The following is a 57,671-nucleotide window of genomic DNA, read 5'->3' on the forward strand; positions in this document are numbered from 1 at the left end:
CAGGTCCGGCACGCTGAGCTTCGCCATCGGCTTGGCGAGCCGGTCCACGAGGGCGACCGGCAGCCGCCGTACGAGGACGCCGGTGTACTGGGCCGCCCACCCGGCCGTCGACCGGCGCACGATGTGCGGAGCCGTACGCACCGCGAGCCGTACGCGCCCCGCCCCGCCCTCGACGAGGTCGACGGCGATCTCGGCGCCGGTGTTGCCGATGCCGACGACGAGGACGTCACGGCCGGCGTACGGCTCGGGGTCGCGGTACTGGGAGGCGTGCACCAGCTCGCCCCTGAAGGAGTCCCGGCCCGGCCAGTCGGGCACGTGCGGCGTGTGGTTGCAGCCGGTGGCGACGACGACCGCGCTGCCGGTCAGCTCACGGCCGCCGGTGGCGCGCAGCAGCCAGCCGGTGCCGTCCGCGCTCCGCTCGACGCGGGACACCTCGACACCGGTCACGATCTCCAACCGGTGCACCTCGGCGTACTTCTCCAGGTACCGCACCACGCCGTCCCGCGACACCCACCGCCCGAAGCGGCGCGGTATGGGCAGGCCGGGCAGCCCCGACAGCCGCCGGGTCGTGTGCAGACGCAGCCGGTCGTAGTGCCGCCGCCAGGACGCCCCCACCCGGTCCGACTTCTCCAGCACCACGGCCCGCACCCCCTGGGCCCGCAACGCGTACGCGACGGCCAGCCCGCCGGGGCCGCCGCCGATCACGTAGACGGGGTGGGCGGCGGCGTTCGCGGATCCTGCGGATGCTGTGGAGTCGGCCATGTGCCTGAGCGTATGCGCGCCCTCACTTGATGGGTCTCGGTCAAGACCGGAATCGGTTGCGGATTGATCACGACTGTGGGAGACGTGGGTGGGATGTGTGGCGTAGGTCTCCTGGAGTGTGGGGAGGTGGGGTGTGCGGGCGGCCGTCTGCGACGAGCACGGATGCCCGGATCTTCCGGGCATGGTGTCGTTCGCTGCGTCATCATGGGCGGTGCACAACTTCCCCCTGTGGAAAGGTCGGTTCACATCCATGACGCACACTTCCGACGACGCCGACCTCAGCGCCGTGCCGATCGATCTGGTCTCGGCCGTCAAAGCGCTCCGTACACAGATCGCCGAGGCCGCCGCGACGGATCCCGAGTCGGACATCCGTTTCCAGGTGGGGCCGATCGAGCTTGAGTTCACCGTGTCGCTCACCCGGGACCGGAGCGTCAAGGGCGGAGTGAAGGCGTGGGTCGTGACGGCCGACGCGGAGGGCAGACGGTCGACGGCGCACACACACCGGGTGACACTCGGCCTCACACCGATCTCGGCGGCTACCGGGGAGAGTCCCGAGATCAACAACTCCGACGCCGGTCATCGCATCGTTCGGTGAGGGCGGGCGCCGTCCGATGAATGCCGGGAGTTCGATGAATGCCGGCGGTACGACGACGGTCGTCCGTCATCCCAGCCGTGCGCATCTGGTCGCCGTCACGACGGCGGGCGACGAGGTGCGCGGCAGCGGCTATCTGCTCGGCAGCCGTCTCGTCCTGACGGCCGGGCACGTCGTGAAAGCCGTCGGCGCCGGGAAGGTGCGGGTCTGCCGTATGCAGACGCTGCGCAGTGTGCCGGCGAAGGTGTGGCGGATCGAAGGGGATGTCGCCCTGCTACGGCTGGCGGAGGACCTCGCCGGACCGGTTGAGCTGGGTGATGTGGAGATCAGCGCTCTGGCGGCCGATGCGCGGTTCGACGACTGCGCCGCGCTCGGCCTGCCGGCCGTGATGACAAGGGTCGTGGCGGGCGTGACGCCCCTGGAACCGGCTTTCCGTATCGCTTCCAACAGCGCCGACAGCCACGGCTACCTCTCGCTCGAACTCGTCGGTCACCCGCCGGGCGGGGAGTCACCGTGGAGTGGGATGTCAGGGGCGCCGGTGTTCCATGCCGGGCGGTGGCTGGTGGGAGTCGTGCTGCGGGACTCGGCCGGATGGGAGCACTCGCGGCTGGAGGCGGCACCGATCGGGGCGTTCTTCGAAGCGGCGCCCGAACTCGACGCTCTCTTCCGGGTCTCGCGGCCGGCCACGGAGTGGGACGCCCAGGACGCCGCGTTCCTGGACTCGTACCGGAGGGAGGTGGTCCGGCGGTACGGGCACATCGAACTGTTCGGGCTCGGGCTGCGCGGACTTGAGGACGACATTGGCATCGAGCACGCATACGTCAGCTTGCGTGCGGGCCTCCCCGCCCCCCGCTGGCTCCCCCGGGAGGCACGACGCCCGACCAGGCACGCCCCGTCGAGCAACTGATCCCGAAGAACACCCGGCTGTTGCTCAGGGGCGACCCCGGAGCAGGTAAGTCCACCCTGCTCGAATGGCTGGCCGTCTCCATGGCGCGCCGCTCCTGCCAAGGCCCGCTGGAGTCGTTCAACCACCGCGTGCCGTTCCTGCTGCGGCTACGCGACATGTACGCGCCGCGGTGGAAGCAGGTGGAGGGTCTCGACGGGGTGCCACCCGAGCCCGAGCGGTTCCTCGACTTCAACCGGATGGCGGTCGGCTCCGCGCCGCCCGACGGATGGATCCGCCGCATGCTCGACCAGGAGCGGGCACTGCTCCTCGTCGACGGCTTGGACGAGGTGTTGGAAGCCCACCGGGACGGCGTCATCGACTGGATCAGCCAGCTGCTCCGGGACCACCCGCAACTGCACATCATCGTCACCGGACGCCCAGAGGCCCTGCGTGACTGGCCGCCGCCGCAGCGGCTCGGGTTCGCCGAGATCAAGTTGCTTGAGCTGAACGGAGAACAACGGGCCGAGCTGATCCACAAGTGGCACGAGGCGGCTGCCCTCGGGGTCCGTTCCGCCCGCTTCGGGGATGAGGAGCGCGAACGCAGGATCAGTCGGCTGACCGATCTGGAAACCGCCCTCACCCGGCACATCGACGACTCCGAGGACCTGTCCGCGCTGGCCGCGACTCCACTCCTGTGCGCCGTGCTGTGCAAGCTCCATGAGGTGCACGGTGCCCGGCTCCCCCGGTTCCGGCAGGAGCTGTACGCGCGCACCATCAACATGATGCTGGGATTGCGCGACGAGGAACGAGAGGTTCCCGACCTGCTGCCCCACCTGGACGTCGACCAGCGACGGGCCATCCTCTCCTGGATCGCCGGGTACCTCACCACCGAAGGCGAGCGGGAGATCACCCTCCAGCGCTTCGACGAGAAGGTACGGGAACGGCTGCGCAGCCTCGGGCGCGACGCCGACACCTACACCGCCGAGGAGATACGCGAGGCCCTGCGCAGACGGAGCGGCCTGCTGGTCGCCCCGAGCGAGGACAGCCTCCGCTTCAGCCACCGCACGTTCCAGGACTACCTCGCCGCCACGGACATGGTCGCCCAGCGGGCCTTCGGGCAGCTGGCCGGGCATGCGGGGGACGAGACCTGGGGCGATGTCCTCCGGTTCGCCATGAGCCAGTGCAATCTCGCGGACACGGGGGAGTTCGTCACACAGTTCCGACGCAAACTGCGGCTGGTGACGGACCGCAAGCTACGGGCGCGGATGCGGTTGGCGGCGGGGTCGTGCATCCCGTACGCGGTGCAGATGGCGGAGGAGGATCGGAGGGCGCTGGCTTCGGGGGCGGCGAAGACGTTCTTCTCCGCTGCGAAGAAAGGACCCCTCGGCGGTTCCCACCTGAGCCAGTACGCGGCAGCAGGTCCCGACCTGCTGTCGGCGCTGGAGCGGGGCATCGAGTGGGAGCATTCAGAGCTCTGCGCATACCTGATCCGTTTGGCCGGCATGGTGGGGGGCCCTGAGGCGGTCCGTTTCCTGGCGCGGATTCCGCGCGAACTACGGCAGGGGCTGGCGGAATCCCTCATCTCGGAGTGGGACCGTTTCCCGGGCGCGGAGTACCCCACTGAGTTGCTCACAGGCCTGAACGTCAGCAGAGTGGTGATCGCCTTCACGGAACAGCTGGACCATGTGCGGGCCCTTGGCCGGGTCGACACCCTTCAGATGACCACGCAGGCTCCCGCCACCGCAGTTGCCGCTTTTGCCAATGATCACTCTGTCCGTGTTCTGAGCCTGAGCAATGAGGTGTTGCAAGAAGGCTCTTCACTCGCCGGTCTCTCCGCCGCACACACGATGTCCGCGCTCTCCCTCGGCGGCCCGGGAATTCGGGTGAGCTCTCTGATCGAAAACACCTTGCTGGCGCGCATATGGTTCTGGCGTTCCTGTGACGTCCGGTTCACCGCGCCCGCACTCCCCGGTGTCATCGATCTGAGTCTCATCGCGATGCCCGACGACTGGGCGGAACAGGCGGCGGGCTGGACAGGTCTCACCCACCTGGGGCTCTTCGGCCGGGCGGTGCAGGGGATGGATCGGCTCGGCGATCTGCCCGCCCTCACCCACCTGGTCGTCGGGTGGGAGTCCGCGTACTCGACACCCCGTAGCCTCGCGCACCCCGGTGTGACACACATGAGTGTCATTTGTGCCAGTGAGTCCTGGGAGTTGGACCTCACCCACGTGCCGATCGTATTCCCCTCCCTGACCGAACTCGTGGTCAACACACGTCTGGACAGCCGTCAACCCGTGGACGTGACGAACCTCGGCTCCCTGACGCAACTCCATCTCCGTCTCGTCGGCTTCACCCCCGACGACGGCCGTGTCCGTGGAGCCGACGCCTTCCCGAAGGACCGACTCAGCTGGGAATAGCACCCCCCTTGCACATCCACCTCCCATCCGCTGAACTGACGTACCGTCAGAAACCCCACCCCGATGTGGAAGGGCGGCGTCGATGGACACGATCTGGCTCTCCGGTGCCGAATGGCTGGCTGTCCTTCGGATCGGTCTCGGGCTGTGGTGGCTGGAGAGTTGGCGGCACAAGGACAAGAAGACGTGGTTCGAGGGGGCCGGGATCGCGTGGGCGGCGGGGGTGGCCGGTAATCACCGGTGGGAGGTGGTGCGACGTGGGTTCGACGTGGTGGTCAAGCCTCGGCCGCGGACCATGGCCCACGTCGTCGCGTACGCCGAACTCGCCCTCGGCCTCGGCCTGATCCTCGGGTTCCTGACGCCGATCGCGCTGGTCGGCGGGCTGTTGCTCAGTGTGCTCTACCTCGTGCTGATGATCCACGACTGGGCCGAGCAGGGGCAGAACTCGATGATGGCGCTCATCTCGGTGGTGGGGCTGTTCGGCATGTCCTGGCAGACGTGGTCGGTCGACAGCGCGCTGGGGTTGTTCTGATGAGCGGCGGCGGCGGCGGTGGCGGCGGCGCCGCGCGGTTCGACCTTCCGGAGGCCGACGCGTTCACCCGTACGTACTGGGACGCTGCCGCCGACGGCCGGTTGCTCCTGCGGCGCTGCGGGGCGACGGACTGCGGGCGCGCTCATCACTGTCCGCGCGAGTTCTGCCCGTACTGCTGGAGCGAGGACGTGCGGTGGGAGGAGGCCTCCGGGCGCGCCACGCTCTACACCTGGTCCGTCGTCCACCGGAACGATCTGCCGCCGTTCGGGGAGCGGACGCCGTACGTCGCCGCCGTCGTCGATCTCGTCGAGGGGCCGCGCATGATGAGCGAAGTCGTGGAGTGCGCGGAGGCGGACCTGCGCGTGGGGATGGGGTTGGACGTGGTGTTCCGGGAGGCCGGGGACTTCGTGGTGCCCGTGTTTCGCGCGCGGTCGTGAGACGGCGCGCGGTTCCATGGGGGCGTGAGGCGTACTGATGAGCGGTCGCCTGAGTCCGCCCTCTGACTCCGGCTCCGCACGGGGACGCTCCCTGGAGCCCGCTCCGTAGGGCCCGCTCCGTAGGGGAGGGAAAACGCGGTGCGGCCGACGGGCGGTCAGCGGTACCGTCCCGGCATGCGAGATCGTCATGGCAGCGCACCTCACGAGAACGCACCTCACGACACCGCACGTCACCAGAAGGCACCTCACGAGAACGCGGATGGCGGGTACGCACCCGTCGACGACCCCGACGGGTACTTCGGTGAAGCCGTCGCCGCGCACTACGACGACACCTCCGCCGACATGTTCACCCCGGCCGCCGTGGAACCGGTCGTGGAGCTGATCGCCGGGCTCGCGTGCGGGCCGGGAGGGGAGGCTCGGGCGTTGAAGTTCGGGGTCGGCACGGGACGTGTCGCGCTGCCGCTCGCCCGTCGGGGCGTGCCGGTGCACGGCATCGACATGTCGCGGGCCATGGTGGAGCGGATGCGTGCCAAGCCGGGAGGCGCGGACATCGGTGTCACCATCGGGGACTTCGCCACCACGCGGGTGGACGGCAGTTTCACCGTCGCCTACCTCGTCTTCAACACGATCAACAATCTCACCACGCAGGACGCCCAGGTCGACTGCTTCCGCAACGCCGCCGCGCACCTGGTCCCCGGAGGCTGCTTCGTGATCGAGGTCGGCGTGCCGGACCTGCGGCGGCTGCCGCCGGGGCAGAACGCGGTGCCGTTCCACGTCGGCCCGGAGCGGTTGGGGTTCGACACGTACGACGTGGCGACGCAGGGGACGCGGTCGCACCACGTCATGGTCGTCGACGGGCGGACGGTGTACCGGTCGATTCCCTTCCGGTACGCCTGGCCGGCCGAGCTGGATCTGATGGCGCGTCTGGCCGGGATGCGGCTGCGGGACCGGTGGGCGGGGTGGAACGGCGAGCCGTTCACGAACGAGAGCACGCGGCACGTGTCCGTGTGGGAGAAAGTCTGAGCCGTCCCCCGGGCGCCCGAGCGGCCGGTTCCCCCGGCGCCCCGGTTCCCTGGCGCCCCGGTCGTCCGAGCGCCTGGTTCCCTGGGCAACACACCTAGGGCCACAGCAACTCGGTGACCCAGCGCTCCCCCTGCCGCCGGTAGGTGAGCCGTACGTGTCGGCGCCGCGCGTCTCCCTGGAAGAACTCCACCTCGTCCGGCTCCACGACGTACGCCGTCCAGGACGGCACGGCCACGTCCGGCTCCCGTTCGGCCCGTGCCCAGGCGGCCTCCGACGTGCGCTCCAACTCCTCGTACGAGGACAGGACTTCGCTCTGGCGGCCCACGAGGGCGGCGGCCAGCGCGCCCGTCGAGCGGGCGTGCAGATCGGCGTGGGCGACCTCGGCGGGCTCGACCGTGACCCGGCCGCGCACCCGTACCTGGCGGCCGAGGAGGGGCCAGTAGAAGCCGAGCGCGGCGTACGGGCGGGCGGCCAGGTGCCGTCCCTTGCGGCTGCCCGCGTGGGAGGCGAAGTGCCAGCCCCGTGCGTCCACGTCGTGCATCATCACCGTACGGACGTCCGGCCGCCCCTCCGTGTCCGCCGTCGCCAGCGACATCGTGTGCGGCTCCACCTCCCCGGCCGCCACCACCTGACCGAACCACTCCGTGAACAGCGCCGACGGATCGGCGGGCGCGGCCCCCGGGTCGAACAGCGGCAACGCGCTGACCTGCGGATCCCACACCCGCAGAGTCCGCAGGGTCCGCACGAACTCGGACGACCGGCTCCGGGGGGCGTCGGGGCGGGAGGAGGGCTGAGGGCGGGAAGGCGGCTCGATCATGGGTAGGACGGTCTCACGCCGTGCCGAGGTCGGACGAGACCCACCTCTCGGGGCGCATACGGATGACGACCTGCTCGCCGTGGTTCTTCGTGGCGAAGTCGATGTAGCCGTCGACCCTTTCGGCCGGGAGGTAGCGGGCGGAGATCTCGCGCAGGTGGTCGAGGGTGGCGGGGGCCGTGTCGATGACGGGGCCCTCGACGGAGACGTAGCGGATGGTGGGTTCGAGGCGGTCGATCATCAGGGTGAAGCGGCCGGCGGCCTGGATGAGCCGGTTCTTGCGGGTGTCCTGACCGGTCATGACCCAGATCTCGCCGCCGGGTTCGTACTGGTACCAGATCGGCACCGTCAGCGGCGCCCTCCCCTCCCCGGCGTCCACGGCCAGCGCGGCCACGTGCGCCTCGGCCAGAAACTCCTCGCGCTCCTTGCGGGACAGTGCCATGTCTCTCCTCCGGGACGACTTCGTCTCCCTGGGACAGCGTGCTCGCGCCCGCACCGTATTCCCGGAGCGGGCGGGTTGCCTCACCCCCGTCCCAGAACCACCGTCCCCGACGAGCAGAACCACCCGCCCGTGCCCGAGGCGACCGCCAGCCGGGGCAGGTGGCCGTCGGAGGCCCGGACCTGGCGTTCCCCCGCCTCGCCGCGCAGCTGACGTACGGCTTCGACGAGGAGGAAGAGGCCGCGCATGCCGGGGTGTTGGGCGGAGAGGCCGCCGCCGTCGGTGTTGACGGGGAGGTCGCCGGTGAGGGTGAGGCGGTTGTCCTCGACGAAGGCGCCACCCTCGCCCTTCGCACAGAAGCCGAGGTCCTCCAGGGTCAGGAGGGTCATGTAGGTGAAGGCGTCGTAGATCTCGGCGAAGTCGATCTCGGCCGGGCCGACACCCGCCCGCTCGAAGGCCAGGCGGCCACTGACCGCCGCCGGGGAGACCGTGAAGTCCGGCCACTCGGACATGGTCGTGTGGGAGACGTGCTCGCCCGTGCCGAGGATCCAGACGGGGGTGGTCGGCCGGCAGTCCCGTACGTACTCCTCGGCGGCCAGCAGGACCGCCGCGCCGCCGTCGGAGCGGATGCAGCAGTGGAGCCTGGTGAACGGGTCCGCGATCGGCGGGGAGGAGAGCACGTCGTCGACGGTGATCGGCGTGCGGAACATCGCCTCCGGGTTCGCCGCCGCGTTCGTCCGCGCCTGCACGGCCACGGAGGCCAGCTGTTCCAGGGTCGTGCCGTACTCGTGCACGTGGCGGCGCGCGGCCATGGCGTACTTGGCGATCAGGGTGTGCCCGTAGGGGACCTCGAACTGCAGGGGACCGCGCGCCCCGAAGGAGAGGTTGCCCGTGCGGCGGCCCGCCTTGACGTCCGCGCGGGCCGTGGAGCCGTAGACGAGGAGGACGACGTTCGCGTGCCCGGCGGCGATCGCGTCCGCCGCGTGCGCCGCCATGACCTCCCAGGTCGCACCCCCGACGGAGGTGGAGTCCACCCAGGTGGGCCGCAGGCCCAGATACTCCGCCACCTCCACCGGGGCCAGTGTGCCCAGGCCTGCCGACGCCAGGCCGTCGATGGCCGCGCGCTCCAGTCCCGCGTCGGCGAGGGCTCGACGGGCGGCCTGCGCGTGCAGGGCGTAGGGGGGACGTCGTCCACCCGGCCGCAGTCGGACAGCGCCGCTCCGACGATCGCAACCTTCCGGCGACCACCGTCGCGCGAGACCTTTCGAACGCCGTCGCGTGACGGCGTTCGACGACCGGTACCGGGCACGGCAGGCATGGCGGGCACAGGAGGCACGGCAGTCATGGATCTGACGGTACATCAGATCCGGGTCCCCCGGCCCTGTGCTTCGGTCGCCTTCCGTCCTAACATGACGGACCGTCAGGCAGAGGCCGGAGCGAGCAGAAGGGGGGCCGCCCATGGATGCCCGCTTCACCGCCGAGCAGGAGGATGTCCGGCGCACGGTACGGGAGTTGCTGCTCAAGCGCTGCGGTCCGGAGGAGGTCCGGGCGGCCGTGCGGACGGGGGATGGATACGACGGCGGGCTGTGGGCCGCCCTCTCCGAACAGCTCGGGCTGCCGGGGCTCGCCCTGCCCGAGGCGTTCGGCGGTGTCGGCTGCTCGGTGACTGAACTGGCGCTTGCGGCAGAGGAGTTGGGTCGGGCGCTGGCCCCCTCGCCGCTGCTGTCCACCTCCGTCCTCGTCGCCCCCCTGGTCCTCGCCCTCGGCACCGAGCGTCAGCGCGCCGACCTGCTGCCCCGCCTCGCCTCAGGCCGCCTCACCGCCGCCCTCGCCGTACCGGGCACCGCACTCGCCACCGCGCTGGCGCTCACCGGCGACAACCGGGGCGAGTGGGCCGGCGGGGGCCGGGCCGGCGGCGTCCAGGCGCGGCGCGCAGGGGACGGGTGGCGGCTGTACGGGGAGGCCGGGCAGGTCCTCGACGGGCACAGCGCGGGGCTGTTGGTCGTGGCCGCGCACGCCGGAGGGTTCGCCCGCTCGCGCACGCTGCTGTTTCTCGTGCGCAAGGGGGCGGGCGCCGGTGCGGGGCTCGTGCGGGTTCGGCAGACCTCCGTCGATGCGACGCGGTCGTTCGCCCGGCTCGAACTGCGGCATGTCGAGGGGGAGTTGCTGGGATCCGACGACAACGTCGATGTGCTGTCCGCCTTGGCCGACGTCGGGGACTCGGCCGCCGCCGTGCTCGCCGCGGAAGCCGTGGGCGCCGCCGACCGGGCGTTGGAGCGGACCGTCGCGTATGTGCGGCAGCGGGAGCAGTTCGGGCGGCCGATCGGGTCGTTCCAGGCGGTGAAGCACCGGCTCGCGGACGTGTACGTACGCGTGCTCGCGGCCCGGTCGGCGGCGTACTACGCGGCCTGGGCTGCTGCCGCCGGACCGCGCGCCGAGGGCGGCGAGGGCGGCGAGCGGGTGGGCGGGCTGGCGCTCGCCCAGGCCCTGGAGGCGTTGCGGATCGCCGCCGGGGAGGGCATCCAGTTGCACGGCGGGATCGGTTTCACCTGGGAGCACGAGGCGCACCTGTACTTCAAGCGGGCCGCGGGCGACGAACTGCTCTTCGGGCCCGTGCACCGGCTGCGCGGGCGGGCGGCCGACTCGGCGGGGGTCCTCACGGTCGACGGGCGGGGCGGGCAGCGGGAGGTGCGGGGCTGATGGCTTCGAAGAGTGCGGCGGGGATGGTGCAGAGCGTGAAGGGCATGGGCGTGCGGTTGGTGCAGAAGGTGTCCTCGGCTCCGGCCTTCGCCCGGGTCGCACCGCATGTCATCCCGGCGCTGGACCGGGCCGTGCACCGGGTGACCAGGGGCCGGGTCCTCCTCAGCGCGCAGCTGCTTCCCGGCGTCGTCCTGACCGCGACCGGGGCGAGGAGCGGGATGCCGCGCCGTACACCGCTGGCCTGTATGCCGGAGGCGGGGGGCGCGAGCTGGATCCTGGTCGGCTCGAACTTCGGCCGCCCCGGCCACCCCGCGTGGAGCGCCAACCTGCTGGCCCGTCCCGACGCCGAGATCAACTGGAAGGGCCGGGACATCCCGGTCACCGCGCATCTGCTGCGGGGGGCGGAACGGGCGGCCGTATGGCAGGAGTTGCTGAGCTTCTGGCCGCCGTACTCGACGTATCAGGCACGGGTGGACCGGGAGATCCGGGTGTTCCGGATCGTACGGCGGTGAGGCCGGCCCAAGCCTGCCGGGGCAGAAGTGCCCCGGGCGTACGCCCGTCCCCGGAACGCGGCAGGCGGCACCCTCGCGTGGGGACGCCGCCCGCGTGACAGGAACCGCGTCCGGGGCTTGCCCGGGGGTGTGCCTTGCTACTTCATGGGTTTCCTGCCGGTTATGCCCAGATGGACCAACAAGGCCAGGTTGGGCTTCAGTTCGGCCTGCTTCACACCCCAGCTCTGGAAGCCCTTCTGGTGCGAGGAGACCGAGGCGAGCATGGCGACGAGGGATCCTGCGAGGGCCGCCGGGCTGACGTCCTTGTCGACCCGGCCCTTGGCCTGGAGCTCGGAGACCGTCTGCGCGAGGGAGTTGGTCACCGAGTTCAGGATCTTCATGCGGATCTTGTAGAAGCGTTTGTCGCCCTCGGCGGCGCCCAGATCGACGACCCGGAGGATCGCGTCGTTCTTGCGCCAGAACTCCAGGAAACCGTCCACGAGTTCCTGGGCGGTCTGCCAGCCGGACTTGCCGGTCCAGGAGCGGCCTTCGAGGAGCCTCGTCAACGTGGCCCCCTCGGCCGCCATGTGCTCGGCGATCTCCAGGACGGCGCCTTCGACGTCCGGGAAGTACTGGTAGAAGGTGGCCGGTGAAGTCCCCGCCTTCCGGGCGACATCAATGACTTTGACGTCCCTGTAGGGCGACGAGCTGAGCATCTCGCTGAGGCAGTCGAGCAGCTTCTGCCGGGTCGCCTGCCCTCGTCGGCCGGCCACGCGGCCGTCGACGGTACGCACTTGTCCTGTCATGCCGTCAGCTTACCGAGGGGTGATGGGAGCGCGATTCGGCCGACTGCAAATGGGGAGCGGGCGCTTCACCAAGGGGTTCGCGGGACGACCGCGGAGCGCTGTGGCGGATTTCTTTCGCCCCCACCGCCATGCCTCATCCGCGAGCCGGGGGCTACGCCCCCGGGCCACCGGGCGGGTTGCTCGTGTGCCGGTGGATGGGGGCTTGTCGCGCGTTTTCGCGCCGCTGGAAGCGAACGAGCACGGGAGCAGCGCAGGCCCCGCCGAACCGCCCTCGCCGCACAGTGTGGACGCGTCCGACGCGCGCCCGGTGTCAGCGGCCGTTAGCTTGGCCCTATGGCCGATGAGACGGGAGCCGTCGCCGATACGGAAGCCGCTGCCGGTGAGGGAACTGCTGACGGTACGGGAGCCGCCGCGTACCCCGAGGGTGTCCCCTGCTGGGTGGACGTCCAGCTGCCCGACGTGGAGGCGGGCAAGCGGTTCTACGGCGAACTCTTCGGATGGACCTTCAAGGTGGCGCCCGGAGACGGCGCGCACGAACTCTGGGCGTACTCCTCGGGCGCCACCACCACCCCCGAGGCCACCGGAAGCCCCAAGGCCGCAGGAAGCCCCGGCGACCCTGCCGCCTCCGCCCCCGTCGCCGCCCTGGCCCCCAAACCCGACGGCCGCCTCCCCACCGTCTGGACCCTGCACTTCGCGACCCCGGACGCCGCCGCCCTCACCGCCCGGATCACGGCGGCCGGCGGCCGGGTGATCACGCCGCCCACCCGGATCGGCACGCTCGGCACGGCCGTGCTCGCCACCGACCCGGAGGGCGCCGTCTTCGGCCTCTGGCAGGCCGGCACGCACCACGGTTTCGGGCGGCGCCACGAACCCGGCACGTTCACCTGGGCCGAGCTGTACACCCGGGACACCAAGGCGGCCAACGCCTTCTACGCGCACCTCTTCCACGACGCGCTCTTCGGCCCCGGCGCGGTCCCGGACGTCGGCAGGGCCGCGCTCACGGACGTCTTCCCGGAGGTGATGCCGCCGCACTTCCTCGTCCACTTCGGGACGGCGGACTGCGAGGCCGCGCTCGGGACCGTCAGCCGGCTCGGGGGCCGGGTGCAGGTGCCGCTGTTCGACACGTCGTACGGACATGTGGCGGTCGTCACGGACAATCAAGGAGCGTCGTTCGCGCTCCTTGAGCGGAGCGACGGAAACGGCTGGCAGGAGGTGTCGCGGGAGGCGGACCCGGCGGAGCAGCGCCCGGACGACCTGCGGCAGCGGGGGGACGACGAGGGCGAGGACGCACGCTGACCGGCGCGCGGACCGGACACCCGTCACGGACCCGCGGTGACGCCGGAGAACACCCCCGAGGTGACGGGCCGACGGGCTCGCAGAGGTCGGGTGCCCAGCGGGAAGAGAACGCCTGACCAGCGGAGAGGCGGCAGCTGATCGGCAGGAGCACCGCGGCTCCCAGGCAGGAGGACGCGGCTCCCGGGGCGGGAGGGCGGACGGTCCCCCGGCAGCGGGACGACAGCCGGCCGGGTGGGCAGCGCGGGCCCGCCCACCCTCGCGGGCGGGGCGTGGCGGAGCCGTCGCGCGGGCAGGCATACGGGGTTGTGCGCCGGTGGTACGAGGCTCGTCGTAAGGTCCCACCATCCGGGCTTCCGCTTCCCACGGAGCGGACGACGTGGTTTTGTCCTGAGACACCCCGATCCGCCTCCGGGTTCGCAACCTGCCCCCGGTACAGGAAGAATCGGGGTGCGTGCCGCCATGGCGGTGCGGTGGTGAGACGCTGCACGGGGTCGCGCACACAACCTGGGTGACGCGGTCCGTACGGGGAGGTGGCAGGGCAAGTGGTGGATCAGCTGACGCAGCACGATCCGCGGCGGATCGGGCCGTTCGAGGTGCTGGGACGGCTGGGTGCCGGTGGCATGGGGCTGGTCTATCTGGCGCGCTCGGCGTCGGGTCGGCGCGTGGCGATCAAGACGGTGCGGACGGAGCTGGCGGAGGACCAGCTCTTCCGGGTCCGTTTCACCCGCGAGGTCGAGGCGGCCCGCGCGGTGTCCGGTTTCTACACGGCCGCCGTGGTCGACGCCGACCCCCGTGCCGCCGTGCCGTGGCTGGCGACCGCGTACGTCCCCGCGCCCTCGCTCGAAGAGATAGTGAACGACTGTGGGCCGATGCCGGTCCAGGCCGTCCGCTGGTTCGCGGCGGGCGTGGCCGAGGCCCTGCAGTCCATCCACGGCGCCGGACTCGTGCACCGGGATCTGAAGCCCTCCAACGTCCTCGTCGTCGAGGACGGGCCGCGTGTGATCGACTTCGGTATCGCGTCCGGCGTTTCGAACACACGTTTGACGATGACGAACGTGGCCGTCGGTACGCCCGCGTACATGTCGCCCGAGCAGGCGAAGGACTCGCGGAGCGTGACCGGTGCGAGCGACGTCTTCTCGCTCGGCTCGATGCTCGTGTTCGCGGCCACCGGGCACGCACCGTTCCACGGGGCCAATCCCGTCGAGACCGTCTTCATGCTGCTGCGTGAGGGACCGGACCTCTCCGGCCTCCCGGACGAGCTGCGCCCCCTCATCGAGTCCTGTATGCAGATGGACCCGACCGCCCGCCCCAACCCCGCCGACCTCCAGGCCCAGCTCGCGCCCCACCTCTTCGGCTCCGGTTCGGACGACAGCGGTACGGCGTCGGCGTGGCTGCCCGAGAAGGCGGTGAGCCTGATCGAGACCCGCCGCGGCGGACGCCCGGCGCCCAAGCAGCAGAGCTCCGGCGGACGCGGCGGCGCCACCGGCCGCCCGACGGCCCCCGTACCGCCGCCCCCGCCCTCCTACGACCCCGCGCCGGTGCCGCCCGTCTCCCCCGGCGCCCCCGACACCGGGCCGGTGCGGCTCGCCGGGGGCCAGGTGCCGATCGGACCCGGGCCCCGCGTCGCCGACGCCCGCGCCGCCGCCGTGCAGGCGCCCCCTCCGGAGGCGGGCCTCGCCGCGTCCTGGTCTCGGCCGCGCGCCGGCGTGAACGGCGCGGACCCCGCGCCCGCCGTGCCCGCCCCGCCCGCCCCCGAACCGGCCGCCTCCGGCTGGCGCCCCTGGCGGTTCCGCATGTCGAACGACGTCTGGGGTACCCCGTCCGTCGCCGACGACCTCGTCTACGTCACCTCCTTCGAGGTCCACGCCCTGGACGTGGCCACCGGCAGGCGCCGCTTCAAGACCCGGGACGTCGCCTGGTCGATGGCGGTCGCGGACGGCCGTGTCCACGCCTCCGACGGCCCGACCCTCTTCGCGCTCGACGCACGCGAGGGCGCCGACCTGTGGCGGCTGTCCACGGACGCCTGGGTGTACTCCCTGAAGGCCGACCGGGGCACCGTGGTCACCGCGACCAGAGGCGGCGGCGTACAGGGCTGGGAGGCGTCCAACGGGCAGAAGCTCTGGGAGGTGACCGGCGCCCAGACCGACTTCGAGTCCCCCGAGGCGGGCCCCGTGGTCCAGGACGGCACGGTGTACGTCTGGAAGGACGCCCGGCTGTGCGCCCTGGAGGCCCGCACGGGTGACGAGCGCTGGTCGTACCCCGTCGGCGACGCGGCCTCGTGCGGCGGAGTCCCGGTACGGCTGACGCCCGCCTCGGACGGATACGTGTACGTCGCCGCCGGGAGCCGCGTCCTCGCCGTCGACGTGGTCGGCGGGCACGTGCGCTGGCACTTCGAGGCGCCCGCCGTCTTCCTCTCCGCGCCCACGTTCGCGCCGGGGCCGGCGGTCACCGGTGGCGGTGTCTACCTCGCCGACTACCTCGGCACGGTCTACGCCCTCGACGCCACCGACGGCCGTGACCGCTGGCGCATCGCCACCGAGTCCCGCTCCTCCCTGGAGCCGGCCCTCGTGGCGGCCGGGCACGTCCATGTCGGCAGCGGCAAGGGGCTCTACACCCTCGACGCGGTCACGGGGACGCCGAAGTGGCGGTTCCAGGCGGGCGGCGAGATCGTGGGGGCGCCGTCGGTGGCGGAGGGACGGATCCACTTCGGCTCCACCGACCACCTGCTCTACACCCTGAAGGCCGACGACGGCCGGCTGCGGTGGAAGCTCGCGACGGGCGGCGAGATCACCGGCTCGCCCGTGGTCAAGGACGGCGTGGTGTACGCGTGCAGCAAGGACCGGTGCGTGTACGCGCTGGACGCGGAGAAGGGGACGGGGACGGCGCGGACGACGTAGGCGCCCATGGGGTGAGGGCCCGGGGTTGTCGGGCGGGGCCGCACCGGATGCCGTCCGGCGGGTCCGAGGGTGCCGGACCCGCCGGACGGCAGGGGCCGCGCCGCTATCCGGCGTAGGTCTCGAACTCGGCGACCCGCGGGGTGCCGTTCGAACCGGTGATCTCGAAGGTGATCTTGCGCAGTGAGAGCTGGGGGAAGCTGATGGCGCCCGCGCCGCTGCCGGAGGTCAGGACGGTGCCGGTGTCGTGGTCGACGACCCGCCAGGACCTGATGGTGCCCGCGGTGCCCGAGGTCTCCCGGATGTTGATCGCGGACACCGAGGTGGCGGAGCCCCACTTGACCGAGATGGAACCGGTCGGGCCGGTCGGCGACCAGTAGGTGCTCATGTTGCCGTCCAGCACGTTGCCGTAGCTCGTGCCGGAGGCCTTGCTGGACCCGTCGGAGCCGGCCCCGGTGCTGAGGTTGGTTCCGCCGGGCCGGGTCGGCGGGTCGGTCGGTGCGGGCGTGGGGTCGGTCGGCGTCGGAGCCTGCGGGGAGCAGTTGCCGTCCGACACCTTCAGGCCCTTGTTGGCGCCCGCCGTCGCGCTGGTGACGCTCGGCACGCAACCGGCCGCGTCGGGACTGTAGGAGTACGGGATGCTGACGGTGGTGTTGGACCGCGGGTCGGGGCCGGCGGGGTTGTTGTCGCCGCCGGGGCGGGACCACCTCACGTTGTCGAAGATGTTGCCGCTGACCTGCCAGTAGCCGGCCGCGTCGGTGTAGAAGGTGCCGAGGACGTCCTTGGAGTCCTTGAAGTAGTTGTTGTCCACCTTGGCACGGGCCCCGGCGCGGGAGTTGATGCCGGAGTCGTTGAGGCCGACGTAGTGGTTGTTGTAGATGTGGGCGATGCCGCCGCGCAGAAGGGGCGTACGGGAGTCGATGTTCTCGTACCGGTTGTGGTGGTAGGTGACGTAGCCGTTGGAGACGTCGCTCTCACTGGATCCGACGAGGCCGCCGCGGCCGGAGTTGCGCAGGATGCTGTAGGACAGGGTCACGTACCGGGTGTTGTTCTTCATGTCGAAGAGGCCGTCGAAGCCCGCCGACTCCCCGCCCGACGCCTCCAGGGTGGTGTGGTCCACCCAGACGTTGCGGACGTTGCTCTCCATGCCGATGGCGTCACCGCCGTTGGAGGTGGGCGAGCCCGACTTCTTGACGTTCCGGACGGTCACGTTCTGGATGATGATGTTCCTGGCTTCGCGGATGTGGATGCCCAGCTGGTCGAAGACGGCTCCGCGGCCGACCCCGACGATCGTGACGTTGCTGATCTCCTTGAGCTCGATCACGCTGTCGGCGGTGTTGCAGCTGCCGCCCGACACCTTGCTGGTGTTGCCGTGGTTGATGGTCCCCTCGACCTGAATGGTGAGGGGGGTGCTGCTGCTCGCCCGGTTGCACAGCGCCGCGTGGATCGCGGTTCCCGTGGTCGCCCGTACCGTCTGCCCCCGGCTCCGCCGGTGGTGCCGCCGTTCTGGGTGGCGTAGCCGGTGGCGCGGCCGGTCGCGGCCGATGCCTCGGGCATCGACAGAACCGTGCCGGTCGCGGCGGCCGTGAGGGCCATCGTGGCCAGTGCCGCGTGGAACCGCGTTGCTCGTGGTCGTCTCATCCTCGTTCTGCCCTTTCGCCGTTGCACGCAGGTCGTGCTGCGTGCCGTTGTCGTTCGGGCGGACCGTCGGGGTGCCGACCTGTTGGGGGAGGTCGTCGTTCGGTCCGATGCGGGTGCTCTTCTCCTCGGGTGCGGATGCGGTGGTTCGGTAATGCCGGGACGCTCACGCTCGTCGGTCCCGGGTCCCGGGTCCCGGGTCCCGGGTCCCGGGTCCCGGGTCCCGGGTGCGGGGTGCGGGGTGCCGCGACCGTGGCGCCGCCGACTCGGTCTGCTTGTTGTGGTGCGGCGCCGTCATGGATGTCACTGGCTGCGCAGACAGTCGTCCGTTCAAAACCAGGAACGAGATTCGACTATCTGAACGTCGACACGGAGGGTGTGCTGGCTCGATTTCGGTCCCCGCAGGCGCCATGGTCGACGAGGGAGTGTCGTCGAAGTGTTGCCGCAAGGCAGGAAGCGCTTTCTGCCCGGAGAATAGGGCGACGCCCGTGAAGCGGCAAGGTTGCGCGCAGTTATGGAATCCAGGATTTCGTTTCATGTGCGTGAACAGAGAGGTGGGAACTGTGAGAACTTCCCTGTCGGAACCGCGCTGTCGGAACTCTCACGGCGGCAGTTGTCCGACAGCCACGCGGTCGGAGCCGTTCAACGCCGTCGCGGTGTCCGTCTGACGGACGGCCCGGTCCCGCTACCCCGCGTTCCGTTCCCACCCCTGGTCAAGTTGACCAGGGGTGGGGTGCGTGGGCGCGACGGCCGGGGCGGGACGCGCGACCAGACGCGGTCCCGGCCGCTGACCTGGTGCCCGGTGCGCTGTTGATTCATCGCCGAGGGCGCGCGGCCCTGACGGCATCGCGGTACCGGTCACCGAGCACTGCGGAGAAGCAAGGACGATGCGTCGTGACCCCTGAGCTCATAGGCCGCTTCCGGAAGTCTTCGTACTCCGGGGGCAGGGCGACTGCGTCGAGATCGCCCCCTCTCCACCGGCGGCCGGGCCGTCCGCGACAGCAAGAACCCCCACGGCCCCCTCCTCCACCTCGCCCCCGACGGCTGGCCCGCCTTCCTGGCCGGGGTCAGGGGCGGCACGCCCGGGCGGTAGCGGGTCTTCGGGCGAGGCCGTAAACGGCGGCGTTGCTGAGCCGGCGGCAATGGCCAGGCCTGGAGCACCTCGGCGCCGTCGGCCCGGCCGGCAGTACGCACACACCACACACACTGCATGATGGTCACTTGACTTCCTCCCCCGCCTGAGGGCGGGGGATTCCAGCGGTCGCCCGCTGGGGTTCCTGCTTCACCGACGACCGCCCCGTCCGGGAGGACTCCCGTTGAGGGCTTACACCGTCTCCACAGGCAGACACGGCCAGCCCGGCCGCGAGAACAAGGCATCCGATGAATGATCACGCGCTCTGGCGACGACCCCCCAGTCCCCGCGGTACACGGTCGTGTAGTTGCTCTGGCAGTACGAGGAGCCCGAACGCGGGTTTGCGGCTGATCCGTTGGGCGACCGCGAAGGGCGCGAGGCCGTCGCCTTCGGACCGAGGGGTCAGCGAATGCGGAACCCGCCCGCCCGCCGCCCCCTGAACAGCTCCGCCTGCCGTTCCCCCGGCAGGTTGCCCAACGAGACGAGGTGCGGGGCGTACGCGAGGGCGTGCGTCCGCGCCGCCTCCCGGGCGGACCAGCAGGCCCGGACCGTGCCCTGGACGGCCTCCGGCGGATACCCGGCGATCACCTCGGCGCACCGCACGGCGGCGGCGACGGCCTCGCCGGGTTCCGTCACCTCCGACACCAGCCCCACCTCGTACGCCCGGCGCGCGGACATCCGCTCGGCGGTGCCCATCAGCGCCAGCCGCGTGGCCTCACCGTACGGCATCCGCTGGGACATCAGGATCGACTCGAAGGCGCTGACCATGCCGTAGGTGGTGTGGGGGTCGAAGAAGGCGGCGGAGGGGTCGGCGACGATGAACTCCGACTCGCCCAGGAGGTAGAAGGCCCCGCCGCAGGCCATGCCGTTGACGGCCGCGATCACCGGCTTCCACAGGTCGTTCGTCTTGGGGCCGATCCTGAGGAGGGGGTCCTCGATCGTGTACGGGGAGTTCGGCTGCGGTACGGCCGTCGCCGCGTCCCGGTCGAGGCCCGTGCAGAAGGCGCGGTCGCCGGCGCCGGTCAGGACGACGGCCCGTACGGTGTCGTCGAACCTCAGCTCCCGCCAGGTGGAGGTGAGGTGCTCGGCCGTGGGCAGGTCGATCGCGTTGAGCTTCCCGGGCCGGTCCAGGGTGAGGACTGCGACGCCCGAGTCCCTGTCCGTCGTCGTACGCAGGGTCACGGCCGCTCCAGTACCCATTGGGGCAGGCCGGTGGCGGTGAACACCACCCGCACCCGCGCGCCGATCCGGACGCGGTCGGGGCGGACGGAGTCGAGGCGCGCGCCCGCCTCGCTCACCAGGTTGCCGACGAGGCGGATGCGCGGGGCGTCGGCCAGCTCGACGAGGACGACGGGGTAAGGGGCCTGCTCGGCGTAGTCGGGGAGGAGGGGCGGGTGGGGGAGGACGTACGACCAGACGCGGCCCCGGCCGCCGACCCGGCGCCACTCGCTCGCGAAGGAGCGGCAGTGCGGGCAGCAGGGGCGGGGCGGGAAGCGGAGTTCGCCGCAGTCGGCGCAGGCCTGGATCCGCAGTTCGCCTCGGGCGGCGTACTCCCAGAAGGGGGCGCCGTCGTCGTCCACGACCGGTGTCAGCATCTCGACTCCCCGTATCGATCGGCTCGTTCAGTTCCTCAGCAGCAAAGCCGAGGTCGGTACGCCCTCGCCCGCCGTCACCAGGCACGTCGCCGCCCCCGGCACTTGCGCGGTGCTCGTGCCGCGCAACTGCCGTACGCCCTCGGTGATCAGGTTGAAGCCGTGGACGTACGCCTCGCTGAGACCGCCCCCGGAGGTGTTGAGGGGCAGCCGGCCGCCGATCTCCAGGGCGCCCCCTTCGGTGAAGGCGCCGCCCTCGCCCCGGCCACAGAAGCCGTAGCCCTCCAGGGAGAGCGGGACGAGGGCGGTGAAGGCGTCGTAGATCTGGGCGACGTCGATGTCGTCCGGGGTCAGGTCGGCGTGTTTCCAGAGGTGCCGGGCGGTGGTCCAGGCGGGACCGGTCAGCGGGTCGTCGTTCCAGTAGTTGACCATGCCGTGGTGCTGGGCGGGCAGGCCCTGGGCGGCGGAGTGGACGTGGACGGGGGTGCGGCGGCAGTCCCGTGCGCGCTCGGCGGAGACGAGGACGCACGCCAACGCCCCGTCCGTCTCCAGGCAGTTGTCGAAGAGGCAGAGGGGTTCGCTGATCCAGCGGGAGTTCATGTACATCTCGCGGGTCAGCGGGCGGTCGTACATGATCGCGGCGGGGTTCTGGTTCGCCCGGTTCCGGCAGGCCAGCGCCACGTTGAAGAGATGGTCCCGGGTCGTGCCGTACTCGTGCATGTGGCGGCGCGCGAGCATGGCGATCTCGTCGGCGGGGCGGAGCAGGCCGTACGGGCGGGTCCACTGGGCGGGGGTGGGGAGCTGGACCGCGGTGTTCTTCCACGGGCGGGGGCCCGAGCCGCGCTTCCGGGACCGCCAGGCGACGCCGACCGTGGCCTGCCCGGTCGCGATCGCGGCGGCGAGATGCGCGACCGTGGCACACGAACCGCCGCCGCCGTAACCGACCTTGCTGAAGAAGGTGAGGTCTCCGAGGCCGAGCGCCTTGGCGACCTCGACCTCGTCCGTCTCCTCCATCGTGTACGAGGCCAGCGCGTCGACCTCCTCCGGCACGATCCCGGCGTCGTCGAGCGCGGCGAGGATCGCCCGGCACGCCAACGCCTTCTCGCTTTCCTGGAGTTGCTTGGCGAAGGGGGTCTGGCCGATGCCGACGATCGCAGTCGCGTCCTTGAGCACGGCCATGGGAGCACACCTTCCGCACAGGGGCTGCTGGCTGCTGACAGTGCGTCAGCGTACAGCTAATCTGACGGGTAGTCAGCTACTGGTTCTCGGGTACGGAGGCCTGCTGTGCGCGGTGACTCGGAAGTGCGCGGTGATGTGGAGTGGGGGACCGTCCCGGGGCTGCTCCGCTCGGCGTTCGAGCGGTACGGCCCGGTCGAGGCCGTCGTCGACGGGCGGGCGCGTGTGTCGTACGCGGAACTGGGTGCCCGGGTCGAGCGCGCGGCGGCGGCGTGCGTCGCGAACGGGGTGCGGGTCGGCGACCGCGTGGCCCTCTGGGCGCCGAACTCCCTCGACTGGATCGTCTCCGCGCTCGGCGCGGTCTCGGCGGGCGCGGTGCTGGTCCCGCTGAACACCCGCTTCAAGGGCGGTGAGGCGGCGGACGTACTGGCGCGCAGCAGGGCCAAGCTGCTGTTCGTCACCGGGACGTTCCTGGGGACGTCGTACGTCGCCTCGCTGCGGCGGGCGGCTGGGGCGGACGGCGGCCGGCTGCGGGCGCCGGGGGCCGGGAGCGTGTGTGAGAAGCCGGGCCCGCTGCCCGGCCTCCCGCACCTGGAGCAGGTGGTGGTGCTGTCGGACGACGCCCCCGCCGACTTCCGCACCTGGAAGGACTTCCTGGCGAGCGGCGACGGGGTCGGGGCGGGGGAGGTGCGGGCGAGGTCGGCCGAGCTCACGGGGGACTCCCCTTCCGACATCATCTTCACCTCGGGCACCACCGGCCGCCCCAAGGGCGCGGTGATCACCCACGCGCAGACCCTGCGGGCGTACGAGGTGTGGAGCGAGCTGGCCGGGCTCTGGCAGGGCGACCGGTATCTGATCGTGAACCCCTTCTTCCACACCTTCGGCTACAAGGCGGGCGTGCTCGCCTGTGTCATGCGGGGCGCGACTATGATCCCGCAGCCGGTGTTCAACGTGGAGACGGCGATGGCCAACGTGGCGGCGGAACGCGTCTCCGTCCTCCCCGGCCCGCCCACCCTCCACCAGTCCCTCCTGGACCACCCCGCCCGCGACGACTACGACCTCGGTGCCCTGCGCCTGGTGGTGACGGGCGCGGCGGTGGTGCCGTTGCGCCTGGTCGAACGCCTGCGGGCGGAGCTGCGCGTGGACACCGTGCTGACGGCGTACGGCCTGTCCGAGGCGTCCGGCATCGTCACGATGTGCCGGCGCGGCGACGAGCCTTCGATGATCGCGTCGACGTCCGGCCGGGCGATCCCGGGCACGGAGGTGCGGGTCGTCGGCCCGTCGGGGGCCGCCTTGCCGCCCGGCTCCCCCGGGAGGTCCTCGTCCGCGGCTTCAACGTCATGCGGGGCTACTTCGAGGACCCCGCCGCGACCACGGAGGCGATCACCGAGGACGGCTGGCTGCGCACCGGCGACGTAGGCGTCCTCGACCGCGCCGGCAACCTCCGCATCACCGACCGCGTCAAGGACATGTTCATCGTCGGCGGCTTCAACGCGTACCCGGCGGAGATCGAGCAACTGCTGGGACTGCACCCGGACGTGGCCGATGTCGCCGTCATCGGCGTCCCCGACGCCCGCCTCGGCGAAGTCGGCAAGGCCTACGTCGTACGCCGCCCCGGCGCCACCCTCACCTCCGACGACCTCATCGCCTGGTCCCGCCGCGAGATGGCCAACTACAAGGTGCCGAGGGCGGTGGACTTCGTGGGGGAGCTGCCGCGGAACGCGAGCGGGAAGGTGGTGAAGGGGGAGCTGCGGGGGCGGTGAGGGCGGTGAGGGACCGGGCCGTGGTTCGGCTCCGGTGGGTGCTGGGCGGCGAGGCGGACACGCCTCGACCGCGGTGGCTCCCCCTCCGCGCCACCGCGGCCGATCCCCGTGGGAAGGGAGCCCGATGTCCCTACTTGCCGTTGCCGTTGCCGTTGCCGTTGCCGTTGCCGTTGCCGATGTCGAGGGCGGGCGGGGCGGGCATGCTGTTGTCCATCGTCCTGACCGCGTCGGCGTCGACGGGCTCGCTGGGCATGCTGTTGTCCTGCGGCTTGGCGACCGGATTCTTCGGCGGCGTGGGCATGCTGTTGTCCCGCATGGCGATGGTCTCGGCCCTGGACCTGGTCGGCTCGCTCGGCATGTTGTTGTCCAGCATGGTGACGTCCGCGTTGGTCTTCTTGTCGCTCATGGCCTGGGTCCTCCGCTGTGGTGACGAGTCAGGAACGCCCGCCCGGAAGCTCCCCCGAGGGCCGCCGGACGGGCGATATGGAGCGCACCCTAACCGGGTTGCTCTCCTGACCGGATCGCCTGCCCCCGACGCGACGCTCCGGCACGTAAGAGAGTGCCGGGCCGAGATAAACGAATGCTGAACGTCCGGGCCGGCGGGGGTGCGAGCACGCCAACGCTCCTGCTCGTGTGCCCGCCGGTCCTCAGGCCGCCTCGGCCGGGGCGATCAGGCCGCGTACGGCCGCGGCCTCCTCGGCGGCGCCGCTCTGCTCGTAGAGGCCGAGCGCGTCCCGCCAGCAGGCGCTCGCCCGGTCGGTCTGGCCCAGCGTGGACAGGGCCCGGCCGAGGAGGGTGACGACGTGCCCGCGCATCCGGTCCCCGCCGACACAGCCCAGGGCGAGGGCTTGTTCGGCGTGGTGCGCGGCGAGCGCGGGGCGTTGGGCGGCGAGATGCACCTCGGCCATGCGGAAGTGGGTGTTCCCCTCCCAGAGCCGCTGCCGGTGCTCGGCGAAGACGTACTGCGCGTGCGAGAACTGTTCGAGCGCCTCGGTGTGCCGGCTCGCGCTGGTCAGCGCGAGGCCGAGGGCGAGATGGGCGTTGGCGCGGCGCATCGGCCGACCCATCTCGGCGTGCACGTCGAGGCTGTGCCGGGCGATGTCGATCGCCTTCGCGGTGTTGCCCATGCCCAGGTGGGCGCGGGAGAGATTGGCCAGCGTCACCGCCTCGTTGAGCCGGTTGCCGGCGGCCCGGTAGCCCTCGATCGCCTGTTCCAGGAAGATCTTGCCGTCCGCGTACCGGCCCTGGTGCATGGAGATGAGACCCCGGTCGTTGGCCACCCAGCTGGTGGCGACGTCCTGCGCGGAGGCCGTGAGGTCCATGGCGAGCTGTGCCTGGTCCGCCGCCTGCCGGATGCGGCCGGAGACCAGCAGGACGTTCGTCAGCATCGTCCGCGCCCGCCCCTCCGCGCGCGTGTCCCCCGCCGCCCGCGCCGCGTCGCACATCGCGCGCGCCGTCGTCTCGTACTGGTGGGAGTTGGCACCGGACTCGGTGAGATCCTTGGCGGCCCAGAGCAGGTCCACCGCGCGGCGCAGCCGGTCCGTTCCCGCGGACTGCGGGACGCAGGCCAGCAGGCAGCCCGCCTCGTTGTAGAGCCAGTCGAGCGCCGCGGAGCCCTCGGTGAAGCGCAGCCCCGGGTACTCGGTGGGCTCCAGGTGGTCCACCAGCCGGTCCCCCGGCCGTTCGATCGCGTACACCTCCGACGCCGTCGCCAGATAGAAGTCCAGCAGTCGCGACATCGCCGCGTCCCGTTCGCCGGGCGGGTGTTCGTCGCGCTCGGCGCATGCACGCGCGTAGAGACGTACGAGATCGTGGAAGCGGTAGCGGCCCGGGGCCGCGGACTCCAGCAGGGACGTGTCGACGAGGATCTCCAGCAGGTCCTCGGTGTCCTCCGGCGGCAGGTCCAGTACGGCGGCCGCGGCGGCCAGGGAGATGTCCGGGCCGTCCGCCAGCCCGAGCAGGCGGAAGGCGCGTGCCTGATCCGGCTCCAACTGGCCGTAGCCGAGCTCGAACGTCGCCTTCACCGCAAGGTCACCGGCCTGCAGCTCGTCCAACCGCCGCCGCTCGTCGGCGAGTTTGGCCGCAAGGACGGACACCGTCCACGTTCTGCGCGCTGCCAGGCGGGAGGCCGCGATACGGAGGGCGAGGGGCAGGAAACCGCAGGCCGCCACGACGTCGAGGGCGGCCTCGCGCTCCGCCGCCACCCGCTCCGCGCCGACGATCTTCGTGAAGAGCCGGAGTGCCTCGTCGGGGGACATCACGTCCAGGTCGACGAGGTGGGCGCCGGCCAGGTCCACCATGCGCACCCGGGCCGTGACGAGGGCCGCGCAGCCCGCCGTGCCCGGTAGGAGGGGCCGTACCTGCGCGGCGTCGCGGGCGTTGTCCAGCAGTACGAGCACCCGGCGGCCGTCCAGGACCGACCGGTAGAGCGCGGACCGCTCCGCCAGGGAGTCGGGGATCGCCGAGTCGGCAGTGCCGAGCGCCCGCAGGAACGAGCCGAGGACCGTCTCCGGTTCGGCGGGGCGGGCGCCGGCGCCCTGGAGGTCGACGTACAGCTGGCCGTCCGGGAAGGACGGGCGCGCCCGGTGGGCGACGTGCACCGCAAGGGTGGTCTTGCCGACGCCGCCGATGCCGGCCAGCGCCGACACGGCCATCACCCGGCCCTCGGCGCCGGACGCCTCCGCCAGCGCCCCGCTCAGGTCGTCGACGAAGGAGGACCGGCCGGTGAAGTCCGGGACGGTGGCGGGGAGCTGGGCGGGCCGGACGGGGGCGGCGGCCGGCTCGGGGGCCTGGGGCGCGGAGGGTTCCGCCAGGCCCGGGTCCGCTCGCAGGATGCGCTGCTGCAACTCCCGCAGAGCCGGGCGCGGGTCCACGCCCAGTTCGTCGGCGAGGAGCCGGCGTGTGTCGGCGTACACCGCGAGAGCCTCCGCCTGCCGTCCGCTCCGGTACAGCGCCAGCATCAGCAGTTCGCGCAGCCGCTCCCGTAGAGGGTGCGCGGCCGTGAGGGACGTCAGCTCCGAGACCGCAGCCGCGTGGCAGCCCTGCTCCAGGTCCATGTCCAGCCGGGTCTCGACGAGTTGGAGGCGCCACTCGTCGAGGCGGGCCCGCTGCGTCTGAGCGTACGGCCCCGGAACGCTCGCCAGGACCTCGCCGTCCCACAGGCCGAGCGCCTTGTTCAGCAGGCTGCGAGCGCGGTACAGATCGCCGGATCCCCGGGCCTTCTCGGCGTCCGAGGCCAGGTCCCGCGCCACGGCGAGGTCCAGCGCGCCGCCGGACAGCGCGCGGACCGCGTAACCGCCGGACTCGCTCACCAGCACATCGGCGGAGAGCACCTTGCGCAGCCGCGAGGCGTACGTCCGTACGGCGGCCAGCGCCTGCGAGGGCGGATCGTCGCCCCACAGCGCGTCGATCAGCTCGCTCGCGGTGGCCGTGCGACCCTCGCGCAGCAACAGCGCGGCGAGAAGGGCGCGTTGCTGTGGCGAACCGGTGGAGAGGGGTTCCGTGCCGCGCCAGGCCCGTACGGGGCCGAGCACGCTGAAGCGGATTTCGGCCGCGTCGTGGGCGTCCGGTTCCGGAATCCGGTCTTCCCCGGGATCCCTCTGCTCCGGTACTCGCGGCACACCGACCTCCGGTACTCGCGGCTCACCGCCCATCGACGCCCCCTAGGCCTCCCCGACAACCTGAGCGGCTCCAGGGAAGAGCAGGTACGTCCCTCCCCGGCACCGCTCAGCCAGTTTGCCTTGTTCATGGCAGATACGTCAGCTCTGGGGGGCGGCACTCACAGGGGGCCGTCGGGGACATCACAAGGCCCACACAGACTCTCCTCGTGCCGACGCCGACCGAACCACTGCCCGACGCCGTACGCATCGACGGCCCGCGCATAGCTGACGACCCGTCAGATCAGCGCTACCGTGGCGCACATGGAGACCAAGGAGACCGCCACGGCGCCCACCGCCTTCCCGAAGATCATCTCTGTCGACGACCACACGGTGGAGCCCCCGAACGTCTGGCAGGACCGGCTCCCGAAGAAGTACCGGGACATCGGTCCCCGCATAGTGCGCGCGCCGCTGAAGGAGATGACGTTCCTCGGCGGACGCTTCCGGCCCGTCATGGGCGCCCCCGGCGACGACGGCCCGATCGGCGACTGGTGGGTCTACGAGGACCTGCACCGCCCGCTGACCCGCCTCGACACCGCCGTCGGCTACTCCAGGGACGAGATCAAGCTGGAGGTCATCACCTACGAGCAGATGCGCCCCGGCTCGTACGACGTCCCGCAGCGCCTCGCCGACATGGACGTCAACCACGTCCAGTCCGCCCTCTGCTTCCCGACCTTCCCGCGCTTCTGCGGCCAGACCTTCACCGAGGCCTCGGACCGCGAACTCGGGCTGCTCGGTGTGCGGGCGTACAACGACTGGATGGTGGAGGAGTGGTGCGGCCCGCAGGCCCGGGGCCGTCTCGTCCCGCTCACCCTCGTCCCCCTCTGGGACGCGGAACTGGCGGCGGCGGAGGTGCGGCGCAACGCCGCCCGGGGCGTTCGCGCCGTCGCCTTCTCGGAGATCCCCCCGCACCTCGGTCTGCCCTCCGTCCACACCGACGACTGGGACCCCTTCCTCGCCGCCTGCGACGAGACCGGCACGGTCGTGGCCATGCACATCGGCTCGTCGAGCCGCATGCCGTCCACCTCCGCCGACGCCCCGCCCGCCGTCGGCTCCACCATCACCTTCGCCAACTGCTGCTTCTCGATGGTCGACTGGCTGATGAGCGGCAAGTTCGAGCGTTTCCCGAACCTCAAGGTCATGTACGCCGAGGGCCAGATCGGCTGGATCCCGTACATCCTGGAGCGCGCGGACGTGGTGTGGGAGGAGAACCGGGGCTGGGGCGGTGTCGCCGACAAGGTCCACCGGCCGCCGTCGGAGCTGTTCGCCGACCATGTCTACGGCTGCTTCTTCGACGACGCGTTCGGCCTGAGGAACCTCGACGCCATCGGCGTGGGCAACGTGCTGTACGAGACCGACTACCCCCACTCCGACTCCACCTGGCCCGAGTCGCGGCAGGTGGGGGAGGCCCAGATGGGGCACCTGGACCCGGACGTGGTGGACCGGATCGTGCGGCGGAACGCGATCGAACTGCTGGGGCTGACGGAAGAAGGGCTCTGGGCGGGGCCCACGGCCTGAGCCCGTACCCGTTCCAGGCGCTCGACCTCTTTCTGACGATCCATCGGATATCTCGACGGGTCACGACCGGTCCAGGCACATGAAGCATCGTCAACCGTGGGGTTCATCGTGCAGACACCGCCGGAAGAACGACCGGATCACGCGAGCCCGTCGGCGTCCGGAGGCCGACTGGCCCCCGAGGGCCGCCTGGCCTACGGAATGCAACTCCCCGTCCAGTCCCAGAGCGTCCTCTACGCCGAGCCCTGGGAGGCGGACGCCGGACCCCGGGATCTCGTCGAGGTGGCGCGGGCCGCGGACCGGGCGGGGTTCGCGTACGTCGCGAGCTGCGACCATGTGGCGATTCCGCGACGGCTCGCGGACGCGATGGGAACGGTCTGGTACGACCCGGTAGCCACCCTCGCCTATCTGGCGGGGGTGACCGAGCGGGTGCGGCTGCTCAGCCATGTCGCCGTCGTGGGGTTGCGGCATCCGCTGCTGACCGCGAAGCAGTACGCGACCCTCGACCACCTCGCGGCCGGCCGCCTGATCCTCGGGGTGGGGGCCGGGCATGTGCGGGAGGAGTTCGAGGCGCTGGGTGTCGACTTCGAGCGGCGCGGACTCGTGCTGGACGAGTCCGTCGAGGCGCTCCGAACGGCTCTCGGGGCGGACGAGTTCCCCGAACACCGCGGCAGGCTCTACCAGTTCGAGGGACTCGGGCAGCGGCCCCGGCCCGCCCAGGAGCACATCCCCGTGTGGGTCGGCGGGTCATCCCCGGCCGCAGTGCGACGGGCGGCCCTCAAGGGGGACGGGTGGCTGCCGCAGGGGGACCCGCGCGACCGGCTGCCCGAGCGGATCGAGCGGATACGGCGGCTCAGGGAGGAGGCCGGAACCGAAGGGCCGTTCGTCATCGGTGCCATCGCCGAGCCGTTGTACGTCGGCACACCTGCCTGGGGCGTCGGGCGGCGGACCATCAGCGGGCCGCCGGACGCTCTCGCCGAGTCGCTGCGGGCGTACCGGGCGATGGGGGTGGACCAGGTACAGGTGCGCTTCCGCAGCCGGAGCCGGGGGAACTCCTTGACCAGATAGGGCAGTTCGGGGCAGAGGTCGCGCCTCTGCTGTAGCGGGGGCTTGTTTTGAGCCGCACTCCTTGAAGGATTGAACATCTCTACGTCGATTGCCGTATGTGCGAACGTACGGACCTACGGCTTCGGCGGAAGGACACATGGACGTGCGCGCTTCCCGACAACTCTCCGTCGCCGTCGCTTGCCCAGGGGAAGCCTGGCCGCACCCCGACTGGCCGGCCAGGGACGACCCGTACGTCGAGCGGGCGGTGCTTCTGTCCGAGCCCTTCCGGATCCCCGAGAGCGCGGATGTCGTCGTCCTGCGCTCCGCCGAACCGCTGAGATACTTCCGGGAGTTGGTGACCGGTACAACACCGGCGATCGTCATCAGCCCCTGCCGGGCCGCCGAGACCGTCATCGAGGTGTTCCGCGGCGGGGCGGGCTATCTGGTAGAGGGCGACTACTGCGCCTGCATGCTCTCCTCGGCCGTCGTCGGGGCCAGCGTCGGGCACACCTACCTCTCCCCGGCGGCCTGTGCCGCTCTGCGCGAGGGTGTCCGGCGGCAGTCCGCGGCGGGCGAGGCGACGGAGCGGCTGCGTGGCCTGCTCTCGCCACGTGAGCGGCAGATCATGGACCTGCTGTCCACCGGTCTGGGCGCGCAGGCGATCGGACTGCGACTACGGCTGAGCGAGAAGACGGTCCGCAACAACCTCAGCAACATCTACGCCAAGCTCGACGCACGCGGCAGCACGGACGCGGTACTGCGGTGGCTGGGGGCGGCGGACGGTGGTGGTCAGAGGGCTCTGGCCCGCTGACGCTCGGCTTCTGGTGCGTGGCCCCTGATCATCTTGATTCGCAAAAGGAATGGCCCCCGCGGGAGCCGCGGGGGCCATTCGAGTGTTTCATGCGTCTCGTCTTTTCTAACGCTGCTTCCTGCCTGCGTCTCTCCTATGAAGATGTTTCCGGCAGCGGTACTTCGACGTCGACGACGTTCTCCCCGCCCTCTTCGAATCCGGGTTCGATGCGGAGGCTGTTCGCGTCGTTGAGGATTGCGTCGGCCTGCGGCGTCCCGCACTTGATGTTGCGCAGCCAGAGGCGGCCGTCAGGGGTTCCGCTCTTGAGGAGCCGCGGGTAGAAGACGTGTACGCCCGCGGATCCCTCACTGGGGGAGAAGAACACCTTCTGGCCGTCTTGCTCTTCCTTGTAGGTGGCCCTGAGGAATCCACCCACGTCGACGCGCTTGTGTGACCACATGAAGAAGCCGATGTGGTCGGGCAGCAGCGCGCCCCTCAGGCTTTGGGTGAAGCCGGTCGTCGTGTCGTCGCGCTGGAGGTTGATGTCCTGTTCGCTGAACTGGAGGCCCACTTCGAAGATCGAACTCGCCAGCTTGGCGCCGCCGGAGAAGACGGAACCGTCCTCCGTCTGGACGATCCTGGTCACCGAGCCGCTGACGGTGAATGCCTTCGTCTGCGCCGTGTCGCTTCCGCAGTTGGTGTCCGGTTTGGACACCCGCTCATTGGGGCCGAAACTGTTCTTCTGGCTCTGGACGGGGACGAACTCGCAGTTCTCCAGCCGGTCCGAGTCGCTCTTGCAGTCGGCGTCGACCTCGCTGGGAGTGGCCGCGCCCGCGTTGGCCATGAAGGGAACCGCCACTGCGAGGGCGGCCACCGGGGCCAGGATGAGGGTGAGGCGCTTCTTCTTGCTGCGGTGGCTGCCGCTGCGGCCTGCGCGTGTCATGGTGTGTCTCCTGTACGGATCGTGGTGGTCAGCGGGAGCCGCAGTCCTTCAGCTTGGTCTCGATCAGGCCGTCCGCCGCGCCGGGCGCGCCCGCGGCCCCCGGCAGGATGACGGGACCCTCGACTACTTCTTCCGCCTCGAAGATCTGCTCGGGGACGGGGTTGAGGACGGTCGTCGCCGGCTTGGCGTCGATCTTCACGACCCATTTGCCCGTCATACGCTGCATCTTGGGTGTGAACTCCACAAAGAGCTCCTTGCCCTCAGGTATCGGCCTGTTTATCGTCTCGCTGGCGGTTGCCGTCCTGATGGTCATGTCCAGCGTTCCCTTGTGCTTCACCCAGGCGCCGCTCAAGGCTCCGAAAAGTCCGCCTACGGCGCCTTGCTGCGTCACCTTGTACTTGCCTTCGCCCTGAGCCACGGAGGTGGTCCATGACCCATCGGCTACCGCCTCGGGGTTGAGGTCCGGGGGGCAGTTCGGGAAGTCGATCGTGACCTTCTCCGTGGGCCCGTTGAAGGTCTCGAACTTCGTCTCGACGAATTCACAGCTGTCGGCCTCGAAACCGGGGCCGGCAATCCCACTGCCGCCGAAATCCGAGATGTGCTGCGGTTTGCCCTCGAGTACCTTGGACCTTTCGCACATCCTCATGATTTCCTCGGGCCCCGAGACCGTCGTTCGTGACTCCGGCGCGGCGTTCGCCGACGGCAGCAGCACGATGGCGACGGCTGCTCCACTCGTGATCGCCGTGCCGATCGCCACGTACCGGACCTTCTTGTTCTTGAAGCGCCTCTTGGCCACGCTCCGCTCCCTCCTTGGGGGTGGCTCTACTTTTCTGCTGAGGATTATCGGAGTCCTGTGAGCGCCGCCGACAGAGTCAAATATCCCTACTCTGCGGTCACTTGAGGTGTGCAGGTGCAATCGGCAGTCGGCTCTCACGTCAGCTGACGCACCGTCAAATATGGCGCTACGCTGCTGTTATCCACCGCCACCAGGGGAGTCCCCATGGGCAAGCTCGACGGACGTGTCATCCTCGTCACAGGCGCCGCGCGCGGTCAGGGCGAGCAGGAGGCCCGGCTGTTCAGGGCGGAAGGGGCCGAGGTCGTGGTCGCCGACGTCCTCGACGACCGGGGCGAGGCCCTCGCCAAGGAGATCGGCGCGCTCCACGTCCATCTGGACGTGAGCCGCGAGGATGACTGGGTGGCCGCCGTCACCGCCGCCAAGGGCGCGTACGGCCACGTCGACGGACTCGTCAACAACGCCGGCGTGCTGCGCCTCAACGCCCTCGTCGACACCCCCCTCGACGAGTTCATGCAGGTCGTGCGGGTCAACCAGGTCGGTGTCTTCCTCGGCATCAAGGCCCTCGCCCCCGAGATCGAGGCCGCCGGCGGTGGGACCATCGTCAACACCGCCTCGTACACGGGCCTGACGGGCATGGCGTACGTCGGCGCGTACGCCGCGACCAAGCACGCGATCGTCGGCCTCACCCGTGTGGCCGGCCTGGAGTTGGCCCGTAAGGGCATCCGGGTCAACGCGGTCTGTCCCGGCGCGATCGACACCGCGATGACCGACCCCGGTGGCGACGCCTCCGCCGAGGCCGTCGACAGGCTCTACCGCAAGCGGGTCCCGCTCGGCCGGATCGGCCGGCCCGAGGAGGTCGCCCGACTGGCCCTCTTCCTCTCCTGTGAGGACTCCTCCTACATCACCGGGCAGCCTTTCGTGATCGACGGGGGCTGGCTGGCCGGGGTCAGTCTGATCTGACGACCCGTCAGCTATTGACGCTCCACGGAGCCGGTGGAACAGTCGGCCGTACCGAGATCTGATGCAGAGTCAGGTACGTGGGCGGACCAGACCATGGGACGGTGAACCTCCGTGGAATTCGGGCTCTTTGTACAGGGATACGTGGGCAAGCGGGCCGAGACCGATCCGCTCGCCGAGCACAAGGCGCTGATGGAGGAGACCGAGTACGTCATCGAGGCGGACCGGTCCGGCTTCAAGTACGCCTGGGCGTCGGAGCACCACTTCCTGGAGGAGTACTCGCACCTCTCGGCCAACGACGTCTTCCTCGGCTACCTGGCGCACGCGACCGACCGGATCCACCTCGGCTCCGGCATCTTCAACCCGCTCGCCCAGGTCAACCACCCGGTGAAGGTCGCCGAGAAGGTCGCCATGCTCGACCATCTCACCGAGGGCCGCTTCGAGTTCGGCAGCGGACGCGGGGCCGGTTCCCACGAGATCCTCGGCTTCATCCCCGGGGTGACCGACATGAATCACACCAAGGAGATCTGGGAAGAGACCATCGCGGAGTTCCCCAGGATGTGGCTCCAGGACGAGTACGTCGGCTTCCAGGGCAAGCACTGGTCCCTGCCGCCGCGCAAGATCCTGCCCAAGCCGTACGGGAAGTCCCACCCCGCGATGTGGTACGCCGCCGGGTCGCCGCCGTCGTACGCCATGGCCGCGAAGAAAGGGCTCGGCGTGCTCGGCTTCAGCGTGCAGAAGGTCTCCGACATGGAGTGGGTGCTGGAGCAGTACAAGACCGCGATCGTCGACGCCGAGCCGATCGGGGACTTCGTCAACGACAACGTGATGGTGACGACGACCGCGATCTGCGCGCCCACCCACGACGAGGCGGTGCGTGTGGCGGTGAACGGCGGGCTGCACTACCTGCCCTCCCTCGTCTTCCGGTACCACGACACGTTCCCGAGGCCCGACGGCTTCCCCGTGTGGCCGGAGACGCTGCCCGAGTACGACGAGGAGTTCATCGAACTGCTCATCGAGGAAGAGCTGTTGATCTGCGGGGACCCGGACGAGGTGGTCCGGCAGTGCAAGCGGTGGGAGCAGGCCGGGGCGGACCAGCTGAGCTTCGGGTTGCCGGTGGGGGTGCCGAAGGAGGAGACGTTGCGGACGATCCGGCTCGTCGGGGAGCACGTCATCCCGAAGATCGACACGGATCCCGTGCACCGGACCTCGCGGTTCCGGGCGGCGGGCTGAGGGTCGGACGGCGGCTGCGGGCCCACCGCGGCTGCTCGCGCCCACGGGGCCGAGCCGCACATCGGCAGGGACCCGCGCCTTCGAAAGCACTGCGGCACCCGATCGTTACCAGGCGCCCGGAGGGGTGAGGCATGCTCGACCATGTGATCAAAGGCGCGACCGTCGTGGACGGGACGGGCGCCCCTGCTCGTACGGCCGACGTGGGGATACGGGACGGGCGGATCGCCGTCATCGGGAAGGTGACCGAGGAGGCGCGGTCGTCCGAGGACGCGCGCGGGCTCGTCCTCGCACCCGGCTTCGTCGACCCCCACACCCACTACGACGCCCAGCTGTTCTGGGACCCGTACGCGACGCCGTCCCTCAACCACGGGGTGACGACCGTCGCGGGCGGGAACTGCGGGTTCACGCTCGCGCCTCTCAACCCCGCCCGGCCCGAGGACGCGGACTACACGCGGCGGATGATGTCCAAGGTGGAGGGGATGTCGCTGGTCGCGCTGGAGGAAGGCGCGCCCTGGAGCTGGCACGGCTTCGGGGAGTACCTGGACGCCCTCGAAGGCAGGATCGCCGTCAACGCGGGCTTCATGGTGGGCCATTGCGCGCTGCGGCGGTACGTGATGGGGCCGGACGCGATCGGCGGGCAGCCGAGCGACGTGCAACTGAACGAGATGCTGGGGCTGTTGCACGAGGCGATGGAGGCGGGGGCGTGGGGGCTGTCGACCACGCAGTCCTCGACGCACAGCGACGGGGACGGCAGGCCGGTCGCGTCGCGGCACGCCACGCCCACCGAACTGCTCGCGCTGTCACGGGCGGTGGGTGAACACGAGGGCACCCAGATAGAGGCGATCGTGGCGGGCTGCCTGGACCAGTTCAGCGACGACGAGATCGACCTCTTCGTGGAGATGAGCGCGGTGGCGGGCCGCCCGCTCAACTGGAACGTCCTCACCATCGACTCGGCGGTTCCCGAGCGCGTGCCGAGGCAGCTGGAGGCGAGTGAGCGGGCGCGGAAGGCGGGGGGCAGGGTCGTCGCCCTCACGATGCCGATCCTCACGCCGATGAACATGTCGCTGGGTACTTTCTGCGCGCTGAACCTGATTCCGGGGTGGGGCCCGATCCTGAGCCTGCCGGCCCCCGAGCGGATCGAGCGGCTGCGCGATCCGCAGGTGCGGGCGGAGATGCTGCGGCGCGCGGACTCGAAGGAAGCGGGCGTCTTCCGCCGGCTCGCCCACTTCGGGCGGTACGTCATCGGCGACACCTACAGCGCGGCGAACGAGGGCCTGACCGGGCGGGTCGTGAAGGACATCGCGGCGGAGCGCGGGCAGGAACCGTTCGAGTGCCTGGTGGAGATCTGCGCCGCCGACGACCTCCGTACGGTCCTGTGGCCCATGCCCACCGACAACGACCCCGACTCCTGGACCCTGCGCGCCGAGACCTGGCGGCACGAGGACGTCCTCCTCGGCGGTTCGGACGCGGGCGCCCACCTGGACCGCATGTGCGGCGCCCCGTACACCACCAGGTTCGTCGGGGACTGTCTGCGCGGCCGGAAGCTGCTCGGGCTCGAACAGGCGGTGAAGATGCTGACCGACGACCCGGCACGGCTCTTCGGCCTCCGCGAGCGCGGGCGGATCGCCGAGGGATGGCATGCGGACCTCGTCCTCTTCGACCCGGAGCGCGTCGACGCCGGCAAGGCCACCCTGGTGCACGACCTGCCGGGTGACAGTCCGCGCCTCGACTCCAGGGCGATCGGCGTACGGGCGGTCTGGGTCAACGGCGTCGAGGCGATCCGCGACGACGTGGTGACCGGGGCCGTGCCCGGGAAGGTGCTCCGGAGCGGGCGGGACACGCGGACGGTGAGTACGAGGTGAGCCCCGCGGGGTCTTCGCAACGGCGGCGGTTGTTCATCGGCGGCTCCTGGGTGGAGCCCGACGGCGGGCACTACGAGGTGGTCGACCCGGCGACGGAGGGCGTCGTCGGGTGGGCCCCGGAGGCCTCCCGGGAACAGGTGCACGCGGCCACCGCCGCCGCCCGCGAGGCCTTCGGCCCGTGGTCGCGCACACCGGCCGCCGAGCGGGCGGCGGTCCTCGCCCGTACGGCGGACCACATACGACGCCACCTCGTCCCCTACGCCGAACTCGCCCGGGCCGAGACGGGCGCGACGACCGGTACGGCCCGGGGGATGCAGGTGGGGGTGGGCGCGGCCCGTTTCCAGCGGTACGCCCGCCCGGAGCCGGTGGAGGAGCCGATCGCACCCCAGATCAACGAGGCGGGGCCCTTCGGCAAGGCGACCGTGATGGGCGCCCTCGCCGTACGCCAGCCGGTGGGCGTGGTCACCTGCATCACCTCGTACAACAACCCCTGGGCCAACCCGGCCGGCAAGATCGCCCCCGCCCTCGCCATGGGCAACACGGTCGTCGTCAAGCCGGCCCCCCAGGACCCGCTCTCCGTCTACCGCATGGCCGAGGCCCTGGAGGCCGCGGGCATCCCGCCGGGCGTGGTGAACGTGGTGAGCGGCTCGGGTGCGGACGTCGGTGAGGCGGCCGTGGACTCCCCCGACGTCGACATGGTGAGCTTCACCGGTTCGACGGCCGTCGGGCAGCGGATCGCCGAGGTGTGCGGGCGGGGCATGAAGCGCCAGTTGATGGAGCTGGGTGGGAAGGGCGCGGCGGTCGTCTTCGACGACGCGGACGTGACGGCGGCGGTGGCGGGCATCGCCACGACCTTCACCTTCTACAGCGGGCAGATCTGCACGGCGCCGACGCGGGTGATCGCCCAACGGGGTGTCTACGACCGGCTGGTGACCCAACTCGCCGCGTACGCAGGCCGGTTGCCGGTGGGCGACCCGCGTGAACCGGGCACGGTGGTCGGGCCGGTGATCTCGGCGGCCCACCGGGACCGGGTGGAGTCGTACGTGGCACTGGGCCGCAAGGAGGGGGCGCGGGTGGTGGCGGGCGGTGAACGGCCGCCGTACGAGCGGGGTTTCTACGTCGCCCCGACCCTCCTCGCCGACTGCACCCCCGACATGCGCGTCGTCCGCGAGGAGATCTTCGGCCCGGTCGTCGTCGTCCTCCCCTTCGACGACGAGGACGAGGCCGTCGCCCTGGCCGACGACAGCGAGTACGGCCTCATCGACTACGTCTGGTCGGGGGATGTGGCCCGCGCCTTCCGCGTGGCCCGGCGCCTCAGGGCGGGGGGAGTGGGAGTGAACACCGTAGGCCGCAACATGGAGGCCCCTTTCGGCGGGTTCAAGCGGAGCGGGGTGGGGCGCGACGTGGGGTCGTACGCGCTGCACGCGTACAGCGAGACGCAGGCGATCGTCTGGCCCGGGTGAGGCCTTTCCGCCTGATCCTTCGCGCGCGATGATGTGCGCATGCAGAGTGAGCGGCGTGTCCGACGGGAACGCCGCGGAGAGCGGCAGCGGAAACTCGTCGACCTCCCCGTCGGCCGTGATCCGGCCGATCCGGTCGGTCCCCGTCTCCGTGAACCAGAGCGCGTCATCGGGACCCGCCGCGATCCCGAACGGCCCGGCATCGGGCGTCGGCAACGGAAGGGACGCGGCCTCTCCGTCCGTCGTGACGCGCCCGATCCGATGCCCTTTGAACTCCGTGAACCACAGCGCCCCGTCGGGCCCGGCCACGATGACCGACGGCCCGGACGAGTCCGACGCGAGCGCGTACGACGTGGTCTCGCCGTCGGGTGTGAGCCTGCCGATGCGCCCGGCGGGCACCAGGGTGAACCAGCTGCGGGGCCGTCGCGTGATCCCGTGGGGGGAGGCCGAGCCCGAACCGTGAGGCGTACGGCGACCTCACGGAGGGGGAGCGGGTGGAGTGGTCGTGGACCGACCCCGCTGAAGGGGAGCTACTCGCCCCTCCGGTCCGCCAGATCCACCCGTACCGTCAGCAACCGCGACCCCAGCACCCGTACCGCCGCGCTGTTCATGCGGGGCAGGGTCCGCAGGCGGGCCACCGGGTCGTCGTCCGGGAGGAGGCGGGCGGTGCCGGTGTGCCAGCGGCCCCGGATGCGGACCCGTACCGACGGGTCGGCCTTGATGTTGCGGATGTAGTGGGACCTCTCGCCGTACTCCGAGACCAGCCAGAACGTGTCGCCCACGCGGCGGCCGCCGACGGGGGTGCGGCGGGGGAGGCCCGAGGTGCGGCCGGTGGTCTCCAGGACGGTCTGGAGCGGTACGCGGCGCAGGACCGGGTTGGCGACGTGGCGTTGAAAGGCGGTGACGACGCGTTGTTTGAGGTCCGCATGGCGGGACATCGGCGTGGATCTCCTCGGGTTGTGGGAGGTAGGGCGTACAGGATCGGGTACGGGGCAAAGGCGGTGGCTGGCCGGTGCGGGTCGTGACGTGGAATCTGTGGTGGCGGTTCGGACCGTGGCAGGAGCGCCAGAAGGCGATTCTCGCGGCACTGCGTGAACTTCGACCCGACGTCGTCGGGTTACAGGAGGTCTGGGAGCAGGGCGGGGAGAATCTGGCCGGGTGGCTCGCCGAGGACCTCGGGATGCACTGGGCCTGGGGCGCGTACGGCGATCCGGGGCGCTGGCAGCGGCGCATCGGGGACAGCAGTGTCGGGATCGGCATCGCCGTGCTCAGCCGGTGGCCCGTCCTGGAACAGGAGGCCATCGGGCTGCCGACGGGTGAGAGCGACAGCGGGCGCGGCGCGCTCTACGCGCTCCTCGACGCGCCGGGTGCCCCCGTCCCCTTCTTCACCACCCATTTCAGCTCCTCGACCGACGCGTCCGCGCTGCGCTGTCGCCAGGTCGCCGTGCTCGCGGAGTTCGTCGCCCGGCACCGGGGCGCCACCGGCTTTCCGCCCGTCGTCACCGGGGACTTCAACGCCTGGCCGGACTCGGACGAGCTCCGGTTGCTGGGCGGGTACCGGACGGCGCCGGTCGTCCCCGGGCAGGTGCTCATCGACGCCTGGGAGTACGCCGATCCGGCCGCCCCCTCGGCGACCTGGGACCTCGCCAACCCGTACCTCGCCGGTGCCTTCGGGCCGAGCGCACGGGTCGACTACATCCACGTGGCACCGACCGGACGTGGTGAACCCGGGCACGTCCGGCGTGTGTGGCGGGCCGGGGACGCCCCCGTCGACGGCGTCTGGCCGTCCGACCACACCGCCGTGGTCGCGGAACTGACGGACGGGTAGGGGGCTACCGTGGGCGGGCCGATCGAGGGGACGCGGATCGGGACGAAACGACGTCGCCGGACGTGAGGAGAATGAGGGGTGTCAGAGAGCCCGCGACGAGGGGCGCCCAGCGCCGGAGCGTTTTCCGCTGGAACCGCGTTGAGGATGCGCCACCTGTTGAGGCACGGCGTTGCACAAGCATTGCACTCCTGATGTCTCTCGGCGTCGGCGCGCTTCTGACGCGCTGTCGCTGCCGACGCGGCTGGATCTGCCGCCGATCGTGCCACCTGGCGGGTTGTTCAGCACCCCCCGTCATCAGGGAAAACAATCTCGTGGGTGCACTGCGCCGGGAAACTCCCACGTCGGCCTCCACTGTCAGTGGGTGTGGTGCGGCGGGGTCAGCCTGCGGCGACTTTGACCAGGTCTTTCAGTCGCGAGGAGGCCGGTCCGTAGCAGACGTGGTAGTCAATCTCGGTGGGGTCGCCGACGCTGCGGCGGGCCGGCACCCAGTGCCCGAAGCCGTCTTCCCGGCAAGCGCGGATCGCGACGCGTACCCAGTCGTAGACGCGTTCGCCGTGGGCGCGGACGAGGGCACGGAGGAGGCGCCCGCGCAGGTACGGCGGGGGCGCCCGCGCAGGTACGGCGGGGCACCTGCGCGGGTACGCCGGGGCGAATCCCGCGCCGCTCCCGGAGGGCTACCGCTTCCGGCCCAGCCCCCCGTGCTGCCCGATCGGCTTCGGCTCGCTCTCCGCCGTGCCGTCCGGGCGCCACAGCGGTACGGAGACGATGCCGGGGTCGATCAGGTCGAGGCCGTCGAAGTAGCCGGCGATCTGGTCGATGGGGCGGAGGAAGTACGGGACTGCGCCGGTCTCGTTGTAGGCGTCCTGGGCGCGCTCGTAGTCGGGGTCGGTGCCCCGGGAGCCCTCGTTGATGTTGAGGTAGCTGCCGGAGGGGAGGCCGGCGAGGAGACGGCGGACGATGCCGCGGGCCTCGTCGTAGTCGGCGACGTGGCCCAGGATGCCGCTGAGGATCAGGGCGGTGGGGCGGCTCAGGTCCAACGTCTTGGCGGCGGTCTCCAGGATGCGCTCCGGCTCGTAGAGGCTGGCGTCGATGTACGCCGTGGCTCCCTCGGGCGAGGAGTAGAGCAGCGCGCGGGCGTGCGCGAGGACCGTGGGGTCGTTGTCGACGTAGACGATCCTGGCGTCCGGCGCGCTCCGCTGGGCGACCTGGTGGGTGTTGTCGGCCGTGGGCAGCCCGGTGCCGACGTCCAGGAACTGCCGGACGCCCTCGACCTCTACCAGATGCCGGATGCTGCGCCGCAGGTAGGCGCGGCTGCTGCGGGCGATGGTCACGATGCCGGGGAAGGCGCCGGCGTACGCGTCACCGGCCGCCTCGTCCACCGGGTAGTTGTCCTTGCCGCCCAGCCAGTAGTTCCAGATGCGGGCGGAGGCGGGCACCGAAGTGTCGACCTTCTCCTTCGCCGCGGGTCCGGGCGTGGTCGCGTGATCGGTCATGGGCGCCGTCTCCTCCGCCGTGCAGGTGCGTCATACGTACAGACGCACGCATTGTGTCGAGCCAAACCTAAAGCCCAACAGAGGTGTTTCGTACGCCGGTTCCCCCGGACTTTGCCCTGAACTTCCCGTCGGCCGCCTGTCGCCGTCCATCGCAGCCTGCCGCCGTCTATCGCCGCCCGAGGAAGATCGGGTTGGTGAAGGCCGCCATCGGGCCGGGGAAGCCCGGGATCACCGGCGGTCGGCGGACCTCGGCGCGGACGTACGCCGCGTACGAGGCCGTCGTACGCCACCGGGCCGAGCCGGTGCCGGACTCCGGGAGGGCGGCGGAGGTGAGGAGAACGCCCTGGTCGGTGACGAAGCGGATGGTGCAGCCGGGGGAGCCGGTCGCCTCCAGCCGGACGGTGACCGGGGTGTCGCGGTCCACCTCCAGACGTTCACCGATGCCCGCGTGCTCGCCGTGCGGCCCGGACGCCGTGAAGGACACGGAGACGTCCTTGGACTCGGCGACGTAGGAGCGGCCGGCCCGCAGGCCCTCCTGGACGGCCTCCCTGGTCAGGTCGTCGGCGAGGACGACCGTCTGGGGGCGGCCCACCGGATCGGGGTCGCGGTGGGCGTCGCTGTTGCCCATCGCCGGGATCCAGTCCCGGCGGCCCTCGCGCACGGACGCCACGAGCATGCCGTCCCAGTCGGCGAGGGCCACCTCGTCCTCGGGCGAGTACGCGCCGTTCCAGACCTCCACCGCGTCCGCCTCGCCGAAGCCGAACTTCCAGTTGCAGCCGATGCAGGTGGCGTGCGGGTGGGCCGGGACGACCAGGCCCCCGGCGCGGCGGATCTGCCGGGCGTACTTGCCGAACCGGTTGTCCCGGGCCCGGTAGCGCCAGTCGACGAACGTTCCCGGATCGATGCCGAGGGCCACGACGTGACCGTTGCGCGTGGTCACCTCCTCGCCCAGCAGGATCAGCAGTTCGCCGTCGGGATGGGGGCCCGCGTGCTCGGCCCAATGGGCGTGCGCGGACTGGGTGTTGTGCTCCGAGCTGTTGATGAAGTCCAGGCCGGCGGCGCGGGCGAGAGCGGCCAGTTCGGCGGGGGTGCGGCGGCCGTCGGAGTACCAGGAGTGGAGGTGGCAGTCGCCCCGGTACCAGGCCCGGCCCCGCCCCTCGGCCCGCTCCGGCGGGTACACCGGCTTCACCGGCGTGCCCGGCGCGCCGTGGGTGAGGGTGATCGTGATCTCGTACGGCAGCCCCTCCGGCGCCACCGTGTACGGGCCCAGCGCGATGTGCCAGGTGCCGGGGCGGACGGGGCCGGGGAGGTAGCCCGGCGTCGCGTCGTCCGCCCGGATGAAGAACTCCGTGCGGGCGCCGCCGGACCAGCCGCGGAAGCCCTGCCCGCCGAGGCCGGTGCCGCGTTCGTCGAAGACACCGATGTCGAGCGCGTTGCCCGGGGCGCCGGCCGGGGCGGCCGGTCTGTCGTAGCTGTACGAGACCTTCAACTCCCGTACTCCGCACGGCACTTCGACCGGCAGATACACGAAGTCGGGGGAACCGGCCGGGAGGGTTCCCCGGATGGTCCTCGTCTCCTGGTCGCCGTCCGCGGCCTCGGCGCCGCCCGTTGCGAAGGTCACGCTCTCCAACGTAGGCGCGGTCGCCGCCGACGTCACGAACAGCGCGCGCCGTCCCCGCTCGGTTCCCTCGGCGTGGCGGTCGTCGCACATGCTGCTGCTCCCCGGGTCGTAGTGGGTGACGGGGCAGGGGCGGTTCGGGGGTGTTGTCCGCGCCAACCGGCTCATGCCGGAACGGCCTTGGGTGGTGGTGGTTGTGGCGTCGTGCCCATGGTCTACCCCGGGAGCCACTCGGTCTGCCGCCGGGCTCCGCACGACCCTGAGCACCGACCGGTCGGTATGGACATCCCCGTGCCGAGCCGCTACAGATGGCCGAGGGCCCGGCCCGTCGCACCGGGGGACGAACCACGCCCTCGTGAATCGCACGGCGGCTCTTTGCCCTGATCACCTCGCTCGTATGCTCGATGGATGACGACTTCCGCGACCCCTGGGAACGGCCCGACCGAGAACTCGATGCGGCGTGCTCTCAGACGAGCACGGGACGGTGTGGCGCTCGACGTGGGCGAGGCGGCGGTGCTGCTGCAGGCGCGCGGCGCGGACCTGGAGGATCTGGCCGCGTCGGCGGCCCGGGTGCGGGACGCGGGGCTGGCGGCGGCCGGGCGGCCCGGCGTGATCACGTACTCGAAGAGCGTGTTCGTCCCGCTCACCCGGCTGTGCCGGGACAAGTGCCACTACTGCACGTTCGTCACCGTGCCGGGCAAGCTGCGCCGGACCGGTCACGGGATGTTCATGTCGCCGGACGAGGTGCTGGACGTCGCCCGCGAGGGGGCAGCACTCGGCTGCAAGGAAGCGCTGATCACGCTCGGCGACAAGCCGGAGGACCGCTGGCCGGAGGCGCGCGAGTGGCTGGACGCGCACGGGTACGACGACACGGTCGCGTACGTCCGGGCGATCTCGATCCGGATCCTGGAGGAGACGGGTCTGCTGCCGCACCTCAACCCCGGCGTCATGAGCTGGACGGACTTCCAGCGGCTGAAGCCCGTGGCCCCGTCGATGGGGATGATGCTGGAGACCACCGCGACACGGCTGTGGTCCGAGCCGGGCGGCCCGCACCACGGCTCCCCGGACAAGGAACCGGCGGTCCGGCTGCGGGTGCTGGAGGACGCGGGGCGTTCCTCCGTCCCCTTCACCTCCGGCATCCTCATCGGGATCGGGGAGACGTACGAGGAGCGCGCGGAGTCGTTGTTCGCGCTGCGGAAGGTCTCCCGCACGTACCACGGCGTCCAGGAACTGATCATCCAGAACTTCCGGGCCAAGCCGGACACCGCGATGCGCGGCATGCCGGACGCGGAACTGGACGAGCTGGTCGCCACGGTGGCCCTCGCCCGGCACCTCATGGGCCCCGCCGGCTGCGTCCAGGCCCCGCCGAACCTCGTCGACAGCGAGTACGAGCGGCTGATCGCGGCCGGGATCGACGACTGGGGCGGAGTGTCCCCGCTCACCATCGACCATGTGAACCCCGAGCGCCCCTGGCCGCAGATCGAGGAGCTGGCGGAGAAGTCCGCGGCGGCCGGGTTCGAGCTGCGGGAACGCCTGTGCGTCTACCCGGAGTTCGTGACGCGTGGTGAGCCGTGGCTGGACCCGCGCCTCCTGCCGCACGTCCGGGCACTGGCCGACCCGGAGACGGGCCTGGCCCTGCCGGACGCGGTCGTCGAGGGCCGGCCCTGGCAGGAGCCGGACGAGGTCTTCGTCGCCGCCGGCCGGACGGATCTGCACGCCTCCATCGACACCGAGGGCCGTACGTCCGACCGCCGGGACGACTTCGACGAGGTGTACGGCGACTGGGGCGCCCTGCGCGAGGCGGCGGCGCCCGGTATGGCCCCCGAGCGCATCGACACGGACGTACGCGGCGCCCTCGCGACGGCGGCCGACGACCCGACCCGCCTCACCGACGAGGAGGCGCTGGCGCTGCTGCACGCGGACGGGCCGGCGCTGGACGCGCTGTGCCGCATCGCGGACGACGTGCGCAAGGCGGCGGTCGGCGACGACGTCACGTACGTCGTCACGCGGAACATCAACTTCACGAACGTCTGCTACACCGGCTGCCGCTTCTGCGCCTTCGCGCAGCGCCGCACGGACGCCGACGCGTACACCCTCTCCCTGGACCAGGTCGCCGACCGCGCCCAGCAGGCGTGGGACGTGGGCGCGGTCGAGGTGTGCATGCAGGGCGGCATCCACCCCGACCTGCCGGGCACGGCGTACTTCGACATCGCGCGGGCGGTGAAGACCCGAGTCCCCGGTATGCACGTCCACGCCTTCTCCCCGATGGAGGTGGTGAACGGCGCGACCCGCACCGGGATGTCGATCCGCGAGTGGCTGACTGCCGCGAAGGAGGCGGGGCTCGACTCCGTCCCCGGCACGGCGGCGGAGATCCTGGACGACGAGGTGAGGTGGGTCCTGACGAAGGGGAAGCTCCCCACGGCCACCTGGATCGAGGTCGTCTCGACCGCCCACGAACTGGGCATCCGCTCCTCCTCGACGATGATGTACGGCCACGTCGACCAGCCCCGTCACTGGCTCGGCCATCTGCGCACCCTGGCCGGCCTCCAGCAACGCACCGGCGGCTTCACCGAGTTCGTGACCCTCCCCTTCATCCACACCAACGCCCCGGTCTACCTGGCCGGCATCTCCCGTCCCGGCCCCTCCATGCGCGACAACCGCGCCGTCACCGCCATGGCCCGCCTCCTCCTGCACCCCTGGATCCCCAACATCCAGACCAGCTGGGTCAAGCTGGGCACCGAGGGCGCGGCCGAGATGCTCCGCTCGGGCGCGAACGACGTCGGCGGCACGCTGATGGAGGAGACCATCTCCCGCATGGCGGGCTCCTCCTACGGCTCCTACAAGTCGGTCAGGGACCTGATCGCGGTCGCGGACGCCGCCGGCCGCCCGGCCAGGCCCCGCACCACCCTGTACGGCGACGTCCCGGAGGAGCGCCGACGGGCGGCGGAGGCCTCGGACGGCCATCTGCCGGAACTGCTGCCGGTGCTGGACTGAACGGCCTGGGGAACGGCCTCGACGCCGCCCTCCGCGTGTTCCTGCTGAGCGGGGTGGTGTTGCTGGTGACGTATCCGCCTACCGCGACGGTCTCCCAGATGATGATGAGGGCGTAGACCGTTTCCCTGTGCACGTGGCCGCTCCCGGAAAGCCGACGGCGGTGTCCGGGTAGCCGTCGCCGGGTGGGGCGAAGCGGTGGTGTCGGACGTGACGGTTCGCGCTCGACAGGGGCCCGAGCGGGCCGTTCCCCTTCGATTACAGTGCTGGACTGTCGAGCCGTACGCATGTACCTACGTACTGACGTATGGGTGTGGCCGTGAGGAGGCCGGGGTGAGTGCGACAGCCGGTGGCGTCTGGGGGCGGGTCGAGCAGCAGGATTTCCGCAGCCGCGTGCGGGGAACGCTGCTGGGCTCGGCCGTCGGCGACGCGCTGGGCGCGCCGGTCGACCGGCTCACCCTGGCGGAGATCGGCGAGGCGTACGGCCCGGAACGGCTGACCGATCTGGTCCCCGCGTACGGCAGACGCGGCGCCATCACCGACCTCACCCAGCTCACCCTCTTCACCGTCGACGGTCTCATCCGCGCCCAGGTCCGCCGTGACACCGGCCTCTGGCACCCCCCGACCGATCTGCACCGGGCGTATCTGCGCTGGGCCACGACGCAGCGGGACTGGGGTCCCGACGAACGCCGCAAGGACGACGGCTGGCTCGCCCGCGAGGAGTGGCTCTACGCCCGCCGCGACCCCTCCCGCACCTGCCTCCTCGGCCTCGCCGACGCGACCATGGGCACCCTCGACGCCCCCAAGAACCCGGGTGACCGGGGTGCCGAGGCAGCGGCCCGCTCCGCCCCCTTCGGTCTCCTCGTCGGCTGGGAACCCCAGCTGGTCTTCCAGCTGGCCGTCGAGTGCGCGGCCCAGACGCACGGGCACCCCACCGCCTATCTGGCCGCCGGCTCCTACGCCGTCGTCGTCCACGCCCTCGCCCGCGGCGAGAGCCTCGACGCCGCCGTTCAGAAGACCCTGGTGCTGCTGGCCGCCCGTCGCGGCCACCAGCCCGTCGCCGACGCGCTCCAGCAGGCCCTCACCGCCGTCCGCCAGGGCCCGCCGTCCCCCGCCGTCGTCGAGGGCCTCGCCGGCGGCGGCACGGCCGAGGGCCTGCTGGCCGTCGCCGTCTACTGCGCCCTGGTCGGCGAGGACGTACGCCACGGCCTGTGCCTCGCCGTCAACCACGGCGGCCCGTCGGGAGCGGCCGGCGCCCTGACCGGCGGCCTCCTCGGCGCCCTCCACGGCGAGACGGCCCTCCCACCCGCCTGGCTCGCGGAACTGGAGGGCCGCCCCACCCTCCTCGTCCTCGCCGACGACTTCGCCCTGGAGATGACCCAGGGCCCGGCCCTGCACAGTCCGGCCGGGGCGGTGCCGGGGTGGCTGACGCGGTATCCCCGGGGCTGAGAGAGAAGCAAAGACCATGGCGGACCGGACCCTGCGACCGGCGTGCCCGACGGACGTCGAACCCGTGGCCGAGCTGCGGGCACTCGTGATGCGCCCGGACCTCGAACGCCTCGGCCGCTACGACGAACACCGTGTACGCCGGCGCCTCCGCGACGCCTTCGACCCGGCCCACACCTGGATCATCGAGGTCGGCGGCACCTTCGCCGGCTGCGTGGCCCTCCGCCCCCGCGCCGACGCCCACTGGCTGGAGCACTTCTACCTGGCCCCGCACCTCCAGGGCACCGGCATCGGAACGGCCGTACTCCGCGACCTCCTGACCCGCTGCGACCGCCACGGCACCCTGGTCCGCCTGAACGTCCTGCAGGGAAGCCCGGCTCGGCGCCTGTACGAACGGCACGGGTTCACGAGGGAGACCGAGGACCCGGTGGACGTGTTCATGGTGCGGCAGCCGGGGGCCGGGTATCCCAGGTTGTAGCGGTTCTTGCGGTATCCGAGCGGGGACGCCACATGCGGGCGCGACCGCAGCCGGTTGACGCGCGGCGCGAACACTTCGAGCCGATGGCGTATGTGAACGCGAGCGGTCGAAAAGGATCACCCCCGCTCATCGGTGGGCCAGGTCAGCGCATCAGTTCCCCGGCGTTGACCAGCAGCGACTGGCCGGTGATCGCCCGTGCCCGGTCGGACGCCAGGAAAACCACCGCATCCGCGACATCTCCGTCCGTGGCCAGTTCCGGCAGCGCCATCCGCTCGGTGAGCCGTGCCAGCACCTCCGTCTCGGGCGCGCCCTCGCCCTGCGCCGTGAACCGCACGTACGCCTCCACCGGCGGCCCCCACATCCAGCCCGGCAGCACGCTGTTGACCCGTATCCGGTGCGGACCCAGCTCCCTGGCGAGCGAGTACATCGCGCTCGTCAGCGCGCCCTTGGACGCCGCGTACGCCGCCTGCCACACCTGTGAGGGCGCGGTCACCGACGACTGCGTGCCGATGATGACGACCGACCCGCCGCCCGCCGCCCTCAGGGCCGGCAGACAGGCCCGCGTCATCCGCAGCGTGCCCAGCAGGTTCACGTCGAGGACCGCCTGCCAGGTGGTGAAATCGGCGTCCGCCAGGCCCCCGAAGTAGTTGTCCCGGGCCGCCACGTGCACCACCGCGTCCACGCCCCCGAACCGCTCCCGCGCGAGCGCCGCGAGCGCCGCGCACTGCGCCTCGTCGGTGATGTCGGTCGCCCGGTACGCCGTGCGCGCGCCGCCCGGATCCACCTCCGCCGCGGCCTTGGCGAGGTTCGCCTGCGTGCGGGCCCCCAGCACGGCGTTCCCGCCGTCCCGTACGACCGCCGCCGCGACCCGCTGCCCCAGTCCGACGCCGACTCCCGAGACGATGACGGTCTTGCCCGCGAGCAGTGACATCGGACGCCTCCCGGCTCTGGCGCATTAACTGACGGAGCGTCAGAGTATGGGCCACCGGTGGAGGAAGGAAGGGGAACCCCCATGTCCGACGACCCCCGTGGCGCCGCGAGCGAGGACACCCGCAGCGCCACGTACGCCGAACTGGCCGCCGTGGGACCGTACGGCGTCCACCCCGGCCACGCGCTGATCACCATGGTCGAGCCGCACCCGGGCCACGAGTACGCGTACAACCGCTGGTACGAGGACGACCACTACTACGCGGGCGCGATGGCGATGCCCTGGATGTTCGCCGGGCGCCGCTGGGTGGCCACCCGCGACCTCCAACTGCTGCGCTGCCCCGAGAGGTCGGCGGTGGCCCAACCGGTCACCGCCGGCTGCTATCTGTCGGTCTACTGGATCACCGAGGGCCGCTACGACGACCACATGAAGTGGACGGTCTCCATCAACAGGCGCCTGAACCGCGACGACCGCGTCCACCACGACCGTACGCACGTCTTCACGGCCTTCCAGGACCGCCTGGAGACGATCTACCGCGACGGGGCCGTGGGACCACGTGACTTCCACGCGCTCGACCACCCGTACGCCGGCCTGGTGGTGGAGGTGATCGACGCCCACGGGCCGCAGGAGCGCGCGGAGTTGCTGGAGTGGCTGCGCGGCCGGTATCTGCCGCAGCGCCTGGCCGGCTCCCCCTGCGCGATGGTCGTGCTCTTCCGGCCCACTCTCCTGCCGCTGGACCGCATGTCGTACGTCAAGCAGGTGGAGGGAGTCGACACCCGGCTCACCCTGCTGTGGTTCCTGGAGACCGATCCGCGCGACTGCTGGGAGCGGTACTTCACGGGCCTGGACGAGGCGGTCGCCGAACGGGGCGTCGGGCGGCTGGAGTTGGCGGCGCCGTTCATTCCCACGGTGCCGGGAACGGACCGCTACGTCGATCAACTGCGATGACCGACGGCGATGACCGACCGACTGCATGACCGACGGCGATGACCGACGGTGTCACTTCGTCTCCCCGGTGCCCGTCACCTCCGCAGGCCGAGCCCCCTCGGCCGGGACGGCGGGCCAGTCGAGAGGGCTCTTTCGGTGGTGCCTGTGAAGTTGTCGGTCAGGCGCTCGGTCGAGGACCGGAACGAGCTCTCACGCCTTGACCGAGGTGACGAAGGCGTTCCACGCGTCGGCGGGGAAGGCCAGGTTGGGACCGTCGGGGACCTTGGAATCACGGACGGCCATGGCCGACAGGGCGGGTGATTTGATCTCGACGCAAGCGCCGTTCCCCTGGGAGTACGAGGACTTGACCCACCTGTCCGTGGCGCCTTGCTGAATTGCCATTTCTGCTCCGGTACCGGTTCGTCGCTGAATTGCTGTCGCCGCGCCGCGGGTTCCATGCGGAACCCGCGGTACGGATTGCGCCAAGGATGCTGACTTCTCGGCGTGATCGACGCTACTCGTCAGCATCGGCAGACGAAGCGACCATTCACCCGTGCGGGTGGCATATTCCGGTACGGTCTTCCGCTGGAGTAGGGGGAGGGTGTATCTTTCGCCGCTTCCGGCCTCAGAAGTGCTCAGGGGCGTCTGGAATCGCTCGCGCTCAGCGGGCGTACTCCTTCGCGACGCTCTCGATGAGCCGCCGCGACTGATCCACGTTCAGGGCCTGCGCCCGGAGGTGCTCGTACATGACGGTGTACCTCTGCACGTCGTGCGGCTTCTCCAGATAGAGGTCGCTGGTGACCCCTTCGATGTACACCACGCTCGAATCGGCCGCGTCGACGAACTCCAGGATGGCGTACTGACCGTTGATCCCGGGATGCGCCCCCACCTCGAACGGCAGTACCTGCACCGTGACATGGGGGACCTGGGACAACTCGGCCAGATGTTCCAGCTGTTCACGCATCACCGACCGGGACCCGACGACTCGTCGCAGGGCCGCCTCGTCCAGGACCGTCCACAGCCGCAGCGGGGTGTTCTCGGTGATGACGCGATCCTGCCGCCGTATACGCACTTCGACGCGCTTGTCGATCTCGGTCGAGGACGTCTCGGGCAGGGCCCCTCTGATGATGGCCTCGGCGTACGCGCGGGTCTGGAGCAGCCCGGGGACGACCTGGGGGTCGTAGACCCGCAACGACTCCGCGTCCGTCTCCAGGCCGATGTAGACGCTGTACGGTACGTCCCCGAACGCGTGCCACCAGCCCTGCTGGCGTGAGTCCTTGGCCATTTGCATCAGCGAGTCGACGAGGCGCTGGTCCTCGACCTCGTAGACCCCGCACAGGTCGCGGACGTCTCGCTGGCTGATGCTGCGCCGGCCGTTCTCCAGACGGCTGATCTTCGACTGGGAGACCAGCAGCCGCTCGGCGACCTCCTCGGCGGTCATGCCCTTGAGCTCGCGGAGCCGACGCAGCTCCTGGCCCAACCGGCGTCGCCTGACAGTGGGGTTGACATTGGACGCCACGGGACGTGCACCTCCGGCTGCGTGCCTCTGCTTGGTGTATCTGCTGCTGAGCAGATTGCCACCAAGGTGCCGAGTACCGCTGGAAAACAGCGGATATGCGCTGCGCACACGCCGTTCGCACCGGTCTTTTTCCGTTGCGGAGGGATCTTTACCGGACGCACCGGCCTTCCCGGTACGGCCCCGGGCATGCGGTCGCGCGGGGCGGCGCGGTCGTGTCGTACGGACCGGACCGGTCGGTCGTCGGCCGGCGGTGCTACGACCGCACCGCCCCGCGCGAGCCGGCGGCTCCCGAACCGGGTCCTGGGGTCCCTTCGAACGGTCCGGTGCCGGCGGTACAAGCGGTGCGGTGGTGCTGTGGCGGTGCTGCGGCGCTGCCGCTGTGGAAGCCGTGGAACGTGAACGGGTCCGCGGCTCTGGGCCCGGCACTGCTTCCCCGTCTCCCGGTGCGCCTTCTCAGTGCGCCACGACGCGGGCCATGGAGCCCCGGCGTGGCTGCATCGGAACGCCGCGCGCGGGTTCCGGTGCGGGTGGCCTGGCGCCGGGGGCGGCCTGACGGCCGGTCGGTGCCGGGCTGCGGCGCGGCTGGGCGGCCACGCCGTTCTGCACGTCCATGACGGCGTGGGCCACCATGCCACCCATGGGGTCGTGCCTGATCAGATCCCGCAGCCGGGAGCGGGACGAGCGTCCCTCGTTCCCCGGATACAGGTGCTTGCCGAGGCCCACGGCGTGGGCCAGGGCGGCGAGCGCGGCCGTCCGCGGGTCCGGCGGTACGCCGGTACGGATCGCGGAATCCAGCCGGGCCCTGATCTCCCGGCTGATGGCCGTCTCCGTCGCCTGGTAGCGCGTGGTCGGCAGCACTCCGCACATCTGGCCCGCCACGGCATGCACCATGCCGCACCGCTCCAGATGCGAGAGGTAGGTCTGGCGGAGCCCGAGGCGGGGCCCGCCGATCCAGTGGACGGCACGTACCGGAGCGCCACGCCTTCGCAGCAACTCCAACGCGCAGTCCAAAGTCGGATCTCCAGTCGGCCGTGGGGACACCACGGCGATACGATCCCCGTCTGGGGCTATCCGTCCGGCCAGCGCCAGCTCCACTAGCTGTGCTCCGGCCAGACCGAGGTCGAGCGACTGCGGCTGTGCGGTGGTACCCGTGGCCGGGTCCAGCGCCAGCAACAGAAGCTCTTCCGGAAGTGTTCTGCGGCTCCTGCCCATCCATGCCTCCCCGCGTGGATGAATGACAGGGTGACCCCTCTCACATTGGTCTGTCGAGGGTGCGTGACCGAAACGTAGTGGAACCAGTAGGTATGTCGTTCTCGTCTACCGCTCTGGTCGGGCCCGCACACAGGACACTGGTACAGGTTCGGACAGCGGCGCGGCGCGAGGGCGTGTGCGATGGCTAGTGTCCGGGCGGCGGGTTTCACGGTTCGGTAGGCGCGTGCTCCGAGGACGGGCTGCGCGCGGGAGGAGGCATCGGTGGCGGGCACGTCCCCCGACAGGTCGAAGCGGTACGAGTCGTCGGCGGGGTCGACATCGGGGAAGACGTCGGCGGGTTCGACGTCGGGGACCGAGGCACCGACCCCGGAACCCGGAGCTTCCGGCCCGCTCCCGGCCCAGCAGTCCCCGGACCCACGCCTCGCGATCTCCCGCGGTCCCTCCCCGAAGCCCGACCAGGCGACGGCGGTCTTCTCCCGCAAGGCACTGTTGGAGGGATCCGAGGCGGAGGACCTGAAGCCGGCCGAGACGTTGCCCGCCGCGACAGGGCCCGCTGCGACGGAACCCGCCGAGGAACCCGCTGTGACGGAACCCGCTGTGACGGAACGGGACGCGACGAAGCCTGCGGCGCCGGCGTCGGCCGGGTCGAAGTCGGCGGAGTCGAGGTCGGTTGGGTCGAAGTCGGCTGAGCCGGAGGCGGACAAGGCGGAGACCGCCGGGAAGATGTCCGCTGGGCCCGAGGTCGACGAGCCCGAGGCGGACCAGGTCGATGCGGTGGGCGCCGGTGGCGCGGACGGCTCGGGCTCCGGGGGCACGGGCGCCGAAGGCACGGACGGTGCGGGGGCGGACGCCACTGGGCCGGACGTGGACGCCGGTCACGTCGAGGGGTCGGGCAAGGCCGCGGACGGCTCGGGCGGTTCAGAGGGCTCGGAGGGCTCAGTCGGTGACGCGGAGGCGCAGGCCGACGAGGTCGGGGACCGGGGCGTCGACGCGGAGCCGGGCGCCGGGGCTGAGGCCGAGGGCGGTGACGCTCACCCGCGCGTGCGGGGTGACGCTGCGCCCGCCCCTACAGCCCCTACCGCCTCGGCGGCACGACTGCCCGCAGTCGAGGCGGGGAAGCGGGCGGAAGCCGACGGCGACGCGGAGCCCCGGGCAGCGGCGCAAGCCCGGGGAGCCGGCCAAGTGGCTGCCGACAGGCCCGAAGACGGGGCTGAGCCGAAGGGCATGACAACGCCCGGCTCCGCCGTCGGTACACGGCCTCGCCCGGCCGGTGAGGCGGCGGCCGATGCCACGCACGGCGTGCGGTCCGGCGCCGCGGGCGCGGGGGAGCCCGGGTCCGCTGGTGAGTCCGGTGCGGGCTCCGCTTCGGCAGGCGACGAGCCGGAAGCCACCGACGGCGCGGACGCCCCGGAAGGGCCGCCCGCGGCTGACGACGGAATCCGCACGGGTGGCGCGGGTGGGAAGTCGGTGGGCGACGGCGAAGCCGAGGCGGCCGGGCCGGTGGACCACCCGACCGCGGTCTTCCGTACCCCCCGGGCGCCCGCTGTGGACCAGCCCACCACCATGCTCAAGCTCGGCGGCGGCGACACCGACCCGGCCGACGCGGACGCCGAGGTCTCCCAGGACGGCGGCCCCGAGAAGGACAAGGCGGCGCCCGAGCCCCCGGTCGAGCGCACCAGCACCTTCGTGGCACTGAAGTCACTGGACGAGGCGGCCCCGCCCAAGGCGTCGGCGTCGCCGGCGGCTTCGGACAACCCCGCCCTGAGCCCGGCGGAGGCGACGCGGGCCGTACCGCAGGTGGGGCCGGAGCTGACCACGCAGCAGCCGTTGCCGCCGAGGCCGCCGCTGGATCTGCTGGCGGAGCTGACGAACACACCGCCGCCGAGGCAGACCCCGGTACGGACGATCGTCCGGCGGGTCAAGATCTGGACCCCGCTGGTGGTCCTGCTGGTGATCGTGTTTGCGGTCGTACAGGCAGTGCGCCCCCTCCCGGCGCCGACGCTCGCGCTGACCGCCGACGCGTCGTACGCCTTCGAGGGTGAGAAGGCCTCCCTGGCGTGGCCCGACGAGGGCCAGGGCTGGATGGACGTGAACGGCATCGGCACGATGGACAGCTTCGGCGAGCAGAAGCCCGTGGCCATCGGCTCCGTCGCCAAGGCGATGACCGCGTACGTCATCCTCAAGGAACACCCGATGAAGGCCGGCGCGAAGGGCGAGACGATCCCCGTCGACGCGAAGGCGGAGACCGAGGGCGGCTACGACAAGGACGGCGAGTCCACCCTCAACACCCTCAAGGAGGGCGACAGGCTCAGCCAGTACGACGCGCTCGCGGCCATCATGATTCCGTCCGCGAACAACATCGCGCGGCTGCTCGCCCGCTGGGACGGCAACGGTTCCGAGGAGGCGTTCGTCAAGAAGATGAACGCCGCAGCCAAGGACCTCGGCATGACCGACACCACGTACACCGACCCCTCCGGCCTGAAGGATTCGACGGTCTCCACGGCCGAGGACCAGGTCAAGCTCGGCAACGCGCTGGTGAAGATGAAGGCCCTGACGGACATCACCAAGCTGCCCTACTGGCACGACCCCTCGGGCCGGCGCTGGGACAACTACAACCGTCTCGTGCCGTACAACAACGCGATCGGCATCAAGACCGGCTCCACCACGGCGGCCGGCGGCAACCTGCTCTTCGCGGCCACCCAGGAGGTCGGCGGTGAGACGGTGATCGTCGTCGGCGCGATCCTCGGCCAGCACACGCCGCCGATCATCGACACGGTCAACGCGGTCAGCAAGACCGCGATGATCGCCGCCCAGGAGGCGCTGACCGCCAGCACGATCCTGAAGAAGGGCGATGTCGTCGGATACGTCGACGACCAGCTCGGCGGCCGGGCCCCGGTCGTGGTCACCGAGGACGTCTCTGCGGTCGGCTGGGCCGGCAAGACCGTCAGGCTGGAACTCGACGCGAGCGACTCCGTCCCGCACGAGGCGAAGGCGGGTACCAAGGTCGGCTCCCTCGTCGTCGGCGACGGCTCCGGCGACGGCGTCGAGGTACCGGTCGCCCTTCAGAAGGACCTCACCGAGCCAGGCTTCGGAGCGAAGCTGACCCGCGTGAGCTGACCAGTCGGCACTCCCTCACCGGCGTACCGACGCCGGCGTACCGACGTTGACACGAAGCGCCCCTTCCGACCGCCAGGCCGGAAGGGGCGCTTCCACAGGTCGGGGACGCACCGCGCCCCAGGAACGCCACGCGTTCACCCGTCCGCCTCCGTCCCCTCCTCCTCCGCCTCCTTCTCGCACTCGAGCGCCGTCGTCCGGGACGGCCCGCCGTACTGGGAGCTGATGCGGACGTCACCCGCTTCGTGGACCGTCAGACGGGTGAACTCGGTGAGGTCGCCGTTGGATTCGCGGTCGGCGGTGAGGCAGCCGTTGTCGGCCCAGAGCCAGGGGGAGTAGGCGACGCGGACGATGACCTCGCCGGGCCTCGGCATGTGGACGACGAGGTTGGCGCCGTCGGCGCTGACGACGGAGGCGGGCTTGTCGACCAGCGGGGTCGCGTTCTTCACCCGGTAGATCTTCCAGTTGGCGTCCTGCCAGACGCGCTCCAGATAGTCCGGCTCACTGGTCACCAGGGTGTGTTCGAGCTCGGCGGGCCCGTCCGGCTCGCCGTTCACGAGGACGACGAAGCCGACCGCCCACTGGGAGAGCCAGGCCTTGTAGGCGGCCGGGGTGAACGTGCCGTCGGGTACCTCGGTGCCGCCGTGGCCGTCGTAGAAGAGCCGGCCGCGCTCGACGTCGGCCTGCCGGTTCCAGCCGCGCGCCATGTTGATGTACGGGGCGAGGATGGCGGCCTCGCGGTGGTCGCGGGCCGGTACCACCTCGACGCGGGTCTTCCAGGCGCCGAGCCGCTTGAGCTCCTTCACGACACCGTCGGTCTTCACGGCCCACTCGGGCACCTTGGTGTTGGTGACGATGTCGGCGGTCGTCTTGCCGGTCAGCCAGGTCAGGGAGAGGACCAGCGCCACCGCGCCGGCCACCATCCGCCGGTGGGCCGTGAACCACGGCAGGGGCAGCCGGGAGTCGGCTGTGCGCCCCTCGCCCCGGTACAGGCAGATCGCCAGGGCCGCCGCCGGGCCAGCCAGCTCCAGGAGGCGTTCGACGTTCGTGCCGATCGGGGTGGGGATCAGATAACAGAGGACCACGCCGAGCGAGTAGATCGCGGCGCTCAGACGCAGCACCCGCCAGGCGCTCGGCGTGACCAGCACGACCACCGCGCACAGCGCGACCGGCGGCCATATCCGGCTGAAGGCCATGGGCTGCTCTCCCTCGAAGGGGAACAGCAGGGTGGTGACGGCGACGACGGCCACCGGCGGCACGACCAGCGCCGCCGCCCGGCCCCACTCGTGGCACAGCAGATACGCGGCGCCGACCACGAGGAGGAAGAGCCCGGAGACGGGGCTCCCCATCGTGGACAGCGTCGCGCACACCGCCGCCACGGCGAGATGCCGCCCCGTACGCCCGCTCACCACCGCCAGCAGGGCCCCCATCGCGAAGGCCGTGCCCAGGATGAAGGTGGAGCGCCCCGACACCACCTGGCACCACAGCGAGAACGTCACCGCCAGCGCCACCGGCACCGGTCTGCGTACACCCGTACGGGCGACGACCTCACCGGCCAGCCACGAGGCGGCGAGCCCCGACACCAGCGTGACGGGGACGACGCCGCACGCCGCCATCAGGTACGGCGAGAGCACGCTGTAGTTCGCCGCGTGCAGTCCGCCGTACCAGAAGAGGTTGACCGCGGAGTCCGGGTACGCCTTCGCGAACTCCGCCCACGCCACCTGAGCCGCCAGGTCGCCGCCGCCGGTCGCGAAGACCGCCCACCACACGACGTACAGCGGCAGGGCGCACAGGGCGGCTGCGAGGGCCACTCGGTGGCGCTCACGCCACGGCTCGCGCGTCGGCGACGGTTTGTCGGCGCGTGAGCCGTTTCGTCGTGGGGTCAGCTCGGCAAAGGCCACTGCGGCTCTTCCGTTCCGTTCGACTCGTGCGGGCGGGTGCGGTCTACGCGGATGTCCGCACAGGAGTCTTCCCAGGCGGCTTCTCAGACGTTCTTCATGTGTTGAGGTAGACGCTAATCACTCGCTGACAGTTGGCTGGACAGGACCCGGGCGATCCGCCACGGCCGTAGGGAATCCCCTACGGCCGTACGACGGCCACGCGGGTCGGCGCGGATCCGCGCGGTCAGGACGCGACCGGGAACGCCACGTCGCACACCGGATCCTCGGGGCCCGCCGCCGCCCAGTCCGCGAAGTAGATCTCGCGGCACGGGCCGACGACTTCGAGGCCCTGCTCGGCGATCCACCGCTCCACCGCCTCGAAGGCCGCGAGGATCTGCGGGTGGGCCACCTGGGCCTTGGTGATCCGGGTGTACACGAGCCGCCCCGCCGGCTCCACGCGCACCCGGGTCGACCAGGCCCGCCCGTGCTTCGCCGCCCAGAGACGGGCGGCGGCCCGGTCCGCCACCGGCACACACGACTCGGCGGGTCCGTCGCTCTCCATGGACACCTCGGAGTGGTACACGACGAACG

General features: G+C 71.3%; 43 protein-coding genes and 6 pseudogenes (2 of these 49 running past the window's edge). 25 read left to right on the plus strand and 24 right to left on the minus strand.

Annotated elements, in window-relative coordinates:
• Positions 1 to 762: the 5' portion of an NAD(P)/FAD-dependent oxidoreductase gene (locus tag WBG99_RS20185; RefSeq protein ID WP_338897629.1), read on the minus strand. 456 nt of this gene lie to the left of the window's left edge; 762 of the gene's 1,218 nt are visible here — the first part of the coding sequence; it begins with the start codon at positions 760 to 762; its stop codon lies beyond the left edge, outside the window.
• A 250-nt stretch (positions 763 to 1,012) separates the two neighbouring features.
• Here WBG99_RS20185 and WBG99_RS20190 point away from each other — a divergent pair, with 250 nt between their 5' ends.
• The 6 genes from WBG99_RS20190 (at position 1,013) to WBG99_RS20215 (ending at position 6,646) form a co-directional block, all read left to right on the plus strand.
• Positions 1,013 to 1,357, plus strand: coding sequence for a trypco2 family protein (locus WBG99_RS20190; protein ID WP_338897630.1), 345 nt, complete (start codon positions 1,013 to 1,015; stop codon positions 1,355 to 1,357).
• A gap of 34 nt (positions 1,358 to 1,391) precedes the next feature.
• Complete coding sequence (locus WBG99_RS20195; protein WP_338897631.1) at positions 1,392 to 2,261, plus strand: trypsin-like peptidase domain-containing protein; 870 nt, start codon at positions 1,392 to 1,394, stop codon at positions 2,259 to 2,261.
• A 20-nt stretch (positions 2,262 to 2,281) separates the two neighbouring features.
• The gene (locus WBG99_RS20200) at positions 2,282 to 4,657 is read left to right on the plus strand and encodes an NACHT domain-containing protein (RefSeq protein ID WP_338897632.1); all 2,376 of its coding nucleotides are present in this window, start codon (positions 2,282 to 2,284) and stop codon (positions 4,655 to 4,657) included.
• Positions 4,658 to 4,739: 82 nt separating this feature from the next.
• On the plus strand, positions 4,740 to 5,186 hold the full coding sequence (locus WBG99_RS20205) for a DoxX family protein (protein ID WP_338897633.1): 447 nt from the start codon (positions 4,740 to 4,742) through the stop codon (positions 5,184 to 5,186).
• The gene (locus tag WBG99_RS20210; RefSeq protein WP_338897634.1) at positions 5,186 to 5,623 is read left to right on the plus strand and encodes an OB-fold domain-containing protein; all 438 of its coding nucleotides are present in this window, start codon (positions 5,186 to 5,188) and stop codon (positions 5,621 to 5,623) included. Before WBG99_RS20205 ends, WBG99_RS20210 begins: the two co-directional genes overlap by 1 nt.
• A 174-nt stretch (positions 5,624 to 5,797) precedes the next feature.
• Positions 5,798 to 6,646, plus strand: coding sequence for a class I SAM-dependent methyltransferase (locus tag WBG99_RS20215; protein WP_338897635.1), 849 nt, complete (start codon positions 5,798 to 5,800; stop codon positions 6,644 to 6,646).
• Positions 6,647 to 6,740: 94 nt separating this feature from the next.
• Here WBG99_RS20215 and WBG99_RS20220 read toward each other — a convergent pair whose 3' ends face one another.
• The 3 genes and pseudogenes from WBG99_RS20220 to WBG99_RS20230 all read right to left on the minus strand — a co-directional run bounded on the left by WBG99_RS20220 (position 6,741) and on the right by WBG99_RS20230 (position 9,127).
• Positions 6,741 to 7,463: a pyridoxal 5'-phosphate synthase gene (locus WBG99_RS20220; RefSeq protein ID WP_338897636.1), complete on the minus strand. Its 723-nt coding sequence runs from the start codon at positions 7,461 to 7,463 to the stop codon at positions 6,741 to 6,743.
• Positions 7,464 to 7,476: 13 nt separating this feature from the next.
• A complete protein-coding gene (locus tag WBG99_RS20225) occupies positions 7,477 to 7,902 on the minus strand; it encodes a pyridoxamine 5'-phosphate oxidase family protein (protein WP_338897637.1) in 426 nt (141 codons plus the stop codon).
• A gap of 80 nt (positions 7,903 to 7,982) precedes the next feature.
• Positions 7,983 to 9,127: pseudogene (locus tag WBG99_RS20230) on the minus strand (acetyl-CoA acetyltransferase).
• A 230-nt stretch (positions 9,128 to 9,357) separates the two neighbouring features.
• On the opposite strand from WBG99_RS20230, the gene WBG99_RS20235 reads away from it, so the two are divergent.
• Positions 9,358 to 10,599 carry an acyl-CoA dehydrogenase family protein gene (locus WBG99_RS20235; RefSeq protein ID WP_338897638.1) on the plus strand — a complete coding sequence of 414 codons (1,242 nt, stop codon included), beginning with the start codon at positions 9,358 to 9,360 and terminating at the stop codon, positions 10,597 to 10,599.
• Positions 10,600 to 10,622: 23 nt separating this feature from the next.
• On the plus strand, positions 10,623 to 11,111 hold the full coding sequence (locus WBG99_RS20240; RefSeq protein WP_338900414.1) for a nitroreductase/quinone reductase family protein: 489 nt from the start codon (positions 10,623 to 10,625) through the stop codon (positions 11,109 to 11,111).
• Positions 11,112 to 11,248: 137 nt separating this feature from the next.
• Here the strand turns inward: WBG99_RS20240 and WBG99_RS20245 are convergent, their stop codons facing one another.
• The gene (locus WBG99_RS20245; protein ID WP_338897639.1) at positions 11,249 to 11,896 is read right to left on the minus strand and encodes a TetR family transcriptional regulator; all 648 of its coding nucleotides are present in this window, start codon (positions 11,894 to 11,896) and stop codon (positions 11,249 to 11,251) included.
• 333 nt (positions 11,897 to 12,229) lie between these two features.
• Here WBG99_RS20245 and WBG99_RS20250 point away from each other — a divergent pair, with 333 nt between their 5' ends.
• Both WBG99_RS20250 and WBG99_RS20255 read left to right on the plus strand, forming a co-directional pair.
• Positions 12,230 to 13,192, plus strand: coding sequence for a VOC family protein (locus WBG99_RS20250; protein WP_338897640.1), 963 nt, complete (start codon positions 12,230 to 12,232; stop codon positions 13,190 to 13,192).
• 542 nt (positions 13,193 to 13,734) lie between these two features.
• Complete coding sequence (locus WBG99_RS20255; protein ID WP_338897641.1) at positions 13,735 to 16,089, plus strand: PQQ-binding-like beta-propeller repeat protein; 2,355 nt, start codon at positions 13,735 to 13,737, stop codon at positions 16,087 to 16,089.
• Positions 16,090 to 16,192: 103 nt separating this feature from the next.
• Here WBG99_RS20255 and WBG99_RS20260 read toward each other — a convergent pair.
• Positions 16,193 to 17,727: pseudogene (locus WBG99_RS20260) on the minus strand (pectate lyase).
• Between the two features lie 949 nt (positions 17,728 to 18,676).
• Here WBG99_RS20260 and WBG99_RS20265 point away from each other — a divergent pair.
• The gene (locus WBG99_RS20265) at positions 18,677 to 18,817 is read left to right on the plus strand and encodes a DUF397 domain-containing protein (RefSeq protein WP_338900415.1); all 141 of its coding nucleotides are present in this window, start codon (positions 18,677 to 18,679) and stop codon (positions 18,815 to 18,817) included.
• A 124-nt stretch (positions 18,818 to 18,941) separates the two neighbouring features.
• Here WBG99_RS20265 and WBG99_RS20270 read toward each other — a convergent pair.
• The 4 genes and pseudogenes from WBG99_RS20270 to WBG99_RS20285 form a co-directional block, all read right to left on the minus strand.
• A pseudogene (locus WBG99_RS20270) lies at positions 18,942 to 19,094 on the minus strand (transposase); the annotation flags it as partial.
• Positions 19,095 to 19,258: 164 nt separating this feature from the next.
• Positions 19,259 to 20,038: an enoyl-CoA hydratase/isomerase family protein gene (locus tag WBG99_RS20275; protein ID WP_338897642.1), complete on the minus strand. Its 780-nt coding sequence runs from the start codon at positions 20,036 to 20,038 to the stop codon at positions 19,259 to 19,261.
• Positions 20,035 to 20,451 (minus strand): OB-fold domain-containing protein, encoded by a 417-nt coding sequence (locus WBG99_RS20280; RefSeq protein WP_338897643.1) that lies wholly within the window; start codon positions 20,449 to 20,451, stop codon positions 20,035 to 20,037. The genes WBG99_RS20275 and WBG99_RS20280 overlap by 4 nt, the downstream gene beginning before the upstream one ends.
• 27 nt (positions 20,452 to 20,478) lie before the next feature.
• Positions 20,479 to 21,627, minus strand: coding sequence for a lipid-transfer protein (locus WBG99_RS20285; RefSeq protein ID WP_338897644.1), 1,149 nt, complete (start codon positions 21,625 to 21,627; stop codon positions 20,479 to 20,481).
• A 123-nt stretch (positions 21,628 to 21,750) separates the two neighbouring features.
• On the opposite strand from WBG99_RS20285, the pseudogene WBG99_RS20290 reads away from it, so the two are divergent.
• Positions 21,751 to 23,387 (plus strand): annotated as a pseudogene (locus WBG99_RS20290) (fatty acid--CoA ligase family protein).
• A gap of 130 nt (positions 23,388 to 23,517) precedes the next feature.
• On the opposite strand, the gene WBG99_RS20295 reads toward WBG99_RS20290, so the two are convergent.
• Positions 23,518 to 23,793, minus strand: coding sequence for a sigma-like protein (locus WBG99_RS20295; protein ID WP_338897645.1), 276 nt, complete (start codon positions 23,791 to 23,793; stop codon positions 23,518 to 23,520).
• 241 nt (positions 23,794 to 24,034) lie between these two features.
• On the minus strand, positions 24,035 to 27,040 hold the full coding sequence (locus WBG99_RS20300; protein ID WP_338897646.1) for a BTAD domain-containing putative transcriptional regulator: 3,006 nt from the start codon (positions 27,038 to 27,040) through the stop codon (positions 24,035 to 24,037).
• Positions 27,041 to 27,307: 267 nt separating this feature from the next.
• On the opposite strand from WBG99_RS20300, the gene WBG99_RS20305 reads away from it, so the two are divergent.
• The 3 genes and pseudogenes from WBG99_RS20305 (at position 27,308) to WBG99_RS20315 (ending at position 30,416) form a co-directional block, all read left to right on the plus strand.
• Entirely contained in the window at positions 27,308 to 28,561 is a 1,254-nt protein-coding gene (locus WBG99_RS20305) for an amidohydrolase family protein (protein ID WP_338897647.1), read from the plus strand.
• 198 nt (positions 28,562 to 28,759) lie between these two features.
• A pseudogene (locus WBG99_RS20310) lies at positions 28,760 to 29,661 on the plus strand (TIGR03619 family F420-dependent LLM class oxidoreductase).
• A 107-nt stretch (positions 29,662 to 29,768) separates the two neighbouring features.
• On the plus strand, positions 29,769 to 30,416 hold the full coding sequence (locus tag WBG99_RS20315) for a LuxR C-terminal-related transcriptional regulator (protein ID WP_338897648.1): 648 nt from the start codon (positions 29,769 to 29,771) through the stop codon (positions 30,414 to 30,416).
• Positions 30,417 to 30,549: 133 nt separating this feature from the next.
• On the opposite strand, the gene WBG99_RS20320 is transcribed toward WBG99_RS20315, so the two are convergent.
• Complete coding sequence (locus tag WBG99_RS20320) at positions 30,550 to 31,338, minus strand: hypothetical protein (protein ID WP_338897649.1); 789 nt, start codon at positions 31,336 to 31,338, stop codon at positions 30,550 to 30,552.
• Between the two features lie 28 nt (positions 31,339 to 31,366).
• Positions 31,367 to 32,134 (minus strand): hypothetical protein, encoded by a 768-nt coding sequence (locus WBG99_RS20325; RefSeq protein WP_338897650.1) that lies wholly within the window; start codon positions 32,132 to 32,134, stop codon positions 31,367 to 31,369.
• A gap of 204 nt (positions 32,135 to 32,338) precedes the next feature.
• Between WBG99_RS20325 and WBG99_RS20330 the strand changes: the two genes are divergently transcribed.
• From WBG99_RS20330 to WBG99_RS20345, 4 genes are all read left to right on the plus strand, one after another.
• Positions 32,339 to 33,094, plus strand: coding sequence for a glucose 1-dehydrogenase (locus WBG99_RS20330; RefSeq protein WP_338897651.1), 756 nt, complete (start codon positions 32,339 to 32,341; stop codon positions 33,092 to 33,094).
• Positions 33,095 to 33,205: 111 nt separating this feature from the next.
• On the plus strand, positions 33,206 to 34,324 hold the full coding sequence (locus WBG99_RS20335; RefSeq protein WP_338897652.1) for an LLM class flavin-dependent oxidoreductase: 1,119 nt from the start codon (positions 33,206 to 33,208) through the stop codon (positions 34,322 to 34,324).
• Positions 34,325 to 34,455: 131 nt separating this feature from the next.
• Positions 34,456 to 36,186 carry a D-aminoacylase gene (locus tag WBG99_RS20340; protein ID WP_338897653.1) on the plus strand — a complete coding sequence of 577 codons (1,731 nt, stop codon included), beginning with the start codon at positions 34,456 to 34,458 and terminating at the stop codon, positions 36,184 to 36,186.
• Positions 36,183 to 37,649: an aldehyde dehydrogenase family protein gene (locus WBG99_RS20345; RefSeq protein ID WP_338897654.1), complete on the plus strand. Its 1,467-nt coding sequence runs from the start codon at positions 36,183 to 36,185 to the stop codon at positions 37,647 to 37,649. Before WBG99_RS20340 ends, WBG99_RS20345 begins: the two co-directional genes overlap by 4 nt.
• A 60-nt stretch (positions 37,650 to 37,709) precedes the next feature.
• Here WBG99_RS20345 and WBG99_RS20350 read toward each other — a convergent pair.
• A pseudogene (locus WBG99_RS20350) lies at positions 37,710 to 38,078 on the minus strand (virginiamycin B lyase); the annotation flags it as partial.
• A gap of 98 nt (positions 38,079 to 38,176) precedes the next feature.
• On the minus strand, positions 38,177 to 38,584 hold the full coding sequence (locus WBG99_RS20355; RefSeq protein WP_338897655.1) for a nitroreductase/quinone reductase family protein: 408 nt from the start codon (positions 38,582 to 38,584) through the stop codon (positions 38,177 to 38,179).
• A gap of 74 nt (positions 38,585 to 38,658) precedes the next feature.
• Between WBG99_RS20355 and WBG99_RS20360 the strand changes: the two genes are divergently transcribed.
• The gene (locus WBG99_RS20360) at positions 38,659 to 39,474 is read left to right on the plus strand and encodes an endonuclease/exonuclease/phosphatase family protein (protein ID WP_338897656.1); all 816 of its coding nucleotides are present in this window, start codon (positions 38,659 to 38,661) and stop codon (positions 39,472 to 39,474) included.
• Positions 39,475 to 40,148: 674 nt separating this feature from the next.
• Here the strand turns inward: WBG99_RS20360 and WBG99_RS20365 are convergent.
• Positions 40,149 to 40,967, minus strand: a complete 819-nt coding sequence (locus WBG99_RS20365; RefSeq protein ID WP_338897657.1) for an SAM-dependent methyltransferase — start codon at positions 40,965 to 40,967, stop codon at positions 40,149 to 40,151.
• 166 nt (positions 40,968 to 41,133) lie between these two features.
• The gene (locus WBG99_RS20370) at positions 41,134 to 42,678 is read right to left on the minus strand and encodes a CehA/McbA family metallohydrolase (protein ID WP_338897658.1); all 1,545 of its coding nucleotides are present in this window, start codon (positions 42,676 to 42,678) and stop codon (positions 41,134 to 41,136) included.
• 315 nt (positions 42,679 to 42,993) lie between these two features.
• On the opposite strand from WBG99_RS20370, the gene WBG99_RS20375 reads away from it, so the two are divergent.
• The 3 genes from WBG99_RS20375 (at position 42,994) to WBG99_RS20385 (ending at position 47,500) form a co-directional block, all read left to right on the plus strand.
• On the plus strand, positions 42,994 to 45,579 hold the full coding sequence (locus tag WBG99_RS20375) for a bifunctional FO biosynthesis protein CofGH (protein ID WP_338897659.1): 2,586 nt from the start codon (positions 42,994 to 42,996) through the stop codon (positions 45,577 to 45,579).
• 330 nt (positions 45,580 to 45,909) lie between these two features.
• Positions 45,910 to 47,025 carry an ADP-ribosylglycohydrolase family protein gene (locus WBG99_RS20380; protein ID WP_338897660.1) on the plus strand — a complete coding sequence of 372 codons (1,116 nt, stop codon included), beginning with the start codon at positions 45,910 to 45,912 and terminating at the stop codon, positions 47,023 to 47,025.
• A 16-nt stretch (positions 47,026 to 47,041) separates the two neighbouring features.
• Complete coding sequence (locus tag WBG99_RS20385; RefSeq protein WP_338897661.1) at positions 47,042 to 47,500, plus strand: GNAT family N-acetyltransferase; 459 nt, start codon at positions 47,042 to 47,044, stop codon at positions 47,498 to 47,500.
• A gap of 142 nt (positions 47,501 to 47,642) precedes the next feature.
• Here the strand turns inward: WBG99_RS20385 and WBG99_RS20390 are convergent, their stop codons facing one another.
• On the minus strand, positions 47,643 to 48,431 hold the full coding sequence (locus WBG99_RS20390; protein ID WP_338897662.1) for an SDR family oxidoreductase: 789 nt from the start codon (positions 48,429 to 48,431) through the stop codon (positions 47,643 to 47,645).
• Between the two features lie 81 nt (positions 48,432 to 48,512).
• On the opposite strand from WBG99_RS20390, the gene WBG99_RS20395 reads away from it, so the two are divergent.
• A complete protein-coding gene (locus WBG99_RS20395) occupies positions 48,513 to 49,376 on the plus strand; it encodes a hypothetical protein (protein WP_338897663.1) in 864 nt (287 codons plus the stop codon).
• A 189-nt stretch (positions 49,377 to 49,565) separates the two neighbouring features.
• On the opposite strand, the gene WBG99_RS20400 is transcribed toward WBG99_RS20395, so the two are convergent.
• The 3 genes from WBG99_RS20400 to WBG99_RS20410 form a co-directional block, all read right to left on the minus strand.
• Complete coding sequence (locus WBG99_RS20400; RefSeq protein ID WP_338897664.1) at positions 49,566 to 49,757, minus strand: DUF397 domain-containing protein; 192 nt, start codon at positions 49,755 to 49,757, stop codon at positions 49,566 to 49,568.
• A 259-nt stretch (positions 49,758 to 50,016) separates the two neighbouring features.
• On the minus strand, positions 50,017 to 50,874 hold the full coding sequence (locus WBG99_RS20405; protein WP_338897665.1) for a helix-turn-helix transcriptional regulator: 858 nt from the start codon (positions 50,872 to 50,874) through the stop codon (positions 50,017 to 50,019).
• 453 nt (positions 50,875 to 51,327) lie between these two features.
• On the minus strand, positions 51,328 to 52,086 hold the full coding sequence (locus WBG99_RS20410) for a GPP34 family phosphoprotein (protein ID WP_338897666.1): 759 nt from the start codon (positions 52,084 to 52,086) through the stop codon (positions 51,328 to 51,330).
• Between the two features lie 261 nt (positions 52,087 to 52,347).
• Between WBG99_RS20410 and WBG99_RS20415 the strand changes: the two genes are divergently transcribed.
• Positions 52,348 to 55,203, plus strand: a complete 2,856-nt coding sequence (locus WBG99_RS20415) for a D-alanyl-D-alanine carboxypeptidase (RefSeq protein WP_338897667.1) — start codon at positions 52,348 to 52,350, stop codon at positions 55,201 to 55,203.
• A 134-nt stretch (positions 55,204 to 55,337) separates the two neighbouring features.
• Here WBG99_RS20415 and WBG99_RS20420 read toward each other — a convergent pair whose 3' ends face one another.
• Positions 55,338 to 57,011 (minus strand): hypothetical protein, encoded by a 1,674-nt coding sequence (locus WBG99_RS20420; protein ID WP_338897668.1) that lies wholly within the window; start codon positions 57,009 to 57,011, stop codon positions 55,338 to 55,340.
• 313 nt (positions 57,012 to 57,324) lie between these two features.
• Positions 57,325 to 57,671, minus strand: partial view of a MerR family transcriptional regulator gene (locus WBG99_RS20425; RefSeq protein WP_338897669.1) — the end only. 589 nt of this gene lie beyond the right edge of the window; the window shows 347 of its 936 coding nt (coding positions 590-936); its start codon lies off the right edge, out of view — the gene reads right to left on this strand; it ends in the stop codon at positions 57,325 to 57,327.

The organism is Streptomyces sp. TG1A-60, from assembly GCF_037201975.1.
Lineage (GTDB): Bacteria > Actinomycetota > Actinomycetes > Streptomycetales > Streptomycetaceae > Streptomyces.

Coding starts and splice junctions, on each gene's coding strand:
- WBG99_RS20300 (WP_338897646.1), bottom strand. CDS start 27,040: ATGGGCGGTGAGCCGCGAGTACCGGAGGTCGGTGTGCCGCGAGTACCG.
- WBG99_RS20225 (WP_338897637.1), bottom strand. CDS start 7,902: ATGGCACTGTCCCGCAAGGAGCGCGAGGAGTTTCTGGCCGAGGCGCAC.
- WBG99_RS20375 (WP_338897659.1), top strand. CDS start 42,994: ATGACGACTTCCGCGACCCCTGGGAACGGCCCGACCGAGAACTCGATG.
- WBG99_RS20240 (WP_338900414.1), top strand. CDS start 10,623: ATGGTGCAGAGCGTGAAGGGCATGGGCGTGCGGTTGGTGCAGAAGGTG.
- WBG99_RS20195 (WP_338897631.1), top strand. CDS start 1,392: ATGAATGCCGGCGGTACGACGACGGTCGTCCGTCATCCCAGCCGTGCG.
- WBG99_RS20340 (WP_338897653.1), top strand. CDS start 34,456: ATGCTCGACCATGTGATCAAAGGCGCGACCGTCGTGGACGGGACGGGC.
- WBG99_RS20215 (WP_338897635.1), top strand. CDS start 5,798: ATGCGAGATCGTCATGGCAGCGCACCTCACGAGAACGCACCTCACGAC.
- WBG99_RS20390 (WP_338897662.1), bottom strand. CDS start 48,431: ATGTCACTGCTCGCGGGCAAGACCGTCATCGTCTCGGGAGTCGGCGTC.
- WBG99_RS20395 (WP_338897663.1), top strand. CDS start 48,513: ATGTCCGACGACCCCCGTGGCGCCGCGAGCGAGGACACCCGCAGCGCC.
- WBG99_RS20235 (WP_338897638.1), top strand. CDS start 9,358: ATGGATGCCCGCTTCACCGCCGAGCAGGAGGATGTCCGGCGCACGGTA.
- WBG99_RS20330 (WP_338897651.1), top strand. CDS start 32,339: ATGGGCAAGCTCGACGGACGTGTCATCCTCGTCACAGGCGCCGCGCGC.
- WBG99_RS20355 (WP_338897655.1), bottom strand. CDS start 38,584: ATGTCCCGCCATGCGGACCTCAAACAACGCGTCGTCACCGCCTTTCAA.
- WBG99_RS20210 (WP_338897634.1), top strand. CDS start 5,186: ATGAGCGGCGGCGGCGGCGGTGGCGGCGGCGCCGCGCGGTTCGACCTT.
- WBG99_RS20400 (WP_338897664.1), bottom strand. CDS start 49,757: ATGGCAATTCAGCAAGGCGCCACGGACAGGTGGGTCAAGTCCTCGTAC.
- WBG99_RS20280 (WP_338897643.1), bottom strand. CDS start 20,451: ATGCTGACACCGGTCGTGGACGACGACGGCGCCCCCTTCTGGGAGTAC.
- WBG99_RS20365 (WP_338897657.1), bottom strand. CDS start 40,967: ATGACCGATCACGCGACCACGCCCGGACCCGCGGCGAAGGAGAAGGTC.
- WBG99_RS20285 (WP_338897644.1), bottom strand. CDS start 21,627: ATGGCCGTGCTCAAGGACGCGACTGCGATCGTCGGCATCGGCCAGACC.
- WBG99_RS20250 (WP_338897640.1), top strand. CDS start 12,230: ATGGCCGATGAGACGGGAGCCGTCGCCGATACGGAAGCCGCTGCCGGT.
- WBG99_RS20220 (WP_338897636.1), bottom strand. CDS start 7,463: ATGATCGAGCCGCCTTCCCGCCCTCAGCCCTCCTCCCGCCCCGACGCC.
- WBG99_RS20305 (WP_338897647.1), top strand. CDS start 27,308: ATGGAGACCAAGGAGACCGCCACGGCGCCCACCGCCTTCCCGAAGATC.
- WBG99_RS20190 (WP_338897630.1), top strand. CDS start 1,013: ATGACGCACACTTCCGACGACGCCGACCTCAGCGCCGTGCCGATCGAT.
- WBG99_RS20370 (WP_338897658.1), bottom strand. CDS start 42,678: ATGTGCGACGACCGCCACGCCGAGGGAACCGAGCGGGGACGGCGCGCG.
- WBG99_RS20245 (WP_338897639.1), bottom strand. CDS start 11,896: ATGACAGGACAAGTGCGTACCGTCGACGGCCGCGTGGCCGGCCGACGA.
- WBG99_RS20385 (WP_338897661.1), top strand. CDS start 47,042: ATGGCGGACCGGACCCTGCGACCGGCGTGCCCGACGGACGTCGAACCC.
- WBG99_RS20410 (WP_338897666.1), bottom strand. CDS start 52,086: ATGGGCAGGAGCCGCAGAACACTTCCGGAAGAGCTTCTGTTGCTGGCG.
- WBG99_RS20320 (WP_338897649.1), bottom strand. CDS start 31,338: ATGACACGCGCAGGCCGCAGCGGCAGCCACCGCAGCAAGAAGAAGCGC.
- WBG99_RS20295 (WP_338897645.1), bottom strand. CDS start 23,793: ATGAGCGACAAGAAGACCAACGCGGACGTCACCATGCTGGACAACAAC.
- WBG99_RS20205 (WP_338897633.1), top strand. CDS start 4,740: ATGGACACGATCTGGCTCTCCGGTGCCGAATGGCTGGCTGTCCTTCGG.